General features: G+C 64.2%; 47 protein-coding genes (1 of these 47 running past the window's edge). 24 read left to right on the top strand and 23 right to left on the bottom strand.

The annotated features are described in order from the left end of the window. From GTP44_RS12040 to GTP44_RS12015, 6 genes are all read left to right on the top strand, one after another. Positions 1-1449 carry the 3' portion of an IlvD/Edd family dehydratase gene (locus GTP44_RS12040; protein ID WP_160988896.1) on the top strand. The gene continues 327 nt to the left of window position 1, outside the view, so the window shows 1449 of its 1776 coding nt (coding positions 328-1776); its start codon lies beyond the left edge, outside the window; its stop codon occupies positions 1447-1449. Positions 1450-1515: 66 nt separating this feature from the next. Next, positions 1516-2520: a D-xylose ABC transporter substrate-binding protein gene (xylF, locus tag GTP44_RS12035; protein WP_160988897.1), complete on the top strand. Its 1005-nt coding sequence runs from the start codon at positions 1516-1518 to the stop codon at positions 2518-2520. A 9-nt stretch (positions 2521-2529) separates the two neighbouring features. Next, complete coding sequence (gene xylG / locus GTP44_RS12030) at positions 2530-4053, top strand: D-xylose ABC transporter ATP-binding protein (protein WP_161019619.1); 1524 nt, start codon at positions 2530-2532, stop codon at positions 4051-4053. Between the two features lie 13 nt (positions 4054-4066). Then, complete coding sequence (locus GTP44_RS12025; RefSeq protein WP_160988899.1) at positions 4067-5209, top strand: sugar ABC transporter permease; 1143 nt, start codon at positions 4067-4069, stop codon at positions 5207-5209. Positions 5210-5242: 33 nt separating this feature from the next. Further along, entirely contained in the window at positions 5243-7624 is a 2382-nt protein-coding gene (locus GTP44_RS12020) for a glycoside hydrolase family 3 N-terminal domain-containing protein (protein ID WP_161019618.1), read from the top strand. A gap of 103 nt (positions 7625-7727) precedes the next feature. Further along, positions 7728-8096 (top strand): response regulator, encoded by a 369-nt coding sequence (locus tag GTP44_RS12015; RefSeq protein ID WP_160988901.1) that lies wholly within the window; start codon positions 7728-7730, stop codon positions 8094-8096. Positions 8097-8109: 13 nt separating this feature from the next. Here the strand turns inward: GTP44_RS12015 and GTP44_RS12010 are convergent, their stop codons facing one another. Next, positions 8110-9780: an alkaline phosphatase family protein gene (locus GTP44_RS12010; RefSeq protein ID WP_161019617.1), complete on the bottom strand. Its 1671-nt coding sequence runs from the start codon at positions 9778-9780 to the stop codon at positions 8110-8112. A gap of 58 nt (positions 9781-9838) precedes the next feature. Beyond that, positions 9839-10171, bottom strand: a complete 333-nt coding sequence (locus tag GTP44_RS12005; RefSeq protein WP_161019616.1) for a hypothetical protein — start codon at positions 10169-10171, stop codon at positions 9839-9841. A 329-nt stretch (positions 10172-10500) separates the two neighbouring features. On the opposite strand from GTP44_RS12005, the gene GTP44_RS12000 reads away from it, so the two are divergent. From GTP44_RS12000 to GTP44_RS11975, 6 genes are all read left to right on the top strand, one after another. After that, on the top strand, positions 10501-11025 hold the full coding sequence (locus tag GTP44_RS12000; protein WP_229256884.1) for an EF-hand domain-containing protein: 525 nt from the start codon (positions 10501-10503) through the stop codon (positions 11023-11025). A 147-nt stretch (positions 11026-11172) separates the two neighbouring features. Continuing rightward, positions 11173-12732: an efflux transporter outer membrane subunit gene (locus GTP44_RS11995; protein ID WP_371867209.1), complete on the top strand. Its 1560-nt coding sequence runs from the start codon at positions 11173-11175 to the stop codon at positions 12730-12732. Positions 12733-12770: 38 nt separating this feature from the next. Further along, positions 12771-13919: an efflux RND transporter periplasmic adaptor subunit gene (locus GTP44_RS11990; protein ID WP_160988992.1), complete on the top strand. Its 1149-nt coding sequence runs from the start codon at positions 12771-12773 to the stop codon at positions 13917-13919. A gap of 12 nt (positions 13920-13931) precedes the next feature. Next, on the top strand, positions 13932-17006 hold the full coding sequence (locus GTP44_RS11985; protein ID WP_161019614.1) for an efflux RND transporter permease subunit: 3075 nt from the start codon (positions 13932-13934) through the stop codon (positions 17004-17006). An 8-nt stretch (positions 17007-17014) separates the two neighbouring features. Next, on the top strand, positions 17015-18028 hold the full coding sequence (locus tag GTP44_RS11980) for a GGDEF domain-containing protein (RefSeq protein WP_161019613.1): 1014 nt from the start codon (positions 17015-17017) through the stop codon (positions 18026-18028). Next, positions 18025-18387 (top strand): hypothetical protein, encoded by a 363-nt coding sequence (locus GTP44_RS11975; RefSeq protein WP_161019612.1) that lies wholly within the window; start codon positions 18025-18027, stop codon positions 18385-18387. The genes GTP44_RS11980 and GTP44_RS11975 overlap by 4 nt, the downstream gene beginning before the upstream one ends. 17 nt (positions 18388-18404) lie before the next feature. On the opposite strand, the gene GTP44_RS11970 is transcribed toward GTP44_RS11975, so the two are convergent. From GTP44_RS11970 to GTP44_RS11930, 9 genes are all read right to left on the bottom strand, one after another. Then, a complete protein-coding gene (locus GTP44_RS11970) occupies positions 18405-18980 on the bottom strand; it encodes an NnrU family protein (RefSeq protein WP_161019611.1) in 576 nt (191 codons plus the stop codon). Between the two features lie 62 nt (positions 18981-19042). Continuing rightward, a complete protein-coding gene (locus GTP44_RS11965) occupies positions 19043-19927 on the bottom strand; it encodes a MaoC/PaaZ C-terminal domain-containing protein (RefSeq protein WP_161019610.1) in 885 nt (294 codons plus the stop codon). Further along, entirely contained in the window at positions 19924-21327 is a 1404-nt protein-coding gene (locus GTP44_RS11960) for a serine hydrolase domain-containing protein (protein WP_161019609.1), read from the bottom strand. Before GTP44_RS11960 ends, GTP44_RS11965 begins: the two co-directional genes overlap by 4 nt. Next, positions 21327-23720 (bottom strand): TonB-dependent receptor, encoded by a 2394-nt coding sequence (locus tag GTP44_RS11955; protein ID WP_161019608.1) that lies wholly within the window; start codon positions 23718-23720, stop codon positions 21327-21329. Before GTP44_RS11955 ends, GTP44_RS11960 begins: the two co-directional genes overlap by 1 nt. 47 nt (positions 23721-23767) lie before the next feature. Next, positions 23768-24280, bottom strand: coding sequence for a rhombosortase (gene rrtA / locus GTP44_RS11950; RefSeq protein WP_161019607.1), 513 nt, complete (start codon positions 24278-24280; stop codon positions 23768-23770). Further along, positions 24258-25088, bottom strand: a complete 831-nt coding sequence (gene rhlP, locus GTP44_RS11945; RefSeq protein WP_161019606.1) for a rhombotarget lipoprotein — start codon at positions 25086-25088, stop codon at positions 24258-24260. Before rhlP ends, rrtA begins: the two co-directional genes overlap by 23 nt. Before the next feature lie 154 nt (positions 25089-25242). Beyond that, complete coding sequence (locus GTP44_RS11940) at positions 25243-27345, bottom strand: TonB-dependent receptor (RefSeq protein ID WP_161019605.1); 2103 nt, start codon at positions 27343-27345, stop codon at positions 25243-25245. 71 nt (positions 27346-27416) lie between these two features. Continuing rightward, positions 27417-27689, bottom strand: coding sequence for a hypothetical protein (locus tag GTP44_RS11935; protein WP_229256306.1), 273 nt, complete (start codon positions 27687-27689; stop codon positions 27417-27419). Positions 27690-27777: 88 nt separating this feature from the next. Continuing rightward, positions 27778-28470, bottom strand: a complete 693-nt coding sequence (locus tag GTP44_RS11930; RefSeq protein WP_160988916.1) for a LuxR C-terminal-related transcriptional regulator — start codon at positions 28468-28470, stop codon at positions 27778-27780. 186 nt (positions 28471-28656) lie between these two features. Between GTP44_RS11930 and GTP44_RS11925 the strand changes: the two genes are divergently transcribed. Continuing rightward, entirely contained in the window at positions 28657-29301 is a 645-nt protein-coding gene (locus GTP44_RS11925) for a response regulator (RefSeq protein ID WP_161019604.1), read from the top strand. A 3-nt stretch (positions 29302-29304) separates the two neighbouring features. On the opposite strand, the gene GTP44_RS11920 is transcribed toward GTP44_RS11925, so the two are convergent. After that, positions 29305-32304, bottom strand: coding sequence for a ligand-binding sensor domain-containing protein (locus GTP44_RS11920; RefSeq protein ID WP_161019603.1), 3000 nt, complete (start codon positions 32302-32304; stop codon positions 29305-29307). Positions 32305-32468: 164 nt separating this feature from the next. Here GTP44_RS11920 and GTP44_RS11915 point away from each other — a divergent pair, with 164 nt between their 5' ends. Genes GTP44_RS11915 through GTP44_RS11900 form a run of 4 tightly spaced genes read left to right on the top strand, consistent with a single transcriptional unit; the run spans position 32469 to position 35729 of the window. After that, complete coding sequence (locus GTP44_RS11915) at positions 32469-32732, top strand: DUF1427 family protein (protein WP_202412649.1); 264 nt, start codon at positions 32469-32471, stop codon at positions 32730-32732. Next, on the top strand, positions 32733-34661 hold the full coding sequence (locus GTP44_RS11910; RefSeq protein WP_161019602.1) for an amidohydrolase: 1929 nt from the start codon (positions 32733-32735) through the stop codon (positions 34659-34661). Next, entirely contained in the window at positions 34661-35086 is a 426-nt protein-coding gene (locus GTP44_RS11905; protein ID WP_161019601.1) for a DoxX family protein, read from the top strand. The genes GTP44_RS11910 and GTP44_RS11905 overlap by 1 nt, the downstream gene beginning before the upstream one ends. Beyond that, positions 35073-35729 (top strand): YoaK family protein, encoded by a 657-nt coding sequence (locus GTP44_RS11900; protein ID WP_161019600.1) that lies wholly within the window; start codon positions 35073-35075, stop codon positions 35727-35729. Before GTP44_RS11905 ends, GTP44_RS11900 begins: the two co-directional genes overlap by 14 nt. Here GTP44_RS11900 and GTP44_RS11895 read toward each other — a convergent pair. Then, a complete protein-coding gene (locus GTP44_RS11895) occupies positions 35726-36364 on the bottom strand; it encodes a response regulator (RefSeq protein WP_160988922.1) in 639 nt (212 codons plus the stop codon). The genes GTP44_RS11900 and GTP44_RS11895 overlap by 4 nt on opposite strands. 38 nt (positions 36365-36402) lie before the next feature. Further along, positions 36403-37350, bottom strand: a complete 948-nt coding sequence (locus GTP44_RS11890) for an MBL fold metallo-hydrolase (RefSeq protein ID WP_161019599.1) — start codon at positions 37348-37350, stop codon at positions 36403-36405. 110 nt (positions 37351-37460) lie between these two features. On the opposite strand from GTP44_RS11890, the gene GTP44_RS11885 reads away from it, so the two are divergent. Continuing rightward, positions 37461-38429, top strand: a complete 969-nt coding sequence (locus tag GTP44_RS11885; protein WP_161019598.1) for a LysR family transcriptional regulator — start codon at positions 37461-37463, stop codon at positions 38427-38429. A gap of 12 nt (positions 38430-38441) precedes the next feature. Here GTP44_RS11885 and GTP44_RS11880 read toward each other — a convergent pair whose 3' ends face one another. The 3 genes from GTP44_RS11880 to GTP44_RS11870 all read right to left on the bottom strand — a co-directional run bounded on the left by GTP44_RS11880 (position 38442) and on the right by GTP44_RS11870 (position 42645). Then, complete coding sequence (locus GTP44_RS11880) at positions 38442-39401, bottom strand: tetratricopeptide repeat protein (protein WP_161019597.1); 960 nt, start codon at positions 39399-39401, stop codon at positions 38442-38444. A 78-nt stretch (positions 39402-39479) separates the two neighbouring features. After that, positions 39480-40751, bottom strand: coding sequence for a D-amino acid dehydrogenase (locus tag GTP44_RS11875; RefSeq protein WP_161019596.1), 1272 nt, complete (start codon positions 40749-40751; stop codon positions 39480-39482). Between the two features lie 49 nt (positions 40752-40800). Then, positions 40801-42645 carry a DUF885 domain-containing protein gene (locus GTP44_RS11870; RefSeq protein ID WP_161019595.1) on the bottom strand — a complete coding sequence of 615 codons (1845 nt, stop codon included), beginning with the start codon at positions 42643-42645 and terminating at the stop codon, positions 40801-40803. A gap of 202 nt (positions 42646-42847) precedes the next feature. Between GTP44_RS11870 and GTP44_RS11865 the strand changes: the two genes are divergently transcribed. From GTP44_RS11865 to GTP44_RS11855, 3 genes are read left to right on the top strand one after another with little or no spacing between them, the layout of a single operon-like run. After that, positions 42848-43066 carry a DUF7661 family protein gene (locus GTP44_RS11865; protein ID WP_161019594.1) on the top strand — a complete coding sequence of 73 codons (219 nt, stop codon included), beginning with the start codon at positions 42848-42850 and terminating at the stop codon, positions 43064-43066. A gap of 3 nt (positions 43067-43069) precedes the next feature. Next, positions 43070-43474 (top strand): GFA family protein, encoded by a 405-nt coding sequence (locus GTP44_RS11860; protein ID WP_161019593.1) that lies wholly within the window; start codon positions 43070-43072, stop codon positions 43472-43474. Between the two features lie 2 nt (positions 43475-43476). Continuing rightward, positions 43477-43974 (top strand): GNAT family N-acetyltransferase, encoded by a 498-nt coding sequence (locus GTP44_RS11855; protein ID WP_202424055.1) that lies wholly within the window; start codon positions 43477-43479, stop codon positions 43972-43974. A gap of 27 nt (positions 43975-44001) precedes the next feature. Here the strand turns inward: GTP44_RS11855 and GTP44_RS11850 are convergent, their stop codons facing one another. Genes GTP44_RS11850 through GTP44_RS11840 form a run of 3 tightly spaced genes read right to left on the bottom strand, consistent with a single transcriptional unit; the run spans position 44002 to position 49357 of the window. Then, entirely contained in the window at positions 44002-44727 is a 726-nt protein-coding gene (locus GTP44_RS11850; protein WP_161019592.1) for a polysaccharide deacetylase family protein, read from the bottom strand. Next, entirely contained in the window at positions 44724-45302 is a 579-nt protein-coding gene (locus tag GTP44_RS11845; RefSeq protein WP_161019591.1) for a 4'-phosphopantetheinyl transferase family protein, read from the bottom strand. Before GTP44_RS11845 ends, GTP44_RS11850 begins: the two co-directional genes overlap by 4 nt. After that, on the bottom strand, positions 45299-49357 hold the full coding sequence (locus GTP44_RS11840; protein WP_161019590.1) for a Pls/PosA family non-ribosomal peptide synthetase: 4059 nt from the start codon (positions 49355-49357) through the stop codon (positions 45299-45301). Before GTP44_RS11840 ends, GTP44_RS11845 begins: the two co-directional genes overlap by 4 nt. A 126-nt stretch (positions 49358-49483) precedes the next feature. Between GTP44_RS11840 and GTP44_RS11835 the strand changes: the two genes are divergently transcribed. After that, positions 49484-50986, top strand: a complete 1503-nt coding sequence (locus GTP44_RS11835; protein WP_161019589.1) for an AMP nucleosidase — start codon at positions 49484-49486, stop codon at positions 50984-50986. Here GTP44_RS11835 and GTP44_RS11830 read toward each other — a convergent pair. From GTP44_RS11830 to GTP44_RS11820, 3 genes are read right to left on the bottom strand one after another with little or no spacing between them, the layout of a single operon-like run. Beyond that, positions 50964-51263, bottom strand: a complete 300-nt coding sequence (locus GTP44_RS11830) for a DUF3325 domain-containing protein (RefSeq protein ID WP_229256883.1) — start codon at positions 51261-51263, stop codon at positions 50964-50966. The genes GTP44_RS11835 and GTP44_RS11830 overlap by 23 nt on opposite strands. Before the next feature lie 11 nt (positions 51264-51274). Then, a complete protein-coding gene (locus GTP44_RS11825) occupies positions 51275-53014 on the bottom strand; it encodes a PepSY-associated TM helix domain-containing protein (RefSeq protein ID WP_229256882.1) in 1740 nt (579 codons plus the stop codon). Between the two features lie 13 nt (positions 53015-53027). Next, on the bottom strand, positions 53028-55142 hold the full coding sequence (locus tag GTP44_RS11820) for a TonB-dependent receptor (RefSeq protein WP_371867207.1): 2115 nt from the start codon (positions 55140-55142) through the stop codon (positions 53028-53030). A gap of 286 nt (positions 55143-55428) precedes the next feature. Here GTP44_RS11820 and GTP44_RS11815 point away from each other — a divergent pair, with 286 nt between their 5' ends. Next, positions 55429-56502: an aldose epimerase family protein gene (locus GTP44_RS11815; protein WP_161019587.1), complete on the top strand. Its 1074-nt coding sequence runs from the start codon at positions 55429-55431 to the stop codon at positions 56500-56502. Between the two features lie 102 nt (positions 56503-56604). Then, positions 56605-57507 (top strand): alpha/beta hydrolase, encoded by a 903-nt coding sequence (locus GTP44_RS11810; RefSeq protein WP_161019586.1) that lies wholly within the window; start codon positions 56605-56607, stop codon positions 57505-57507. The last annotated feature ends 164 nt before the right edge of the window (positions 57508-57671 follow it).

The raw sequence follows: 57671 nt of genomic DNA, 5'->3' as shown, positions 1-57671 counted from the left end.
GTCGAGATCCTGCACGGCTACCCGATCGACGCCGTTGTGCTGACCACCGGCTGCGACAAGACCACGCCATCGCAGCTGATGGCCGCCGCCACCATCGACATCCCCGCCATCGTGCTGTCCGGCGGTCCGATGCTGGACGGCTGGCTCGATGGTGAACTGGTGGGCTCCGGCTCCGCCATCTGGAAGGGCCGCAAGCAGCTGGCCGCCGGCAAGATCGACAACGAGAAATTCCTGGAAATCGCCGCCGCCTCGGCGCCGTCGGCGGGCCACTGCAACACCATGGGCACCGCGTCGACCATGAACGCGATTGCCGAAGCGCTGGGCATGTCGCTGACCGGCTGTTCGGCGATTCCGGCGCCGTACCGCGAACGTGGCCAGATGGCCTACGAAACCGGCAAGCGCATCGTCGAAATGGCCAAGCAGGACCTGCGTCCGTCGCAGATTCTGAGCCGCGAGGCGTTCCTGGATGCGATCGTGGTCAACGCCGCCATCGGCGGTTCCACCAACGCCCAGCAGCACATCGTCGCCATGGCGCGTCACGCCGGCGTTGAACTGAAGTCGAGCGACTGGATGGAGTACGGCCATAAAGTGCCGCTGCTGCTGAACATGCAGCCGTCCGGTAAATTCCTCGGTGAGCGTTTCCACCGCGCGGGCGGCGTGCCGGCCGTGATGTGGGAACTGGAACAGCAGGGCAAGCTGCGTTCCGACCGCCTGACTGTTACCGGTAACACGATGAAGCAGAATCTGGTGGGCCGCGAAACCAACGACCGCGAGGTGATTTATCCGTTCAACGCGCCGTTGAAGGAAGACGCGGGCTTCTTCGTCCTGAAGGGCAATCTGTTCGATTTCGCCATCATGAAGACCAGCGTGATTTCGCCGGAATTCCGCGATCGCTATCTGAGCACGCCGGGCAAAGAGAACATCTTCGAATCGCGCGCCATCGTCTTCGATGGTTCGGGCGATTACCACGATCGTATCAACGATCCGTCGCTCAACATCGACGAGAACTGCATCCTGGTGATTCGCGGCGCGGGTCCGATTGGCTGGCCTGGTTCGGCGGAAGTCGTCAACATGCAACCGCCTGATGCGCTGATCAAGCGCGGCATCAACTGGCTGCCGACGCTGGGCGACGGCCGTCAGTCCGGCACCTCGGATAGCCCGTCGATCCTGAACGCCTCGCCGGAGAGCGCGGTGGGTGGTGGCCTGGCTTACATCCGCACCGGCGACACCGTGCGCGTGGATTTGAACGAGGGTAGCTGCAATATGCTGATCAGCGACGAGGAACTGGCCAAGCGCAAAGCCGAGGGCATTCCGCCGGTGCCGGCCAGCCAGACGCCATGGCAGCAGCTGTATCGCTCGACCGTTGGGCAGATGGAAACCGGCGCCTGCATGGAGCTGGCGCTGGAGTACCGGAATGTGGGGCAGAATCTGGCGCGCCACAACCACTAGCACCGCACGTCATTCCGGCGAAAGCCGGAATGACGGTGCCAATAACAATTACTGGAGACGACAGACATGAAGAAGATTGTATTGAGCGCCGTGATCGGCGCAATGATGGCGCTGGGCGCCGGCAGCGCGATGGCCGATGCCAAGAATCCAAAGATCGGCTTTTCTATCGACGACCTGCGCCTGGAACGCTGGGCGCGTGACCGCGACTACTTCACCGCCGAAGCGGAGAAGCTTGGCGCCAAAGTCTATGTGCAATCGGCCGACGCCAGCGAGCAGCGCCAGATCGCGCAGATCGAGAACCTGATCTCGCGCGGCGTGGACGTGCTGGTCATCGTTCCCTACAACGCCACGGTGCTGAACAACGCCGTGCGCGAAGCGAAAAAGGCCAAGATCAAGGTGCTGTCCTACGACCGCCTGATCCTGAACGCCGACATCGACGCCTACATCTCCTTCGATAACGCCAAGGTCGGCGAGCTGCAAGCGAGCACGCTGGTGGCCCTGAAACCGAAGGGTAACTACTACCTGCTGGGCGGCGCGCCGACCGACAACAACGCCAAGATCCTGCGCGAAGGCCAGCTGAAAGTGCTGCAGCCACTGATCGACAAGGGCGACATCAAGGTCGTCGGCAAACAGTGGGTCAAAGACTGGAGCGCCTCGGAAGCGCTGGCCATCGTGGAAAATGCGCTGACCGCCAACGGCAACAAGATCGACGCCGTGGTCGCGTCGAACGACGCCACCGCCGGCGGCGCGATCCAGGCGCTGGCCGCGCAAAAGCTGGCCGGCAAAGTGCCGGTCTCCGGTCAGGACGCCGATCTGGCTGCCGTCAAGCGCGTTATCGCCGGCACCCAGGCCATGACCGTCTACAAGCCGCTGAAAGTGATCGCCACCGAAGCGGCGCGCTTGTCGGTGAAACTGGTGCGCAATGAAGCGCCGGCCTACAACTCGACCTACAACAACGGCATGAAAAACGTGAACACCTTGCTGTTGGCGCCTATCGCGCTGACCAAGGCCAACGTCGACACGCTGGTGACGGACGGTTTCTATACCAAGGCCCAGCTGACCGCCAAATAAGGAGTCAGCATGGCTGAATATCTTCTGGAGATGCGTAACATCGTCAAGGAATTTGGCGGTGTGCGCGCATTGAACGGCATCGATATCAAGCTCAAGGCCGGCGAATGCGCCGGTCTATGTGGCGAGAACGGCGCCGGCAAATCCACCTTGATGAAAGTGCTGTCCGCCGTGTACCCGCACGGCACCTGGGACGGCGAAATTCTGTGGGACGGCCAGCCGCTGCGGGCGCAGTCGATCCGCGAGACCGAGGCGGCCGGCATCGTCATCATCCATCAGGAGCTGATGCTGGTGCCGGAGCTGTCGGTGGCAGAGAATATCTTCCTCGGCAACGAGATCACGCTGCCGGGCGGTCGCATGGACTATGCCGCCATGAACCGCCGCGCCGAGCAGCTGCTGAAAGAACTGAATATCAACGATGTCAACGTGGTGCTGCCGGTGAAACAGTACGGCGGCGGCCATCAGCAGCTGATCGAAATCGCCAAGGCGCTGAACAAAAACGCGCGGCTGCTGATTCTGGACGAGCCGTCGTCGTCGCTGACGGCCTCCGAAATCAAGGTGCTGCTGAATATCATCCATTCGCTCAAGGCGAAGGGCGTCACCTGCGTTTACATCTCGCACAAGCTGGATGAGGTGGCGGACATTTGCGACACCATCGTCACCATCCGTGACGGCCAGCACATCGCCACCACGCCGATGCGCGAGATGAATATCGACCGCATCATCGCCCAGATGGTCGGCCGCGAGATGACGCAGCTGTATCCGCAACGCGAGCACACGCCGGGTGAGGTGATCTTCGAAGCCCGCAACGTGACCTGCTACGACGCCGACAATCCCGAACGTAAGCGTGTCGACAACATCTGCTTCAAACTGCGCAAGGGCGAAATCCTCGGTATCGCCGGTCTGGTGGGCGCGGGCCGCACGGAACTGGTGTCGGCCATTTTTGGCGCCTATCCTGGCCCGAGCGAAGCGGAAGTTTGGCTGAACGGGCAGAGGCTCGATACCAGTACGCCGGTGAAATCCATCCGCAACGGCCTGGCGATGGTGCCGGAAGACCGCAAGCATCACGGCATCGTGCCGGATCTGGGCGTGGGCCATAACATGACGCTGGCGGTGCTGAAGGACTTCTCGCGCGCCTCGCGCATCGACCAGGACGCCGAACTGGCGACCATCCGCAAGGAGATCAAGAGCGTCAAGCTGAAGACCTCCAGTCCCTTCCTGCCGATTACCGGTCTGTCGGGCGGCAACCAGCAGAAGGCGGTGCTGTCCAAGATGCTGCTGACCAAACCGAAGATCCTGATCCTGGACGAGCCGACGCGTGGTGTCGATGTCGGCGCCAAGTTCGAGATCTACCAACTGATGTTCGATCTGGCCAAGCAAGGCGTATCGATCATCATGGTGTCGTCGGAGCTGGCTGAGGTGCTGGGTACGTCGGACCGCGTGCTCGTCATCGGCGAGGGCAGGCTGCGCGGCGATTTCGTCAACGACAATCTTAGCCAGGAAACCGTGCTGGCGGCGGCGCTCGACGCCCATTGAATCAGGATGATCCATGAAGAGTAACAACATCAAACTATTGTTCACGCAGTACAAAATGCTGGCGCTGTTGATCGCGGTGGCGTTGATCTGGGCTTTCTTCAGCTACCACACCGAAGGCGGCTTCCTCACCCCGCGCAACTTGTCCAACCTTATGCGCCAGATGGCGATTACCGGCATCGTCGCCTGCGGCATGTCGCTGGTGATCATCGCCGGCGAGATCGACCTGTCGGTCGGCTCGCTGCTTGGCTTGTTGGGTGGGATCGCGGCGGTGCTCGATGTGACGCATCATCTGCCGTTGCCGGTCACGTTGATCGCGGTGCTGGTGGTCGGTCTGCTGATTGGCCTGTTCAACGGCTATTTGACGGCGTATCTGGGCATCCCGTCCTTCATCGTTGGCCTGGGCGGCATGCTGGCGTATCGCGGCATCGTGCTGGGCGTGACCGGCGGCACCACCATCGCGCCGGTATCGGACGATATGGTCTACATCGGCCAGGCCTACCTGTCGCCAACGCTGGGTATCGCGCTGGGCTTTGTGCTGTTCGCGGTTGGCGTTTACCTGGTGCTGCAGCGTCGCCGCGGCAGTGCCGCGCACGCGCTGGAAGTGGCGCCGATGTGGCGCGACGCCGCCAAGCTGGCCATGCTGGGCGTGGTGCTGGCGGCGTTCGTCATCACCTTCAATTCGTATGAGGGCATTCCGTTGCCGGTTCTGCTGTTGCTGGCTTTGCTGGCGGTGTTCAGCTACGTCACCACGCAGACGGTGTTCGGCCGCCGCGTGTACTCGGTCGGCTCGAACATGGAGGCGACGCGCCTGTCTGGCATCAACGTCAAATCGATCAAGCTGTGGATCTTCGGCATCATGGGCCTGATGTGCGCACTGGCCGGTATCGTCAACACGGCGCGGCTGGCGGCGGGTTCGCCATCGGCCGGCACCTCGGGCGAGCTGGATGCCATCGCCGCCTGCTTCATCGGCGGCACCTCGATGCGCGGCGGCTCCGGCACCGTGCACGGCGCTCTGGTTGGCGCGCTGGTCATGGCGTCGCTGGATAACGGCATGTCGATGCTGGACGTCGACACGTATTGGCAGATGATCGTCAAAGGAGCGATTCTGACATTGGCGGTATGGGTGGACGTCAGCACCCGCGCAGGCAAACGATAAATCAAAACATAAAAAACCACTGGAGATAAATGCATGACCAATCACCGTAGGCAGTTCTTGTCCTCCATGTCCGGCCTGGCCGCCGGCCTCACCGTCCTGCCGGCGTTCGCGGCTACCGCCAAGGCGCCCTACAAGGACGCTTCGCTGCCGGCCGAGAAGCGCGTCGATGACCTGATCGGCCGCATGACGCTGGACGAGAAGATCATGCAGCTGCGCTGCACCTGGCTGACCAAGGTCAATATTCAGGACGAGAAGGGCGAGTTTGTCGCCGCCAAGGCGCAGCGCGAATATCCGGACGGGATAGGCATGCTGGCGCGTCCATCGGACCGCCGCCTGGGGCAGGGCGCGGGCGCGGCCGGCGACGACGGCCAGGTGATGAACCGCACGGCGCTGGAGACGGCCAACTACGTCAACGCGGCGCAGAAGTGGGCGATGGAGCAGACCCGCCTGGGTATTCCGATGTTCATGCATGAAGAGGCGCTGCATGGCTACGCGGCGCGCCACGCGACCTCCTTCCCGCAGGCGATTGGCATCGCGTCCTCCTTTGACACCGAGCTGACGACCAAAATCTTCAGCGTGGCGGCGCGCGAGATGCGCGCACGCGGCGCCCACATGGCGCTGGCGCCGGTGGTGGACGTGGCGCGTGAGCCGCGCTGGGGACGGATTGAGGAAACCTTTGGTGAAGATCCTTACGTCACCGGTGAAATCGGCAAGGCGGCCATCCTCGGTTTCGCCGGCACCAATCCGGTGCTGGCCAAGGACAAGGTGTTCGTCACGCTGAAGCACATGACCGGTCACGGTCAGCCGGAAAACGGCACCAACACCGGGCCGGCGGAAGTGACCGAGCGCACGCTGCGAGAGGAGTTCTTCCCGCCGTTCGAGCGCGCCATCAAGGAGTCCAACGTCGGCGCCATCATGCCGTCGTATAACGAGATCGGCGGCGTGCCGTCGCACGCCAGCCACTGGCTGCTGCACAAGGTGCTGCGCGAGGAGTGGGGTTTCACCGGCATCACCGTGTCCGACTATATGGGCGTGACCGAGCTGGTGACGCGCCACAAGCTGGTGGAATCGAACAAGGAAGCGGCGTTCCGCGCCTTCAAGGCCGGCGTCGATGTCGAAACGCCGGACGGCAAGGCTTACAAGGAACTGGGCCAGCTGGTGAAGGAAGGGCGGGTCAGCGAGAGCGAGATCGATGTGGTGGTGCGCCGCATCCTGAAGATGAAGTTTGAAGCCGGCTTGTTCGAGAATCCGTATGTGGACGCCAAGGCCGCTGAAAGCCTGACCGCCAACAAGGACGCCATCGCGCTGGCGCGGCTGGCCGCCACCCGCACCCCGGTGCTGCTGAAGAACGACAAGGACGTGCTGCCGCTGGACGGCAAGAAGGTCGGCAAGCTGCTGCTGATCGGCACCCACGCCAAGGACACGCCGATCGGCGGCTACTCCGACATTCCGCGTCATGTGGTGTCGATCTACGAAGGGCTGCAGACGGAAGCCAAGGCGCAGGGCTTTACGCTGGCCTATTCGGAAGGCGTGCGCATTACCGAAAGCCGCATCTGGGGCAAGGACGAGATCAAGTTCACCGACCCTGCCGTAAATGCGAAGCTGATCGCGGACGCGGTGGAAGCGGCCAAGTCAGCCGACACCATCGTCATGGTCCTGGGGGACAACGAGCAAACCAGCCGCGAGGCATGGGCCGACACCCACCTGGGCGACCGCGAAACGCTGGACCTGATGGGCCAGCAGAACGACCTGGCGCGCGCCATCTTCGCGCTCGGCAAGCCGACCGTGGTGTTCCTGCTCAACGGCCGTCCGCTGTCGGTCAACCTGCTGGCCGAGAAGGCCGACGCCATCATCGAAGGCTGGTACATGGGCCAGGAAACCGGCAACGCCGCCGCCGATCTGCTGTTCGGTCGCGCCAACCCGGGCGGCAAGTTGCCGGTGTCGATCGCGCGCAGCGTCGGCCAACTGCCGATCTTCTACAACCACAAACCATCGGCGCGCCGTGGTTATATCGATGGTTCGACCAAGCCGCTGTATCCGTTCGGCTTTGGCCTCAGCTACACCAGGTTCGATATTTCGACGCCACGCCTGGCCAACGCCAAGATCGCGGTGGGCGAGTCGACCAAGCTGGAAGTGGACGTGACCAACACCGGCAAGCGCCTCGGTGATGAGGTGGTGCAGATCTACATCCGCGACGACGTCAGCTCGGTCACCCGTCCGGTGCTGGAACTGAAGGCCTTCAAGCGCGTGACGCTGAAGCCGGGCGAAAAGCGCACGCTGAGCTTTGACATCAAGCCGTCCGACCTGTGGTTCTTCAACACCGAGATGCAGCGTGTGGTGGAACCCGGCAGCTTCACCATTCACGCCGGACCGGATAGCGTGAACCTCAAATCGGTCAAGCTGATGGTGGGCTAACGCGAAAACAGCCGCCGTGCGCCGCTAGGTGCGCTGTCGAACATACGACCTGTTAGCCCGGCGGTACGATGGCCCCACAATATCAATCAATGTGAGGCTGATCATGGCAAGCGCAAAACAAGTCTTGGTGGTGGACGACAACGTGGACATGGTGGAATCGCTGTCGGCGCTTCTTCAGTGCCAGGGCTACGAAACCGCCGCCGCGCACAACGGCTATGAAGCGTGCGACGCGGTACGCGACGCCATGCCCAGGGCGATCATCATGGACCTGGGCATGCCGTGGATGGACGGCTTTGGCGCGGTGCGCGCGATCCGCCGCATGCCGGGCGCGCAGTCACTGCCGATCATCGCGCTGAGCGGCTCGGCCGACTGCGACTCGGCCAAGAAGGCCGTTGCCGCCGGCTTCACCCAGCATTTCTCCAAGCCGCTCAACTTCGATCATCTGAATCAATATCTGAGCAGCCTGTCGTAAGCGGCGTTGAATTCTAGCGCAGCGTTTCTGTCAGCACACGGCCTTCCGAGCCTGACGGCGGACGAACGCGCAGCAGGTGGGCCAGCGTCGGCGCGATGTCGACCACTTCGGCGTACTGGCCATAATCGCCCGGCTTGATCCAGCGTTTACCCATGATCATCAGCGGTACGTTGGTGTCGTAGGCGTAAGGGGAGCCGTGTGAGGTGCCGCTGGTACCGGTGCCGAAGTACCAGTATGGCTTGGTGACGACCATCAGGTCGCCCGACAATTCGCGGTTCCAGGCGCGGCGCATCAGGGTGTTGATGTGCGTGCCCTGTACCGCGCCGCTTTCAAACTGGGTGCGGGTGAAGGCATCGACGATGCCGTTCTGCGCCAGCAGGAATCTGGCGGCGGCGTTCTCCACATCTTCGCGTTTCAGCTTGTTCTGCTCCGCCAGCTTGTAATCCAGATGGATGTTGGGCAGCGACCACGCTTGTACCAGCTTGGCCACGCCAAACTTCGCTTCCAGATGCTTGTCCAACGCCGCCATCAACTGATTGCCGTCCAGGCGCTCGGCGTCGTAGTGCTGCGTCTTGGAGAATTCCGGCGTGTTCGGGAAGCCGTGATCGGCGGTCAGCACCACCAGCACATTGTCCATGCCCACCCGTTTGTCGAGATAGGTGAAGAACTCTGCCAGCATGCGGTCCAGGCGTTGCAGGTGGTCGTGCGACAGCTTGCTCTCCGGGCCGAAAGCGTGGTTGACGTAATCATGCGCCGACAGGCTGACGCCCAGCAGGTCCGGCACGCCGGCCGGATTGCGGCCGAGGTTTTCGCCTTCCACCGCCGCGCGCGCGAAGTCCAGCGTCAACTGATCCAGATATGGACCGACGCGCAGGCTGGCGTAGTAGCCGGCGTCGATCGCGCCGCTTTCGCTGTAGTAGGCGTAGGGCAGGCGGTTATGCTGGCCGGCTTTCGGCGCATTCAGGTCTTCCGGTGCGTCGGCCGCATAGGCGGCTTCCGGCAGCAGCGCGGACCAGGTCTTGCCGTAGTAGCGGTCCTGCGGCTTGGTGGCCAGGTATTTGGTCGCCCATTCCGGGTGCTGTTTCATGTAGTAGGTGCTGCTGGCGAAGTCGCCGGTTTTGTCCATGTACATATAGGCGGTGCCGGTTTTACCCGCCAGCAGGATCGCGCCGCGGTCCTTGCCGGAGACGGTGATCACTTTGCTCCTGCTGCCGGTGGCGTAGCGCAGTTCATCGCCCAGCGTGTTGACTTTCAGCCTGGCGGGGGAGGTGCCGTCGCTGGGCTGCGTCTCTTCGCCGATGTAGGTGTAGTTGGTGTCCTCGGTGCAGTAGACCGATTTTTTGGTGACCGGATCGATCCAGTTATTGCCGATGATGCCGTGCACATAAGGATAGGCGCCGGTCAGCACGGCGCTGTGGCCGATGGCGGTCACGGTCACGCCGTGCGCCTGGTGCGCGTTGCTGAAGGACGCGCCCTGGTCCAGCATGCGGCGCAAGCCGCCCTGGCCGAACTGGTCACGGTAGCGCTGCACCTGTTCATTCGGCAGGCCGTCCACCACCAGCACGACGACCAGTTTGGGCAGGGGGGAGGCGGCGGTGGGCGCCGCCGGGGCGGCATGTACGGTTTGCAGAGCGAGGCTGGCGGCCGCGATCACGATGGCGCGCAAGGACAGTGTTTTGGTCATAGGTCGTCGTCAGGTTGAATGTTGGAGGTGGCATGGTGCACCACCGGCGAGCGGCATGCTACCCCATTTGTGTGACCGCTGGATGACAACTTGGCCAGCCGTGGTGGCGGCTTAGCCGGCGCCGCGTGGCACGCGCGGGCCCAGTCGCAGCAGGCCGTCCAGCATCCGCCAGATGCTGGACGATGTTGGCCTGGTCCAGCGAGGCGTCGAAGTCGAAGCTGGCGACGTAGGCGCCGACCGGCACGGCGCTGCTGTTATAGATGGTGAGATTGCCGACCGGCGTAAAATCGAAGCCGAACAGGAAGTCGGTGGTGAAAAATTCGGCGTAGACGTTGTGCGGATCGAGGGCGCCGACATTGCTGCCGGCATAGTCGTCGGTGGAACTGAGCATGCCGCCGGCGCCATAGCTCGCGCTGATGACCGCGCGTTGCAGTGGACCGTCTTTTGTGTTTTTGATATGATTCCGGCGCGGAGTCGCCACAACAGTGTTGTAAAGAAACTTTTTCTGAGGAAAAGCGTACTTTTTTGAAGTAGATGCCGCCACGAAATAGAAACTATTGCCAAAACGCTGCTAGAATGTAGCAGTGAGAAATCCTCTTGCAGGAGTCGATTATGATTATGATCAACAATATTGGTGGTGCCACCTTGTCCGCAGCCCTGGTTGCAGACAAAGCACTTGCGCCTGTTAAAACAGGCATTGAGAACAGCACGAACGCGGATATGAGCGCATCGGTCGCCGCGTATTTGTCGTTGCTTGGCTTCAATGCCACCAGCCCCCTGCAGGCTGATACGAGCAACTCGGCCGATACCGGCGACCAGGCGAATGCGCTGGTCAAGGCGGTGTCGCAAGACGATACGCTGAAAAGCGCGCTGCAACAGTTTGACGAAGGCTTGAAAAAACTGGTCGAGCGTCCGGAAACGCAAATTTTCCAGGCGCGCTTCAGCGCGGTCGACGCCAGCCAGAACAAAGCGGCGCCGGATGCCCTGCTGTCGCCAGTGCCGCTGCCGGGCGTGGGCGAAGACGGCGTGCTGGGTGTGCCGCCGCCGGCGACGGAACTGGCGGCCGACACCAATCACGACGGCAAGATCAGCGAAGAGGAACGGATTCGCTACGTGGCGCCGCTGACCTACCGCACGCTGGCGCATGACGAGGCGGTGGACGCCCAGACCAACGGCCCCAACATCTTCTCCGTCGCCGAAGTCAACCGCGCATATGGCGCGGCGGCGAAATCCGTGCCAGCCTGATTTACCGGTCACCCGACATGAACGGGCCTTGCCAGAGATGGCAAGGCCCGTTTTTTTATCGCTGCATGGCAATAAACCCACACCGGATCAGGAAAAAATGCGAATATGCCATGTACTTTATATTCGCAACGGTCGCAGGAGACTGCAGTGACAAAACGGATCATCATGCAATTCAATACGCTGGCTTTACGGGTCGGCGTCGCGGCGTTGTGCGCTGCGGGCCTTAACGGGTGCGCGCTCGGCCCGGACTTCAAATCACCCCCCGCCCCGGCCAACGCCGGCGACAGCTACACCCCGACCCCGCTGCCGGCACAGACCACCTCCGCGGCCGGCGTCAGCGGCGCGGCGCAGCGCTTCGCCATGGACCAGGAAATACCGGCGCAGTGGTGGACGCTGTTCCGCTCCCCGGCGCTGGACCAGTTGATACGCGGCGCGCTGGCGCAGAACCCGAACATGGCCGCCGCCGAAGCGACGCTGCGGCAGGCGCAGGAAACCTATAACGCGCGGGCGGGAAACCTGGTCTATCCGTCGGTGAACGCGCAAGTGGGCGCGGCGCGGCAGAAGACCAGCGTCACCACCGCCGGCGCCGCGGCCGGCGTGTACAACGTCTACAACGCCTCGGTCAACGTGGCCTACACGCCGGACGTCTTCGGCGGCACCCGGCGCACGCTGGAAGGCGCGCAGGCGGCGATCGACTATCAGCGCTTCCAGGTCGAGGCGACTTATCTGACGCTGAGCGCCAACGTGGTCACCACCGCGGTTCAGGAAGCCTCGCTGCGCGCGCAGTTGCAGGCCACGCGCGAAGTGCTCGATGCGCTGAGCAAACAGCAGAACGTCATCGAGAAGCAGTTTGAATATGGTGCGGTGCCGCGCACCACGCTGCTCAGCCAGCGCAATCAGGTGGCGCAAATCAACGCCACCATCGCGCCGCTGGAGAAGGCATTGGCGGCGGCGCAGCATCAGTTGTCCGTGCTGGCCGGTAAGCTGCCGGGCGAGGGCGGCATGCCGCAGTTCACGCTGGCGTCGTTGACCTTGCCGGAGCAGTTGCCGGTGTCGCTGCCGTCCGCGCTGGTGCGCCAGCGGCCCGACATCCGCGCCAGCGAGGAGCTGCTGCACCAGGCCAGCGCCGCCATCGGCGTGGCGACGGCGGCGCAGTATCCGCAGTTCACGCTGAGCGGCAGTTATGGCTCCTCGGCCGGCAGCTTCGGCAAACTGTTCGACGCCCAGACCACCGCCTGGAGCCTGGCCGCCGGCATCGCGCAGCCGATCTTCAACGGTGGCGCATTGAGCGCCGAGCGCCGCGCGGCGGAAGCGGCCTACGACGCGGCGGCGGCGCAGTATCGCGCCACCGTGCTGACGGCCTTCCAGAACGTGGCCGACACGCTGCGCGCGCTCGATGCCGACGCAGCGGCGCTGAAGTCGCAGGCGGAAGCCGAGGCGCTGGCCCAGGAAACGCTGACGTTGGCGCAGCAGCAGTACCAGCTCGGTGGCATCAGCTATCTGGTGCTGCTCGACGCGCAGCGCAGTTTCCAGCAAGCCCATATCAATCTGGTGCAGGCGCAAGCCGCCCGCTACGCCGATACGGCCGCGCTGTTCCAGGCGCTGGGCGGCGGCTGGTGGAATCGCGCCAACGGCGTCCCGGCCGCCACGGCGGTATCCGCCGCCGCGCCGTATGGCACCGAGCGCACTAATCGCACTAACCAATAACTTGAAAAGCAGGAGAACGATTCATGGCCAAGCGACCGATGACCAAGCGTATGCTCATCATGGTGGGGGGCGTCATTTTACTGATCGCCGTCCTCGCCTTCGGCAAGTTCCTACAGATTAAAAAGCTGATCGCCAGCGCGCCCAAGCCGGCCGCGCAGGTGGTCACCGCCGTCAAGGTGCAGACGGCCGAATGGCAGCCGCAGTTGTCGTCGGTCGGCACGCTGGCGCCAGTGCGCGGCGTCGATGTGACCACCGAGATCGCCGGCCTGGTGCGCGAGGTGCGCTTCAAGTCGGGCGACGAGGTGAAGGCGGGGCAGGTGTTGTTCGAGCTGAACGCGGACACCGACGTGGCGCAACTGCGCTCGCTGCAGGCGGCCGCCGACCTGGCCGCGACCACGCTGAAACGCGACAAGCTGCAACTGGCGGCGCAAGCTATCTCGCAGGCGCAGGTGGACGCCGATGAGGCGGACCTGAAGAGCAAGCAGGCGCTGGTCGCGCAGCAGAAGGCCGCCGTCGACAAGAAGACCATCCGCGCGCCGTTCGCCGGCAAGCTGGGGATCACCGCGATCAATCCGGGCCAGTACCTCAATCCCGGCGACAAGCTGGTGACGCTGCAAACCATCGACACCGTGTATGTCGATTTCTTCGTGCCGCAAAAGCAGCTGTCGCAGCTGTCCATCGGCCAGAAGATGAACCTGACCAGCGATGCCTGGCCGGGCGTCGGCTTCGCGGCCAAGGTCACGTCGATCAGCCCTAAAGTCGATTCGGCCACCCGTAACGTGCAAGTGCAAGCCACCGTGCCGAACGCCAAGCGCCAGCTGCTGCCGGGCATGTTCGCCAATGTCAGCCTGGATCAGGGCGCGCTGCAAAAATATCTGACCTTGCCGCAGACCGCCATCACCTACAACCCGTATGGGTCCACCGTGTTCGTGCTGGCGCCGCCGGCCGGCGAGGCGGCCAAGGACGCGCTGAAGGATGACAAAGGCCAGCCTTATCCGGTGGCGCAGCAGGTGTTTGTCACCACCGGCCCGACCCGCGGGGACCAGGTGGCGATCCTCACCGGCTTGAAGGAAGGCCAGACCGTGGTCACCAGCGGCCAGCTGAAACTGAAGAACGGCATGCCGGCGACCATCGACAACAAGGTGCAACCGGCCAACAGCCCGAATCCTACGCCGCAGGAAAAGTGAGGATAAAGCGCCATGAACTTTACCGATATCTTCATTAAAAAGCCGGTGCTGGCCAGCGTGATCAGTTTACTGATCATCGTGCTGGGCCTGCGCTCGCTGTTCAGTCTTCCGATCAACCAGTATCCGAAGACGCAGAACGCGGTGGTGACCATCTCCACCACCTACTACGGCGCGGATGCGGCCACGGTGGCCGGCTTTATCACGCAGCCGCTGGAATCGGCCATCGCGCAGGCGCAGGGCATCGATTACCTGTCGTCGTCGTCGAACAGCGGCGTGTCGACGATTACCGCCACGCTGCGCCTGAACTACGATTCCAACCGCGCGCTGACCGAGATCACCACGCAGGTGAACTCGGTGAAGAACCAGCTGCCGCAACAGGCGCAGCAACCGGTGCTGACGGTGCAGACCGGCCAGACCACCGACGCCATGTACATGGGCTTCTACAGCGACACGCTGCCGACCAATAACGTGACCGACTTCCTGGCGCGCGTGGTCAAGCCGAAGCTCGATTCGATCCAGGGCGTGCAGACCGCCGAGCTGCTGGGCGCGCGCCAGTTTGCGCTGCGCGCGTGGCTGGATGCCGGCAAGATGGCGGCGCACGGCGTCACGGCAGCGGAAGTCAGCGCGGCGCTGGCGTCCAACAATTACTTGGCCGGCCTGGGGGCGACCAAGGGCCAGGCGGTGACCGTGCCGCTGACCGCCGGCACCGACCTGCACACGGTGGAGGAGTTCAGGCAGTTGGCCGTCCGGCAGGAGGGCGGCGCCATCGTCCGCCTGGAGGATATCGCCAACGTCACGCTGGGATCGGAGAACTATGATTTCAACGTCGCCTTCAGCGGCGTGCGCTCGGTGTTCATCGGTATCAAGGTGGCGCCGGACGCGAACATCCTGGACGTGGCCAAGCGCGTGCGCGCAGCCTTCCCCGGTATCAAATCGCAGCTGCCGACCGGCCTGACCGGCGAAATCGTCTACGACTCGACGGAGTTCATCAACACCTCGATCGACGAGGTGGTGAAAACGCTGGTGGAAGCGCTGGTGATCGTGACGGTGGTGATCTATCTGTTCCTCGGCAGCTTCCGCGCGGTGATCGTGCCGGTGGTGGCCATGCCGCTGTCGCTGATCGGCACCTTCTTCGTGATGCTGATGTTCGGCTATTCGATCAACCTGCTGACGCTGCTGGCCATCGTGCTGGCCATCGGCCTGGTGGTGGACGACGCGATTATCGTGGTGGAGAATGTCGACCGCCACATGAAGGCGGGCATGAAGCCGATGGACGCCGCCATCCAGGCCGCACGCGAGCTGGGTAGCCCGATTCTGGCGATGACGGTGGTGCTGATCGCGGTGTATGTGCCGATCGGCTTCCAGGGCGGCCTGACCGGCGCGCTGTTCACCGAATTCGCGTTCACGCTGGCTGGCGCGGTGGCGGTGTCCGGCATCGTCGCGCTGACCTTGTCGCCGATGATGTGCGGCCATTTCTTCGATCCCAAGCAGGACGAGGGCAAGTTCGTCAAGGCCATCGACCGCGTGTTCGAGAAGGTGCACAACGGCTATCTGCGCGTGTTGCATAGCCTGCTCGACACCTGGGCGGTGCTGATTGTGTTCGGCGTTATCGTGTTCGGCCTGTTGATCATCCAGTTCAAGATGTCGCAGTCGGAGCTGGCGCCGGAAGAGGACCAGGGCATCGTGCTGTCGCAGGTGGTGGGCGCGCCCACCGCTACCTCGGACCAGATGCAGGCCTACGCCAAGCAGATTTTCGATGTCGCCAAATCGCTGCCGGAATATGAGCAGATGTTCCAGATCACCGGCGTGCCGACCACCAATGCCGGTATCGGCGGTGTGCTGTTCAAATCGTGGGACAAGCGTTCGCGCTCGGCGCACGAAATCCAGACCGAGTTGCAGGCCAAGTGGAACCACATCGCCGGCGGCCGCGTGGCGGCATTCCAGTTCCCGGCGCTGCCGGGCAGCTCGGGCCTGCCGGTGCAGTTCGTGATCACCACCACCGAGCCTTTCGAGAATCTGAACACGGTGGCGCAGGCGGTGTTGGCCAAGGCGCAGGCGGACAACAAGTTCTATTTCGTCGACGTCGACCTGAAGATCGATACCCCGCAAGCCAAGGTGGAGGTGGACCGCGACAAGCTGGCCACGCTCGGCCTGACGCAGCAGGACTTCGGCAACGCCATGGCGGCCGCGCTGGGCGGCGGCTACGTCAACTACTTCTCGATCGCCGGCCGTTCGTACAAGGTGATCCCGCAAGTGCAGCAGGTGGACCGCCTGAATCCTGACGATGTGCTGAACTTCTACATCAAAACGCCGAGCGGCGATATGATCCCGGCCAGCACCGTGGCCAGCATCAAGTACAGCGTGCAGCCGGAATCGATCACCCGCTTCCAGCAGTTGAACTCCGCCACCATTTCCGGTGTGACCGGTTCGTCGCAGGGCGACATCCAGCAGTACCTGCGCGACACGCTGAAGCAAGTGGCGCCGTCGGGCTACACGGCCGACTTCTCCGGCGAATCGCGCCAGTACGCGGCGGAATCGGGCGGCTTCGTGGTGACCATGCTGTTCGCGGTGATCATCGTGTTCCTGGCGCTGGCGGCGCAGTTCGAGAGCTTCCGCGACCCGGTCGTGATCCTGTTCTCGGTGCCGATGGCGCTGTTCGGGGCGATGACCTTTATCTTCCTCGGCTTCGCCTCGATCAACATCTACACGCAGGTGGGGCTGGTGACGCTGATGGGCCTCATCTCCAAGCACGGCATTCTGATCGTCGAGGTGGCGAACCATCTGCGCGCGGCCGGCAAGTCCAAGCGCGAGGCGATCGAGGAGGCATCGGCCACCCGTCTGCGTCCGATTCTGATGACTACCGCCGCCATGGTGTTCGGCGTGATCCCGCTGGTGATCGCCTCGGGCGCCGGCGCCGCCGGCCGTCACGCCATGGGCCTGGTGATCTTCACCGGCCTGTCGATCGGCACCTTGTTCACGCTGTTCGTGGTGCCGGCGATGTATATGTGGCTGGCGGGCGAGCATAAGGCCGAAACCCAACCGGCTAAGCTGCCGCCGGCAGAACCCGCGCCACAGGCGGCTCACTGAGCACGGCGATGGAAGGTGGCGGCAAATCCGGCGCCGGTCGCTGGCGCTGGTTGTCGGGCGGACGCCAGCGGCAACAGGAGGAAGTGATCCTGATGCTGCTGTGCGGCCTGACGATCATGAGTATTCTGCCATTCGGTATTTACCGTCTGCTGCAGGGTAGTTGGTCGACGGCGGCGGTCGACATGGCGCTGGTGGCCTCCATGTCGGCAGTCATCGTGCATGTCTGGCGCACCGGGCGCTATCAGTTGGCCGGCCTGGTGGTGACCATTGTCTACTCGGCCGGCATGGTCGCCGTGGTCTATCTGCGCGGCGTATCGCTGGTGTACTGGGTGTATCCGACCATGATCGCCGCTTATTTCGTGGTGCGGCCGATACACGCGGTGGCGATCAACGGTGTTGGACTGGTGCTGCTGGTGGTGATGTTGTTCGGGCAAATGACACTGGTGAATCTGTCCACCATTATCGTCACCGTTGGCCTGGTCAATCTTTTCGCTTACGTATTCGCTTACCGCACCGGCCTGACCACGCAGCGCCTGCACACCGCGGTGGAACTGGATTTCCTCACCGGCGTCGGCAACCGCCGGGCGCTGGACCGCAAACTGCTGGAGCATGCGCAGGAACGCAGACCGCAGCTGGAGGCGAGTCTGTTGCTGCTGGACCTGGATCACTTCAAACAGGTCAACGACCAGCACGGCCACGCCGCCGGTGACAAGGTGCTCAAGCAGTTGGCGGAGCTGATGCGGGCGCATACGCGTTCGTCTGACCGCATCTTCCGCTATGGCGGCGAGGAGTTCGCCATCATCGCCAGCGGTGCCGGCTTGAGCGCGGCCGCGCATCTGGCGGAGGGACTGAGGGCGGCGGTGGCCTCGGCCACGCTGCTGGAAGGCCATCCGATCACCATCTCGGTGGGCGTGGCTTACATGGACAAGCGGCAGACGCCGGCCGAGTGGCTGGCGAGCGCCGACAAAATGCTGTACGCGGCCAAGCAAGGTGGCCGCAATGCGGTGCGGGTGGCGTCATGATGCTGGTCGCGGCATTATTGTTCGCGGCCACCACGCAAGCGGCGTCCGAGCCGCCACCCAAGCCGGCGGACGAACTTCTGGCGCCGGTACTGACCGATGAAGTGATCAGGAAGGCGGTCCGTGAGACCATCGCTGAAGACCCGCGCCCCGCGCCGGTGAAAAATCCCGACGCCGGCACAATCCGCGCCGACGCGATCAGCAACCGCATGAACGCCGCATTCGAGCAGGCCAGGGTTCCGGACTGTCTGCACGAGGATGCGCTGAAACTCCAGCCGGCCCAGATCGGCCCTATCGCCGTGGTGGGGCCGTACTCGCTGCCGTGGATCATCGCCGCCGTCGCTCGCGGCAAGTGTCGCTGATGTGACCAGGGGGTTGGCTAGAACGGGCGCACGCCGATCAGCGGCAAATGCAGCCACATGGCGAACACGCCGGCACCGATGACACCGGCGACGATGGTCAAGGCGGTGGCGGCGCCACTGCCGGCCGGGTAGCGGACGCCCAGCGCCGCGTCACGCTGGCGGGAGGCGCGGAACAGCAGGATGGCCCAGACCAGGAAGCCGCCGAACAGCAGAATGTCGTGCAGCGTGCCGTTGGCGATCAGGTGGGCCAGCGCCCAGGTTTTGACGCCGATGGTCATCGGGTGGTGCAGTTTGGCCTTGATGCCGTTGCGCGGGATGTAGGTGGCAGCCATGAAGATGAAGGCGATGACCGCCAGCAGTGCGGCGATGTGGCGCGTGGCCGGCGGCGGCGTCCAGATGACGATGGGCGCCTCGCGCGCCACGCCGTAGCCCCAGATAATCAGCAGCAGGCCGGTAATCGAGATCACCGAGTACATGGCGCGCCAGGTGTTCAGGCCGACGCGCGCGCGGGTGGCGTTGCGCCAGTCTTCGGCGACGACGCGAATCGAGTGCAGTCCGAGGAATATGATCAGGCCCAGTATGAGTATCGTCATTGCGCTTCCCTTTGGTTGGTTTTGCGTGACGATACACCGGGTGGCTTCCTGCCGCAACGTCGCTAGCGCAATTTCCCCGTCAAGTGGATGGCATCCCCGGCGCCGGCAAGCCTGATGGCGCGCCAGCCCTCCGCGTCCACCGGCGCGATCTGCACCGACAGCGCGGAGCAGGGCAGCGGCACGGGTTTGACGAAGCGAACGTCGATATCGTTGCATCGCAGGCCGTGGCGCCGCAGCACCTCGTAGCTGCGCACGAAACTGCCAAAGCCGTGCAGCACCAGGCCGCGGAAGACCGAACGCCGCGCCAGCGGGCCGCACCAGTGGATCGGATTGAAATCGCCGGTCAGCAGCGCGAAGCGCAGGCCGTCGCGGGCGTCGGCCTGCCACTGGCCGGCGCTGGCCCATTGCGGCTCGTCCGTGCTTTCACGCGCGTTGCGAGCCGCGCGTGGGCCGGGCAGCAGAAAACTCATATGCAGCCTGGCTTCCACCAGTGATGGCCGCTGCGCGGTGCCGGTGATCACCGCCACCACGACCTTGATGCGACCGGACGTTTCCACGATCTGCTCGACGGCGGCGCTGACGTGCAGCGGCACGTTGCGCGGCAGCGGTCCGTGGACGCGCAGGCCGACGCCCTGGTTGATCACGCTGGTCAGCTTGAAGGGCAAGCGTAGCAGCAGTTCAGCGACCAGCGGCAAGCTCCATTGCGACACCATATGCGGCGGCAGCTCGTCCGCCGGTCCACTCGCGTCGGCCCATGCGCGGTACGCATCCACCAGCGCCGCCGGCGGCGCAGCGATCACACGCGCCACCGCTTCCGCCAAGCCACGATCCGCCGGCGGCCGCGATGCCGGGATCATCGCATTGAGCAGCGTGTGGCCGACCACGCGCGCGCCGGTCAGCAGCATCGGCATCTGATGGCGCAGCAGGCGATACGGCACGCCGTTCATTGCTGAACCGAATTCACGACCGCCGCCAGCAGCGGCTGCGGCTGATACAGCAAGCGGCGCGGCGTCAGGCCAAGCCGCACCACCACCAACTGTTGCGATGGCACGATGGCGATCGACTGGCCGTCATGCCCCTGCATCCAGTAGGTGTCGGCCGGCAGCTGGAAGCGTGCGTCCGGATTTTGTCCTTCGGGCGTATCGCCCGCCGGCCCGCAGCGCCATACCTGTCCCTGCCCATATTGCCCATTCGACGCCGGCGCCACCTCCCGCATGCCGTCGACAAAACCATCCGGCAGTATGTGTTTGCCTTGCCACTCGCCGTCCTGCAGCAGGAACTGGCCGAAGCGCGCCCAATCCAGCGTGCTCGCATACATGTAGCTGGAGCCGACCAGATTGCCGCGCGCGTCTGCTTCCATCACCGCGCTGTTCATGCCCAGCGGCGCGAACAAACGGTTATGCGGCAGCGCCAGGATGCCGGCCGAGGTGGCGTCGGGGCCCTGCACGGCCGCATCGCCAGCGGCGGCGCGCTGCCAGATGCGCGACAACAGCACCGTCGATCCGCTTGAATAATTCCACTTACTGCCCGGCGCGGCCTCCGCTGGTTGCGCCGCCGTGAACGCCGCCATGTCCGGTTCCAGGTACAGCATGCGTGTCACATCCGATACATCGCCGTAAGCCTCGTTGTAGCGCAAGCCGCTGGTCATCGACATCAGCTGCGCCACCGTGATCCGCGCGCGCGGATCGTCTTGCGGCCAGAAGCCGCTACGTTGCAGCGACAACTTGCCGTCCGCGACCTGCATGCCCACCAGCGCCGCCGTCACCGTCTTGGTCATCGACCATCCCAGCAGCGGCGTGGCGGCGGAGAAGCCGGCGCCATAACGCTGCGCGATCAGGCGCCCGCGATGAATCACCGCCATGCCGCGCATGCCCGGTCCGGCCAGCGCATCCTGCTCCAGCAAGGCCTGCACCGCCGGATTAGTTTCCGCCAGCGCGCCTGTAGGCCATGGCACATTGGGCGAGGGCGCCCAGATCGGAATCGGCTTGAACTGATACCGCGACGCCAGCGCCACATCGCCATCGGGCACCGCCGCACAGCCGGTGCCCGGACGGTACACCGCCATGCCATCACCGATAAACCCAAAGAACTGCGCGCGCACGGTCTTGCGCTGCTGGTCCACGCTCACCTTCAGATACTTCAGCGCCGGATGGCCCGGCGCCTGCACATCGTCGGCCAGCACCGTCTGGCCATCGCGGCCGGCGATAAACACATTCGAACAGACGATCTTGGCGCCGAAGTTGGCGCCGACCTTCAGCAGTTCCGGTGGCCGCACCGCCAGCGTCGCCACGCCGCCCGCGACAATCAACACCACCGCGGCGGCGGTCAATCCGATTTTTGACGCCATTACATGCCAGCCCTGAATTCGACGCCGATTGTGCGCGGCGGCGTGATGTTGGAATACGGCGCGCCATACTGCTTGGTCTGACCCGCCAACGACAATATATAACGCTGGTCGAACACATTATTCACGATCAGCGCCACGCCGTAGCGCGAATCCGGACTATCCCAGCCCACGCGCAAATCGAACTTGCTGGTGGCGGTGCCGGTCTTCAACGTCGCCGTGCGCAGGCACTCCAGCGCCGCCGTGTCGCTGTTGCAGCGCTGCGCCGTCGCATGCGTGCCCTGGAAGTTGACGCTGGCGCGGCCCCGTTCCGTCTCCCAGTTCAGGTTGACGCCAGCCATGGCCGTCAGGCGCGGCGTGCCCACCGGCTGGCCGCTCAGATCCAGCGCCACATGGCCGTCCGCGTCCAGTCGCTGATAACGCGTGTAGTTCTGGTCTATGTACTCAAAACCACCGAACAGCGCCACGCGCGGCGACAGGTGAATCCGGCCGTCGACGTCCAGGCCGTGCGCCTTCTGGTCGCTGGTAATCACGTTATAGGTCGGTATCGTGCCCACGCTGTACAGCTGAATGTCCTGCAGGTTCTTGAATTTGTAGGCGAACAGCGAGGCGTTGATCATGGCGTCGAGCTTGGGCAGCGACAGTTTGACGCCGGCTTCAAAGTTGGTCATCTTCTCCGGCGAGAAGCTCGGGTCTCGGCCGGTGCTGGTGGGCGAGGCCGGATTCGGCGGCGTGAACACATTGAAGCCGCCGGCCTGATAGCCGCGCGACAGGGACGTGAACAGCAGCGTGTCCTGGTTCAGCTTATGATCCAGCACCAGGCGCGGGCTCCAGTCGGTCCACGCTTTTTCGCGCGTCACCGGCACCGCCGCCAGTTCGGCGGCGGTGTTGAAGATCACATTCGATGGAAAGCTTGAAGCGTTCAGGCCCGCCAGCGGCCCGAAGCGGTTCAGAAAATCATCCAGCTGCGGTGAGACGCGCGCGGGCACATGCCACGTCATCCGTTTCTCGTCCCGGCTGTAGCGCAGACCGATGGTGGCGTTGGTCTGCGGTGTCAGATGCCAGATGGTGTCGCCGTAGATGGAAGCGGAGCGCGCGCGCATATCGCTGTCCTGGTTTTCATCCCACGGGAACACCGTATCCGCGCTGATGCCGGGCAGTCCGGCCGCCGCCAACCCGCCGAACAGCATGGCGAAATTCGGCTGACCGCCGGCGAACCGGCTCAAGGTGTCCAGCGTGCCGGTGGTGACGTAGGCGCCGGCACGTTGGTGCTCATTGTTGTGGTAGAAGCTCAGGCCCGCCACCCAGTCCAGCTTTGCGGTCTGGCCGGACAGCTTGAACTCCTGCTGAAAGCTGCGCGCGCGCTTGGCGTCCTGGGTGTTCAGATGCAGGTCCGGGCGCGCGGTGCCGTCATTGTCGGTCAGGTCGTGGGTGTTGAAGCGCCGCCAGCCGGTGGTGGAATTGAAGGTCATGCCTGCCAGCGGCGCCTCGACACGCAGCGTCGCGCCGTTAAATTCGCGGCCCTCGCTGCCTTGCTGGTCGTTGGACAGCGGCGCTTCCAGCGGGTTGACGAAGTTGGCGACATAGGCCGCATCGTACACGCCGCGATAGCCGCCCAGCGGCAGCGCCGGATTCTTGACCACGCCGAAGGCTGGACGTCCATACTGCTCCATGCGCTCATGCTCCCACGAGAGGATCACCTTGGCGGCGTCGAAGTCCTGCCGCAGCGACACGCGCGTGGCCCAGTCCTTGTCGCCGCCGGATTTTTTGCCGGTGGCGGTATTGTCGGCCCAGCCCTCGCTGCCGTTGCGTACCGCGGCGATGCGCACGGCGGTGCTGTCGGAAACGGGCGCGTTGATCATCACATTCGCATCGGCGCGGCCGAAGCGCCCCAGCTTGACGCTAGCCTCCGCCTCCTCCTTGTACACCGGCTCATTGCTGGTGATGGCGATGGCGCCGGCCGCGCTGTTACGGCCGAACAGCGTGCCTTGCGGTCCCTTGACCACTTCAATGTGCTGCACGTCGATAAAGTTCATCAGCGCGCCACCGGTCTTGCCGGTGTAGATGCCATCAACATAGATGCCGACCGGGGAATCGGTGGCGATGCCGAAGTCGCCTGTCTGCACACCGCGGATGCCGAACGAGGGCTGGGTGGGTTCGATGGCGTCGACCGTCAGCCCGGGAATGTAGCCGTTCAGGTCCGCCAGGTCCTTGGCGCCGACGGCCTGGATATCCCTGCTGGAGATGACCTGCATGGTCATGGGCACATCCTGCGCCAGTTGTTTGCGCGACTGCGTGGTGACCACCACGGACTGCACCTCGTCGGCGGCGCATGCCGCCGGCGCGAGAAAAGCCGTAGCCAGGCTTGCGGCGACGATGGTGCGCTGCGTGTTCATGTCATTTTTCCTTGCGATCTTTCAGATCGAAGGAATTATGCCTACACTCAGACCTTGTGGGAAGGGGATAGCTTGATCATCAGTGCGAGAATGGCGCCCAGCAGGTGCGCTTGCCAGACCACGCGCACGTCGGCGGGCAGGTCTGACCATGGCGCCGCATAGCCCAGGGCTTCGGCGGCGATCTTGCCGGGCAGCGCGACCGCCAGTAGCAGCAGGGTGCTGCGCGCCATGGTACCGGCGCGCGGCCAGAGCACGCGCGCCGCCAACACCACCAGCAGCACGGCGATGCCGGAGGCGCCACGATAGACCAGGCAATCAGGGGCAAGCAGCAGCAGGCCGGTGCTGATCAGGGGCATGGCCAGCGCCAGCGTCAGGCACAGACGCCGCCAGCCCAGTGCCGGAAGGGCGATGGCGCCCGCCACCAGCGCGGTGGCTCCATCGATCAGCGCGTGCTGCGCCGAATAGTGGACCAGATGGGCGGTCCACAAGCGCCAGATTTCGCCCGCCAGTATCGCGTGGCGGTCGAATTCCAGTAGCTCAGCGACGGCGGTTGACGCCATACGCCACGCCGCCCAGCAGCATCGCCATTGCGAGGCTGATCCAGCCCATGGCGCCGCCGCCTTTGTAGCCGGCCTTGTTTTCGACCTTGTACGCGGCATTGTTCTTGATGCGCTCACGGAAGTTGTCCAGCTCCGTTTGCAGCGCCGGAATCAGTTGGTCGACGGCGCGCTCATAGCCCTCGCCGCCGGCCTGGCGTGCTTTTTCGCTAATGCCCGACAGGCTGGCGCTGCCCTTCACGCGGCTGGTGCCCGGCGCGCGGAACAGCAGTTGACGGCTCTTGACGTCGAATACGGCGGCATCGACCATGGTCTGCACGTCGTACTGTTCGCCGTGCACGACGTAGGCGCCGATGATGGTCCAGTACAGCACCGACAGCGCGTTGCTGTCGTTGAACTGCACCTGGTCGTAGGAGACCAGGGTGACGACTTCCACGTCAAACATGCGCGCCACCTGTTCCAGATTGGTGAAGCCGCCCTTGGCCCTAAGGTACTGCGAGGGGATGATTTCGATCTTGCCGATGTATTCGTGCTTGGAGAAGGAGTCGCGCACGCGCTCCAGCAGTTTGATCTTCGCTGCTTCCGGCAGACCGCTGTTCCAGTTCGCGCCGGGCACGAAGGCGATGCCCACCTTGACCGGCGGCCGCAATTTGACCACGGTCGGCGTCATCTCCGGCGGGGTTTTCGCGTCCGGGTACAGATAATCGACGATGCTGCCGGTTTGCTTGGCGCCAGTTGGACTGCGCCACGCGACGCAACTGCTCAATGTCGCGGCAGCGATGACGATCGCCAGGACTTTCATAAATCTCATAGGTCTCTCCTCACTTGAAGACCGTGAGTATAAACAGACAAGATTGAATCGCAAAACACTGTTGATCAAGGTATCAGCATCCGCCGCAGACAGTACCGGCGCGGTGGACTTGGCCACGTCGTTCCCAATTTCTTGGGAACGACGTAGGCCAGGCTCAGAAGCTGGTTGAGATGCCGGCGTACACCGAGCGGCGTTCGCCGTATTGCGGGGCGCCCACGCCGACGCCGGAGCCGTCGCGCAGCAGGTACACTTTGTCGAAGGCGTTGACCAGGGCCAGGCGGCCCTCGACGGTGCCCACCGGCGTGGCTTTCCACGTGTGCGTCAGCGCCAGGTTGACGGTGGTGTAGTGCGGCAGGTGGCCCGAGTTCGGCCCGCCGCCGTCCGGCGTCAGGCGCAGGCCGCTGCCGTACAGGACGTCGCCGCTGATCTGCGAATCACCCCAGTGGTAGTGCGCGCCACCCGATGCCGTCACGGTCTGATCGTGATCGACGTGGATGTAGTGGTTGGCGATGTAGGCCAGTTCGTCCGGTCCGAACAGCGACTGGCCGGAGGTGATGTTGGTGGCCTCGGCCTTCTGCGTGGTGACGTTGAGGAAGCCGCCCCAGTTCTTCTGGCTGTAAATCGCCGACAGCTCCAGTCCCTTGGCATAGCCACGGTCGTAGTTGAACGGCGACAGGATCAGCGCCTGGCCGAACTGGCCTTCATCCAGCATGTTGCGGATCTTCTTGTAGTAGGCGTCCGCCGTTACCGTCAGCGCGCTGGTGAACTGGTGGCTGAGGCCGATATCATAGTAGTTGGTGCGCTCGGACTTGACGTTGTCCGATACCGCCACCTCCGGCGCGTTCGAGGTGCCCGCGTATTTGTCGATGCTCGACTGCGCCGCCAGTTCCTGCGGCGGCGGCGTGAAGTAGCGCGAGTAGCCGGCGTGCAGCGCCGTGCCCTTGTCCAACTGATAGGCGACGTTGACGCGCGGGCTCCATTGCTGTTCGCTGACGAAGGCGTCCACCTTGTCGAAGCGTACACCGTAGTTGACCGTCAGCGGCGCGCTGATATGCCATTCATCCTGCAGGTAGACGCTGGACAGCTTGCCGGTCTTGCTGCTGTTGTCGATGATGGTGCGCGGATCGGTGCTGGCTTGGGTGCCGTCGTCGTTCACGTCGAACACGCCGACGGTGTTGTCGCTGTGCGTGGTCTGGCGCGTGTAGGCCAGGCCGGTGCGCAGCGTGTGCGCGCTATTGAGCTTGTAGCTGGCGTCGAACTGCACGCCGTTGGCGGTGTTCGAACGCAGCGTGTCGGAGGCGACGCCGTTGTAGGCCAGATCGCCGATCTGGTCGGGCGTGTAATGCAGTTCCGAATACTGGTGGAAGCCGGACAGCTGGTAATTCAGGTCGCCGACGCTCTTTTGCAGCGACAGCACCAGGAAGCGGTTCACCTCACGCTGGCGCTCATCCAGTTGCGACGAGGCCGGCGCGGTGGCGCCGGTGACGGCAAACGCCGGCTGCTGGTCCGGATTGTTCGGAATCTGGAAGCGGCCATTGTAGGTGCCGAACATCAGGCCCAGGCGGGTATTGTCGTCCAGGAAGTAGGACAGCGTGCCGAAGGATTTGGCTTGTCTGGTTTCGTCATGCAGCGCGTTGCGGGTCGGCAGCGGATTCTCGATGCCGAGATTATTCGACAGGTAGCTGCCGGACAGGTAGTAGTTAAAGGCGCCCTGAGTACCGAAGAATTCCGCGCTGGGCTGCACGTGATCGTGGCTGCCCACCAGCACGCCGACCCGGCCGCCGGATTGCGGCTGGCCTTCCTTGGTCTGAATATCGACGATGCCGGCGGTGCGCAGGCCAAATTGCGCCGGCAGCGCGCCGGTAATGAAGTCGGTCGATTCGACAAAGCGCGTGTCGATCGACTGACCGAAGCCGCTGATCGACTCCGGCAACTGCACGCCGTTGACACGGTACTGCACATTGGCGTGATCGTCGCGCACGTGGATCGAGCCGGAGGCCTTGGAATCCTGGCTCACGCCCGGAAGGCGCAGCAGCACTTCGTTGAACGGCGTGTTATCGCCCTGGCCCAACTGGTCGACCATGTGTCTGTCGATGCTGTAGATGGTGGTGCCGACATTTGGCGACAAATCGATGCGCGCGCTTTTCAGGTGGGCGGCGGTGACATCCACTTGTGGTATGACGTCGTTGTCGTCGGCGAAGGCTTGGTGAGCGGAGAAAATGGTGGCCAGCAGCAGCGGCAGGGTACGGAGTTGCATGTTAAATCCTTAAAATATTCGGGCGTGACGATGCCGGGCGGCCCACGGAGGGGCCGCGCAACAAGTAGCGATCAGGAGAAAACAGCAACGCCGGGTGGCGCGTGGGAAGGCGGGGTCAGATAGTTGGTTTGCGCGGCGCGCACCACGCGGGCTGGCGCCAGCACTGGCAGCGCGCTTGGCGGCGCCATCGGCGCGACCGATACCGTTACCGGCGGCACGCCGCCGGCGGGCATGTCGGCGATGACGCACGCGGCGCAATCGGGTTCGTGCTGGGCGTAGTCGTGCTTGTGTGCCGCCACGCCAAACAGCTGCACCGCCAGGAACAGCAGGACGAACAACATCATGACGCGTTGATAACGTGTCTGGCGATGTGCCGCGCTGCGATTGATGTTCCGGTGGTTCATCCCCGGATTTTACAACGGATCGGGGCTATCAGTGTGGTTGATTTGAATAGGATTCGCCCACCAGGCCGCGGCGCGTGGCCAGCACCACCGCGTGGGTGCGTGCCGTTGCGCCAAGCTTGTCAAAAAGGCCCTTGACGTGGGTTTTCACCGTGCCGACGCCGATGCCCAGTTCACGCGCGATCGACTTGTTGCACTGGCCCTGCGCCAGCAGCTGCAGCACGTCGGTCTCGCGGCTGGTCAGGCCGATGCGGGTGAAGCTGTCGGCGACGCAGCGGCTCAGTTCCGGGCTCAGGTAACGCATGCCGCGGCTCAGTGTGCGCACGGCGGTCAGCAGCTGTTCGGTGTCCGAGTGTTGCAGCAGGTAGCCATGCACGCCGGCCATCATGGCGGTGCGCACCTCCCATTCGCGTTCCAGCTGGGTGACGATCAGCACGCGCGGCGGCTGGTTGTCGCCGTGGTGGGCGGCGGCGCTGCGTCGCATGTGTTCCAGGCCGTTGCGGTGATCGAGAATGAGCACGTCGGCGTTGACCGGCGCGGTGGCCTGGTCGGCGCCGGCAACGGTGATCTGCAGGTCGCTGTGTGTGCCGAGCAGCGCTGCCAGGCCGGCGCTGACGATGGCGTCGGCGTGCGCGATCAGCACGTTCACCTTTTCGCCTTGCAGGACGATGCCGTTGGTGCTGCCGGCGCTGGCCTGTGGCCAGGAACGGTTATCCATACGCATGTGACTCTCCTTGAATTAAAAGCGGGTGTCGCTTGATGGCGATGATGGGTTGAAGATTAATCTCTCCTGCCATTTTTGCCACGCCCCGATCCGGGAGGATTGACCTAACCATATGGAGGTATAGCCAATACCTTGCGTACATGGCATGCTTGCAGCCATAACGCCGAACTTCAACCAAAAAATCCCATGAATCCCGCACCTATCACCATCCTGAGCGTGGATGACCATCCCATGTTCCGCGAAGGTATCGCCAGCGTGATCGCCGACGAGCAAGACATGCTGCTGGTGGAGGAGGCGACCAACGGCGTGCAGGCGGTGGAAGCCTACCGGCGCCTGAAGCCCGACGTGACGCTGATGGATATCCAGATGCCCGAGATGAACGGCATCGACGCCACGCTCGCCATCCGCAAGGAATTCCCCGACGCCCGCATCGTGGTGCTGACCACCTACGAGGGCGACGTGCTGGCGCAGCGCGCGATTGCCGCCGGCGCGGCCGGCTATCTGCTCAAGAGCATGCTGCGCAAGGAGCTGCTGGCGACCATCCGCTGCGTGCACGAAGGCCGCAGCAGCATTCCGCCGGTGGTGGCCAGCGGCATCGCCGAACATTGGCATGAGGGTGCGCTGAGCAAGCGCGAAGTGGAAGTGCTGCAGCTGGTGGCCGGAGGCCAGAGCAACAAGCGCATCGGCATGCACCTGGCGATTTCCGAGGAAACCGTCAAGGTCCACATGAAGAGCATTCTGGCCAAGCTCAATGCCAGCGACCGCACCCACGCCGTCACGCTGGCGATCGAGCGCGGCATCCTTGACCTGCATACCTGCGGCGTGGTTTAGCCACTACGCCGCTTCCCGCCGCAGCCAGCGCCGCAGCGCGCTTGGCCTGCGCCGATACACCACCGATCCCGGCGCGCACACCCGCACCTCGGTGCCCATGCCGGCGCGGCACCACAGCTCCAGCGCCGCGCCGATCTTCAGCGCCCGTTCGCGCATGCCGGGCAGGCCCCAGTGGCCGGGGCGCCCGCCGTTTGCCAGCACCTGCTCGCCGATGCCGCCGCCATCGTCACGCACGCGCAGCGTGAAGCTGTTGACGGCGTAACCCAGTTCCAGCTCGATGCGGCTGGCGCCCGCGTGACGGAAGGCGTTGAGCAGCGCTTCGTGGCCGATGTGGTACAGATGTGCGCGGGCCTCCTCGGTGAACGGCGTTTTCTGACCGGTCACGATCAGCGCGAAGTTGGCCGCATGTTCCTCGCGCAGCGCCTTTCCGAGTTCGCCCAGCATCTGAGGCAGGTCGTTCAGAGGCGTCTGCTCGCCGCGCAGGCCGCGCACCTGGTTGCGGCCTTCAGCGATCACCTGGTCGGCCTGATTCAAGATTTTTTCCACCAACTGATAGGCATCGCTGTCCGGCGGCAGGCGGCGCAGCAGCGTCTGCACGCGCAGCATCAGGCCCTGAACGCTTTGCAGGAACGTGTCGTGCAGCGTGCGGGCGATGCGTTCGCGTTCATCGGCGCGGACCTCCAGCCGCCTGCGCAACTGGCGTGTGACATGACGCAGCCGCAGTCGGTAGATGAGCCATAGCAGCCCGGCGACGGCCGCCGTGCACACCAGCTTGAACCACAGGGTTTCGACGAAGGTGGGAGGAATGCTGAAGGTCAGCGTGGTTTCCCGCGGCGTCCACACGCCGTCCTCGTTGGCCGCCAGCACGCGGAAGCGGTAATCGCCCGGACTCAGGTTGGTGTAGAACGCTTGACGGCGCGCGCCGGCGTCTTGCCAGTCGCGGTCCACGCCATCGAGCCGGTAGCGGAAGCGCACGCGTTCCGGCACGCTCAGGCTCAGCGCCGTGTAGTCGATGCGCAGATGGTCGGTGGATTCAGGTAGTTGCAGGCCTGGCTGCGGGCTGTAACGCTGTTCGCCGGCCACCAGTTCCTGCACCAGTACCGCCGGCGGCACCGGATTGCGCGCGATCCGCGCCGGATTGATCCAGTTGACGCGGTTGGCCGATGCCATCCACAGCAGGCCGTCGTCAGCCAGCACCAGCGAGGGCATGGGGCGCAGCTGCGAGGCGGCGCCCGGCAAACCGTCGTGGGCGTCGAAGCGTTCGTAATCGACCGCGCGGCCGGGCGTGAGCACGGCCAGCCGCACTTGCTCCGCGCTGACGCGGCTCAGTCCCTCGGTGCCGAACAGCCACAGGTCGCCGGCCGTGCTGCGGGCGATGCCGGACACGCCGCGGAACGTCTCGCCCTGTACGCCACGCAGCGGGATGAAGCGCGTGCCGTCGAACCAGGCCACGCCACGTTCGCCGCCCGCCCACAGTTGCGTGCCACTGCGGTGGAGCGTCAGCACATTGCCCAGTTCCAGTCCCTGCGGCGCGCCGTAGACGGTGACATGGCCGTCATGCAGGCGCGCGATGTGGTTGCGCATGTAACCGGCCCACAGCGCACCGTCCGCGCCTTCGATCAGCGATGTGGGAAACTGGTCTGCCATGTCGGGCGACGGCGGCGGTAACGCGGGTTGCCGTCGCCAGACGCCGTCCTTCAGCAAGTACAGGCCCTCGCGGACCACCGACACCCACAGGCAGCCGCCGGCCGCGCGGCTCATGGCCTGGACCTCGTAGCTCCGCGCCTCCGGCGGCAGCGGATAGCGTTGTGCGCGCTTGCCCGTCACGTTCCAAACGCTATCGCTGTTGCCGGCCCATAGCTCGCCGTCCGGATCGCGGGACAGTGCCGAGATGCTGGCGGACGGCATCTGGCGTCGCTTGCCCTCCGGCCCCAATGCGTGCAATGCGCCGAGGCGGTCGCCGGCCCAGACACCGTCGCCATTGGCCGGCGCGATGGCCGGATGGTTGAAGGTGGTTTGCAAAGGCAGTGTCAGAAGGCGGTTGCGGCGGAAGCGGTTCAGGCCGGCCGACGTCCCGATCCACACATTGCCTTCGCGGTCCTGGAAGAAGCTTTGCGGCAGACCGCCGTTCAGGTCCTGCGGTTGCGGCGGGCCGTTGCCACCGGCGGCGCGCCGTTCCAGACCGCCGGCGCGGAACAGCCACTGGTTGCCGTCGCGGTCGAAATACATATTGGCGCCCCGCAGCACGGGCCTGGTGGCCGGCTCGCCGGGAGGCGCCTCGGCCCATACGCGGTAGTAGTTGTCGCCGTCGGACGCCCATAGCGTGCCGTCCGGCGCCAGCGCCAGCGCTCTCAAGTCGGCGCGCGGCCAGGCCGGACGAAACGGCGCGCCGGTATTCGGGCGGCTGTAAATGCCGCCAAGGATGGTCGCCCACTGGCGGCCGGTTTTATCGAACAGCACCTGACGCACGCGCCGCGCCGGCAGGCCTTGTTCCGTGCCGACAGCAACGAAGCGGTCGCCCGCCAGCCGCGCCAGGCCGTCGCGCGCGGCCACCCACAGCACGCCGTCCGGCGCGCGGGCAATGCCGGTGATGGCGCCGGCCGGCAAGCCCTGGCTGGCCGTGTAGTGGCGCGCCTGGCCGTTGTGGAAGTGGCTGATGCCGCCGCCGATGCGGTAGCCCACCCACAATCCGCCTTCCGGCGGTGCGTACAGCGTGCGCACGCTGGACGACAGCAAGGCTTGGCCTTCGACGCTGTCCATGCGCTCATAGCGTTTGCCGTCGAAGCGATACAGGCCGGTGCCGGCGGCCATCCATAGCCAGCCGTCGCTGGTCTGCGCGATACTGAGGATATCGACCGGCGCGCTATCGAGCGCGCCCCACGCGGTGTGGGTGAATTGTTCGAGCAGGCGCGCCGCCGGTTGCTGCGCCTGTGCCGTGGTGAAGCACAGCATGCCGCACAATGCGGCGGCGTGCAGGAGCCGGGATGCGCGTGCGGTCGTCATAAATCCAGGTGGTGTAAGGAATGTGATAATTTTAGCACCGGTACCGGCGCTGGCCGCCACCCCCCAAAGGAGGGGGGAAGGATCAATCAATACCGGTGATGTGTAAAACGGCGGCTGTCACTACACTGTGCGCACGATTTAACTACCTGGAGTCACGCTAAATCATGAAAATGTATATCGTATCGATAGCTGTCGGCCTGCTGGTCGGCCTGATCTACGGCTTCCTCAATGTGCGTTCGCCGGCGCCGCCGGTGATTGCGCTGCTTGGCCTGCTCGGCATGCTGCTGGGCGAACAGTTGCCGCCGCTGCTGCGTCAATTGTGGCAACCGGAAGCGCCGAAAGTGTCGTGGATCGAAGACCACGTCAAACCGCATTGTTTTGGCCAACTGCCAACCGCGCAGAAAACCGATGAAAACCGGAGCATCTAAATGACGCAAGCAACCCAAACGCCAGACCTGATCCTGCACCGCGGCCTGTTCACCACCCTGGACCGCGCCAATCCTACCGCCGAAGCGGTCGCCATCAAGGACGGCAAGTTCATCGCCGTCGGCCGCGCCAATGAAGTGATGGCGCTGGCCGGCCCGAACACCCGCGTTATCGACCTGCACGGCAAGCGTGTGCTGCCAGGCCTGATCGACAACCACTGCCACATCATCCGTGGCGGTCTGAATTTCAATCTGGAGCTGCGCTGGGACGGCGTGCGTTCGCTGGCCGACGCCATGGCCATGCTGAAGGCACAAGTGGCCATCACCCCGGCGCCGCAATGGGTGCGCGTGGTGGGCGGCTTCACCGAACACCAGTTCGCGGAAAAACGTCTGCCGACCATCGAGGAACTGAACGCCGTGGCGCCCGACACGCCGGTGTTCATCCTGCATCTGTACGATCGCGCGCTGCTGAACGGCGCCGCGCTGCGCGCCGTCGGCTACACCAAGGACACGCCGGAACCGCCGGGTGGCCAGATTCTGCGTGACGGCTCGGGCAATCCGACCGGCCTGCTGCTGGCCAAGCCGAACGCCGCGATCCTGTACGCCACGCTGGCGAAAGGCCCGAAACTGCCGCTGGAATACCAGGTCAACTCGACCCGCCACTTCATGCGCGAGCTGAATCGCCTGGGCATCACCGGTGTGATCGACGCCGGCGGCGGCTTCCAGAACTATCCGGAAGACTACCAGGTGATCCAGCAACTGTCGGACGAAAAGCAGCTGACCGTGCGCCTGGCCTACAACCTGTTCACGCAAAAGCCCAAGCAGGAGAAGGAAGACTTCCTGAACTGGACGCAAAGCGTCAAGTACCAGCAGGGAGACGACTACTTCCGCCACAACGGCGCCGGCGAAATGCTGACCTTCTCGGCGGCCGACTTCGAAGACTTCCGCGAGCCGCGTCCGGACATGCCGGCCAATATGGAAGACGACCTGGAAGGCGTGGTGCGGGTGCTGGCGCAAAACCGCTGGCCGTGGCGCATGCACGCGACCTACGATGAAACCATCAGCCGCGCGCTGGACGTGTTCGAGCGCGTCAACCAGGATATCCCGCTGGAGGGCCTGAACTGGTTCTTCGACCACGCCGAAACCATTTCGGACCAGTCGATCGACCGTATCGCCGCGCTGGGCGGCGGTATCGCCGTGCAGCACCGCATGGCTTACCAGGGCGAGTACTTCATCGAGCGTTATGGTCACGGCGCGGCCGAGGCCACGCCACCGATTAAAAAAATCATCGAGGCCGGCGTAAAAACCTCGGCCGGCACCGACGCCACCCGCGTCGCCTCGTACAATCCGTGGGTGTCGCTGGCCTGGATGATCACCGGTAAAACCGTCAGCGGCGCGCAGCTGTACCCGCGCGCCAATTGCCTGGACCGCGAGACCGCGCTGCGCATGTGGACCGAGAACACCACCTGGTTCTCCAATGAAGAAGGCAAGAAAGGCCGCATCCAGGTCGGTCAGCTGGCCGACATGATCGTGCCGGACAAGGACTTCTTCGCCTGCGCCGAAAGCGAAATCTGGGACCTGAACTCCGAGCTGACCGTGGTTGGCGGCAAAGTGGTGTACGCGGCCGGCGCCTTCGCCAGCCATGATCTGCCGCCGCCGCCGGCCATGCCCGACTGGTCGCCGGTGCGTCGTTTCGGCGGCTATGCCGGCTGGGGCGAGAAGCAGGGCACCAGCCGTGCCGCGCTGAAGGAACTGGAAAAGCGTCAGCTGCAGCAGAAGCGTGAACGCGAGCAGCAGGCCGCCGCCTGCGGTTGCGCCAACAACTGCAATGTGCACGGCCACCAGCACGCCAACTCGTGGGGCAGCAAGGCGCCGGTGTCCGACCTGAAGAGCTTCTGGGGCGCGCTGGGTTGCGCCTGCTGGGCGGTGTGATGCACACCCCGTCGATAGTGACGACCACGGCGCAAAAAGCGCCGTGGATACGCTGGGTATGTCTGTTGCTGCTGTGTGCCGCCTATCTTCAGGGTGGGATCAACAAGCTGACCGACTTTAACTCGGCCATCGGCGAGATGCGGCATTTCGGCCTGTCGCCGGCGGCGCCTTGGGCGGCGCTGGTGATCGCGCTGGAGCTGGGCGCCTCGGTCGCCATCCTCACTGGCTATTACCGCTGGCTGGGCGCGGGCTTCCTCGGCGTATTCACGCTGATGGCCACCTTCCTCGCCAATCGTTTCTGGGAGATGGGTGGCCAGGAGCGCTTCATGGCGGCGAACAGTTTTTTCGAGCACCTGGGTTTGACCGGCGCCTTCCTGCTGGTGGCCTGGCTCGATTTGCAGAAAGGTAGTAATGGAACGCGGTGATATCAAACAAGGCGCGGCCTTGGGCTTTTTGGCGGGCTACGTCGACACGCTGGGCTTTGTCGGGCTATTCGGCCTGTTCACGGCCCATGTGACGGGCAACTTCGTGCTGATCGGCCGCGGGCTGATCGAGCCATCGCAAACGATCGCCATCAAGTTGATGGTGTTCCCGGTGTTTATCCTGTTCGTCGCGCTGGCGCGGCTGGCGATTCTGCGCTGGGAGCGCAATGGCGGCAAGGTGCTGCGCAACAGCTTCCTGTTCCAGTTGTTCATGATGCTGGCGACGGTGCTGTGCGCATGGCATGCGGCGCCGGTGGTGGAAGCCTCGGCGCCACTGACGCTGTTGACCGGCATGCTGTGCGCCGGCGCGATGGCGGTGCAAAACTGCTATGGCAAGCTGCTGCTGGGTAAAACCGCCGCCACCACCGTCATGACGGGCAACGTCACGACGCTGGTGATCGAGATGGTGGATTCGCTGCGCGGCGATCCGGAAGCGATCGGCCGCTGCAAGAAGCTGGCCTGGCCGGTGCTGGCGTTTGCCGCCGGCTGCATGCTGGGCGGCGTGGCCTTTCTCTACGCTGGCTTCCACGGCCTGCTGTTGCCGTGCGTGCTGCTGGTGTGGCTGGCCTTCGCGGCCAAGGATTAAATCGAGATAATCCCGCGTTTCAGGGCGATCGTCACCGCGTGGGTGCGGTCGTTCGCGGCCAGCTTGGCCAGCACGTTTTTCATGTGAGCCTTGACGGTTTCCTCGGAAATCGTCAGGCGCTCGGCGATGCGGCGATTGGAATGTCCACTCGCCGCATAATTCAACACTTCCATTTCGCGTGGGCTCAACGGGCCCTGGCCCATGTGCTGGGCCAGTTCCATCGCGATCTCCGGCGGGATGCGGCGCTGCCCCATGTGCACGCCGCGTACCGTGTCCAGCAAATCCTTGCGCAGCGTACTCTTCAACAGGAAACCGGCGGCGCCGCCTTGCACGGCGCGCAGGATCTGCGCGTCGCCCTTGTAGGTGGTAAGCATGACCACGCGCGCGTGGTTATGCTCGCGGCGGATGGCGTGCAACGCATCGACCCCGTTTAGTTCCGGCATGGCGATATCCATGATGGTGACATCGGGCCGCAGACGCCCGTAGGCGTCCACGGCCTCGCGGCCGTTGGCGGCTTCGCCGACCACGCGCATATCGCCCTGGCTGGAGATGGCCTCGGTCAGGCCAGCGCGCAGCAAGGGGTGATCGTCGACGACGAGCACGGAAATAGGGCGGGGTGAAGTACTCATATCCATACAACCGATTCTACAGAATTTGCTGACGTGGCGCTGACTTAGCGCAGTTGAGAATAGCTGACCGGCAGCCAGTCGTAGCCCTTGCCGTCCGCGCGCAGGTGGCCCAGACCGGGGAACGACAAGTGTGCCGCGCCCACCAGCGTGCCGTCCTTGGCGAGCGCCTGGAACACCTTGGCGCGCGATGCGGCGGCGGACTTGGCGTCGCTGTCAAATCCGATGGTCACTTCCGGATGCGCCAGTTGCACCGCCGCGACGTGGATCAGGTCACCGACCAGTACCAGCTTCTTGCCCTTGCTCTCGAAGGTGTAGATGGTGTGGCCCGGCGTGTGGCCGTAGCTCGCGGTGGCGCGCACGCCCGGGGCCAGCTCGGTGTCGCCGCTGAACGGTTTCAGGTGCTGGGCGGCGGCGTAGGGCGTCAGCGAGGCCATGGCGCCCTGGAAGAAGCCCTTGCCGTCGGCCGGCGCCTGGTCCATATTGGCCTGACTGAGCCAGAAGTCGGTGTCGCGCTGGTCGGCGCGGACGATGGCGTTCGGGAACACCAGTTGGCTGTTGACAGCAAGGCCGCCGACGTGATCGGGATGCAGGTGGGTGATGAGGATCTCGTCGATCTGTTCCGGCTGGTAGCCGGAGGCCTTGATGTTGGCCGCCAGCTTGCCCAGCGTCGGGCCGAACAGGCTGCCGGCGCCGGTATCGACCAGAATCAGCTTGCCGCCGGTGTTGATCAGGAAGGCATTGACCGATGCTTCGGTCGGCAGCGACTGGTAGTTGCGCGCCAGCGCTTTTTGGGTGGCGGCGGCCGGCTGCTTGAGCAGCTTGTCGAATGGCAGGTCGATGGTGCCGTCGCTGAGGGCGGTCACTTCAAAGTCACCCAGCATCACGCGGTAGAAGCCCGGCGCGTTGTTGCCGGCCAGCGGCGCGGCGGCAAAGGCGGAAGTGGCGGTGGCCAACGCCAGCGCCAGTGTGGCAGAGACAGGTGTGAATTTCATGTGCTTGGTCCTTAATTCATTGATGGAGAGAAGTATGCATCTTTGCAAAAAATGGCACAATATGGGAAAAGGCAAAAGCAATTTGCTATTTACGCAAAGATGGAGGTAGGATGATCGACGCATTAAAATGTTTCGTCACCGTCGTTGAATTAGGCAGTTTGTCGAAGGCTGCTGTCCAGCTCGAAATGGCCGTGTCTTCCGTCTCCCGGAAGATAGATGCGCTGGAGCAGGAATTGGGCGCGCGCCTGTTGTTGCGCAGCTCGCGCCAAGTGGTGGTGACCGACGCCGGCGAACGGTTTCTGCCGCGCGCCCGCAATGTGCTGGCCGAGCTGGCCGAGGGCAGGAGCGCGGTGCAGGAGCTGGATACCGAACCGCGCGGCCTGCTGACGGTGTCGGCGCCGGCCGCTTTTGGCCGTCTGCATGTGGCGCCGGCGATCGCCTCTTTCCTGCAGCGTCACCCGTTGATCGAGATCGACCTGCACGTCAGCGATGAGGTGGTGGATCTGTCCGCGCGCCGCGTCGATGTGGCGGTGCGCGCCGGCGTGCTGCCGGCCAGCGATCTGGTGGCGACATACCTGTCAGGCATGAACCGCGTGGTCAGCGCCAGTCCGGCCTATCTGGCGCGGCACGGTTGGCCCAAGTCGCCGGAAGACCTGCTGCAGCATCAGTGTTTGACGGTGAACGGCCGCGTGCCGCCACGCGGCTGGTGGCGCTTCAAGGGCGTGAACGATTACCAGCCGTTGCCGGTGAAGGGGAATTTGCGTTGCGACGATACGGATTCGCTGCTGCACGCGGCGATTGCCGGCGCGGGCATCGTGCATCTGGCGAACTGGCTGGCCAGCGACGCGATTGTGTCCGGCCAACTGGTGCCGGTGTTCCCGATGCTGCCGATCGCGCGTGATGACGCCCGGCGCCGCGATCCGAACGAACCGGCGATCCATGCGGTGCACATGCCCGGGCGCTCAAACCAGGGCAAGGCACAGCTGTTGATACGGCATTTGAAGGAGTATTTCGGCAGTCCCGCGTACTGGGACCTGGCGATGGAGAGAGTCGGGGCGGAGCGGCAGCGCCGCCCTTAAAGCTGCGGCGATTTAATCCCAGTCGCCACCGCCGCCGCTATCGCCGCCACCGCCACCGCCGTCATCCCAGCCGCCGCCGCTGACGCCGAAGTCGTTGCCGCCCATGTCGTCGCGGCGCAGCAGTTCATCGCGCGAGGATGGATCGTCGTAGACGATGTCGTTGCGTGGCTGATCCGCGTTGGCCGCGTTGGCCTCGTTATGGTTGCCGGTGAACTGGCGCGCCAGTGCCTCCGCCGCCACAAAGCCTGCACCCACGGCCGCGCCGGTGGCCAGGCCGCCCATGATGCGCGAGCCCATGCCGGGTTGCTGAGGGTAGCCCGGCTGACCGTAGCCCTGCTGCTGCGGATAACCCTGTTGACCCCAGCCTGGCTGGTTGACGCCTTGCTGCGGCACGCCGCCCGGCGCGTAGCCCGGCTGCCCGCCCGGATTGAAGCCGGCCGGATTGTACGGATTATTCATGGCCTGCTGCTCCTGGCGGCGTTGCATGAAGCGCGTCGCCAGCCAGATAAAGCCGGCCAGACCCAGACCGATGATCAGTATTCCGCCGAAGGAAAAGCCTTTGCTTTCAGGCTCCCTGGCGTAGCCGCCGCTGTTGTAGCCATTGCTGTTGGCGTTGCGGGCCGGCTGGGCGTAAGTCTTCGCGCCTTTGTCCAGCAGCGTGCGCAGCTTGGCAATGGCTTCCGGTTTCACCTTCGGCAGGCCGGGCGACAGTTGCTCGGCCTTGGCCAGCGATGCGCGGGCCGCGTCAAACTGGCCTTGCTTGGCTTGCAACTCCGCCTGGACAAAATAGGCGGTGCCGCTTTTCGGGTGCGCCGCGATTACTTGATCGAGCATGCCCTGCGCCTCGGTGTATTTGCCGGCGCTGGCTGCCGCGTAGACCTCCTGGACGGTGGGCTCGGCGGCAAAAACCGGCGCGGCAAAGGCCAGGGCGCTTGCCAGCAAAGTGATACGTGCGATAGATTGAGCCGTCATGTCATACCTCCTAGTGAAGACAGGCTAGAGATGATACTAGTTTACGCCATTTTCAAGGCAATGAAAGTTAGCCAAGACTTAAGTGCGTGCGGTAGCGCACCTGGTGGAGGGACTGGCACGCGCTGTAACGGCATCGCGGCCGGCGGCGATGGCGCTGGCGACCATGTCGGCCGTTGCGGCGCTCAAGGTCCAGCCGAGATGTCCGTGGCCGGTGTTGTAGTAGACGCCTGGCGCTTTGCCCGGGCCCACGCGCGGCATCAGGTCCGGCGTCATGGGGCGCAGCCCGGCCCACGGCGTGATCGCGCGGGTGCAAACGTCGGGGAAGTTCTGCTGTACCCATGCGGTCAGCGGGGCGATGCGGTCGGCGCGGATGTCGCGGTTATGGCCGTGGAATTCAGCGGTGCCGGCGATCCGCAGGCGGTGGTCGCCCAGGCGGCTGCACACCAGTTTAACCGTGTCGTCAACCAGGCTCACTTGCGGCGCGGCGGCCTGGCTGGCCGCGTCGTCCAGCTGTATTGTCACCGAATATCCTTTGACCGGATAGCAATTGACCTCGTCGCCGAGTTGCGCCGCGAAGGCGCGGCTGGCGACACCGGCGCAGATCACCACTGCGTCATAGCGCTGGGTGTCGGCGCCATTGTCGCGCAGCACCGTCACATCGACGCCATGCTGGCTGGCGCTGAGCTGCACCACATGCTGGTTGTAATGGATCTGCGCACCGAGGCGTTGCGCCGCTTGCGCCAGGCCGGTGGTGAATTTGTGGATATCGCCGCTGCTGTCGCTGTCGGTGTAATGGCCGCCGTAGTAGGTGCCGCGCAGGGAAGGCTCGATCGAGCGCATTTCGTCCGGCGTCACCTGGCGGCGCCGCACGCCGCCGCGCTCCAGCAGTTTGCTGACCGCCACCGCGTGCTCGAACTCCGTACGGTCCCGATGCAGATGCAGTACGCCTTGCCGGCGCAAGTCGAATTGAATGTTTTCCTCTTCGGCCCAGCGGAATACATGCTCGCGCGCCGCCACCGCCATGCGGGCCAGCGCAATCGTGTTGTCGTGATAGCGCTCCATGGCGCCGATGAATTCAGTGAACCACGACAGCTTGTGCCAGGTGGGATGCAGATGCACCAGCAGCGGCGCGTCGCGGCGCAGCAGCCAGTGCAAGGCCTTGCGGATGGTCGAGCGGTGGTTCCACACCTCCGCATTGGATGCCGACAACTGGCCGCCGTTGGCATACGAGGTTTCCATCGCCGCGTAGCGATGACGTTCCAGCAGGGTGACGGCGAAGCCGCGCTTGGCGAGGGCGTAAGCGGTCGTCACGCCGGTGACGCCGCCGCCGATGATGGCGATGGTTTTCATGATGTGGATAACAAGCTTACAAGAAAACCATCTGCCGTCAAACGAATTTTTACGTCCGCTGTTGTTTCGCGATGTAGCGATCAATAACGCTTGGCAGCACGGTCAGCGGTACGCCGCAGCTTTGCACCAGCGCGTCGTTGAAGCCGGGCAGGTCGAATTTGCCGCCCAGCGCCTGTTTCGCGCGCTCGCGCTGGCGCAGGATTTCGTTGTGGCCCATCTTGTAGCCGCAGGCCTGACCCGGCGATACCGTGTAGCGGTCGATTTCGCTGGTCATGGCTTGCTGGCCGCGACCCGTGTTATCGACCAGGAAGCGGATCGCCTGCTCGCGCGTCCAGTTCATCGCGTGCATGCCGGTGTCCACGACCAGGCGGCAGGCGCGGAATTGCTGCGCCTGGAGATAGCCGATCTGGCTGAACGGATCGTTGGCGTACAGGCCGAATTCATCGACCAGTTGTTCCGCATACAGCGCCCAGCCCTCGACGAAGGCGTTGAAACCGATCAGCGAAGAGATCAGCGGCAGTTCGCCGTGGTGTTCGGCCAGGTAAGCGCCTTGCCAGGCGTGGCCCGGCAAGCCTTCGTGCGCGGTCAGCGTGGCGATTTCCGACTTGGGCCACAGCGTGGTCGACTTCAGGTTGATGTAGTAGATGGCCGGGCGCGAGCCATCCAGCGAGGCAAAGTTCATATAGCCCAGTGGCGCGCCGGCCTCGATATCGACCGGCACGCGCTTGATTTGAAGCGGCACTTTCAGGTCCAGGTGCGAGATCTGTGGCATCAGCTTGCGCACGGCGGCCACGCGGTCGTTGCAATAGGCGATCAGTTCCTCGCGGCCCTTGTCGTTGTCGGCGTAGAAGCGCGCCGGGTCCTTCGACAAGGCCAGCAGGCGCTGGCCCACGGTGCCGTTGGTGATGCCCTGTTTTTTCAGGATGGCGTCGATGCGCGATTGCAGTTGCTTGTTCTGTTCCAGGCCGATGGCGTGGATTTCCCTGGCGCCGTGGGTGGTCGAGGTGCCGAGGCGCAGCGCCCACGCGTAGTAGGCCACGCCGTCCGGCAGGCGGTGCACGCCGGCCACGCTGGTGGCTTTGGCGGCGGCCTTGCCGAAGGTGTCGATCTGCCGTTCCAGCGCGGGATAGACCGAATCTTCCACCAGTTTCAGGGCGCGCGCATGCCAGTCACCGGCGATGTTCTGTTTTTGCGTGCGCGCGGTGATCGAGGCCACCAGCTTTTGCTCGGCGGCGGGCGTTTTGCGGAAGTCGCGCAACTGGCCCAGCGCGGTCTTGCAGATGAAGTCCGGTGGCATGATGCCCTTGGCGGCTTGTTCGGCGATGCGCGCGGTTTCCTGATCCAGTACGTTCGCCAGGCTTGCCAGCCGTGCGATATAGGCCTCGGCGTCGGCGGCGTTGGCGATCTGGTGCTGCGCGTCGAGGAATTCCGGAATGCGGGTGATGGCGCCGTCCTGCTGCGTGACGGGGAATGGCGCGGTGCCGCCAAAGAAGCCGCTGGCGGCGCCGCCGAACGGGAAGCGCAAGCCTTGCTTGCCCGATTCGGCGGCATAGGCGATGGTGTCGTAGCGGGTTTGCGCATCGGCGCTGAGCGTCTTGCGGTCGATGGCGCGCAGCCGGGTGTCGATGGATTTGACTTCCTCTGCCCATTGGGCGTCGCCGGCCGGCGACAGGTCTTCCAGCCGTGATTTCAGCGCGGCCCGTGGTCCCTTGTCCAGTCCCAGTCCGGTGGCGCTGGTGGGCGACAGCTTCAGAACTTCTTCCGCGATGTCGGCCAGCAGCTTGTTAAAGGCGGCGTCGGCGTCGTTGGCCCAGGCCAGGTTGGGCATGGCGCCGGCGGCGGTGGCGGAGAGTGCGGCTAGCAGGAAATCGCGGCGGGAATGGGAATCGGTCATGGCATCCTTCGGTGAGTAAGTAAGGCATCAGCGCGATGCTGACCTTAGCTTGCACTGTGACGCGATGTCAATGGCATTTAGCTATCACCGCTGAAGCGCTGGCGGAAGCTTGGCGCGCCCGATTGAGGGTTGACGGTTTTTTTACGGCTGTGTTATGTTTGTTTTTTCTTAACGGTGATGCGTTCATCATCCGGGCTTTGAAATGAAGCAGCTCAAGTTCAAGATTTTCGGTTCCTGCATCGCCGTCACCGGCGCGCCGGGTGCGTGGCAGGCGTTTTACTTCGGCGCCGAAGGCAAGCGCCGCGCGGCGGACTTCATCATTCCCGGCGACGTGGCCGAGGCGGACCTGTGCGATTACCTGGCCGACCTGCTGCACGAAAACGCCACGCCGCGCAATAACGCAGCGGTACAACTGGAATGAAGCATGACGCTAAAGACCTATCACGGTAGCTGCCATTGCGGCGCCGTCACCTTTGACGCGGACATTGATCTCGGCCAGGGTACGTTGCGCTGCAACTGCTCCATCTGCGTCAAGGCCCGCTTCTGGCCGGCGATTGTCAAACCCGAAGCCTTCCGCCTGAAGTCGGGCGAGGGCGAACTGACGCTCTATCAATTCCTTAGCAAGCGTGACAAGCACCTGTTCTGTCGCCACTGCGGCGTGCGGGCATTCGGCATCGGCCAGTCGCCGCGCTGGGGCGAATTTTACGCGGTCAACGTCACCTGCCTGGACGACGTCAGCGAAGCGGAACTCGCGGCCGCGCCCATCACCTACCTGGACGGCAAGAACGACAACTGGGATACGCCGCCACAAGAAACCCGGTACCTCTGACAATGGCTGAGATTCGCGTCACCACTGAAAACGACTGGCAGGCGCTGAGGCACGTGCGTCTGGCCGCCTTGCTCGATGCGCCAACCGCCTTCGGCGTCACGCACGCCTCCGCAGCCGCCTACACCGAGCAGGCATGGCGCGACCGCGCCGCAGGCCGTGGTCCGGCGCGCTACCTCTTGGCGTTTGACGGTGATGAAGTAGTTGGCATCGTCGCCCACGTGCCCGGCGCAAGCCAGGATCTCTACCTGATCGCCATGTGGGTCGCACCATCGCAGCGCGGCAAAGCTATCGCCACGCGCCTGGTCGACGCGGTGAAAGCCTATGCAGCCTTAAACGGCCACCACCGCGTGCTGCTTGACGTTTCCCCACAAAACATCCGGGCCTCAGCCTTCTACCAGAAACAAGGCTTCACCTTCTTACCACAGTGGGAAGCGCTCGAAAGTCATCCCCACATTCAAGTGCAGAAAATGGCCTGGACGGTGGCTCAGTCTCAGGGCTGACGAAGATTCCTCTGATCTTATCCATCATCACTGCGCTTTTTCCCATTCCAGGTGAACCACCTTGTAGCCTTTGTGCTTGAGAACCTTAAGTAGGGTTGGCAGGGCTTTGGCGGTTGGTCCGTTCGCATCGTGCATCAGGATGATGCCGCGTCCGGCCTTGTCGAGGCTTTGGTTCAGACGTTGGGCCAGGATTTCGGTGGTGTCCTCGGGTATCCAGTCGTTGATGGCCATGTCGATCGAGGCGACGGTGATGTTGGCTTGCTTGAGCGCCGCCAGCATGATGGGCGTCTCTTCGAGGAAGGGGAAGCGGTAGGCCGGTGTCTCAACGCCGAAGACGGCTTTGTAGGCGGCGCGGCTGAGGGCCAGGTCATCCAGCTGCTGTTCCGGGCTGAGGGTGGGCAGGTGCGGGTGGGTGTCGCTGTGGATGCCGGCGGAGTGGCCTTCGCTGACCACGCGGCGCGCCAGATCGGGCGACTGGCGCAGGTTCCGGCCTTCCATGAAGAAGGTAGCCCTGGCACATTGGTCGGCCAGCGCTTTCAGCACCAGCGGCGTGTTTTCCGGCGACGGCCCGTCGTCGAAGGTCAGCACGACTTCCTTGTCGCCCAGTGGCAGGGCGCTGTGCTGCTGGGTGCCGTAGGCCGCGCCTTCGCGTTTGAGGACGATGGTGCGTTCGGTGTTCAGCTTGTCCGGGCCGCAGTCGGCGGCGGTGGCGGTGCCGGCGATGGCCGCCAGCAGCAAGGCGAGAATCTTCATGCGTTGTTGTCTCCGATGTAAAGGTGGCCGGTCAGGCCCGGAACCGGCAGGATCAGCGATATGGCTTGGCCGGGCAGGTCACCTTGCCATTCGCTGAGTTGTTGTGCATGGCATTTTAGCGCGGCCTCGCGCCGTGTCCACGCTTGTGTGAACGCGGCCGGGCGCTCGGCTGCTGGCGTGGCTTGCAGTGCCGCAGTGATGACGGGACCGAGGTAGTCGCTGGCGACCGTTTGCCAGTCGGGGATGTCCTGCACACGCTGGATGTCGGCGCCGATGCGGCCTTGCAGGTTGATGGCGGCCAGCGAGTAGCGGTCGTCGTGGCTGAGTGAGATGCCGATGACAGTTGGCGCGCCCGTCAGCACGACGGATGGCGCCTCGCCAGGCCGGGAGACGATGCCGATGTCGTCGAGCGGTACGCGCAGCACGGCGGCCAGGGCTTCGCGCGCGGCGAGGCGAAGCTGGCGGCGGGCGTCGTCACGATGCGGCCCGCCGTCGGTGTGGATCAAAATCGCGAACAAGCCACCCTGCGGCGCCGACACGGGACCGGGCCACATATGGACGGCCAGCGATTTCATTTGCTGGCCGGAGCGGCAGGGCAGCCGGCCCAGTTGCCGTTGGCGGGGATGGTTTCGCCTTTCATCACCAGCGTCAGCGCGCCGAGGCGGGCGTTGTCGCCGACGCTGGCGCTGTAAAGCACCGAGGCACGCGGCCCCATATAGACTTTTTTTCCGATGATCACATGGTCGATCTTCATCACGCGGTCTTCGAACAGGTGGGTCTGCGGGCAAGTCAGCGCATTCAGCTCGCTGTTGTCGCCGATATGCACGCAATCGAACTCGGTGATGTCGGTGGTGTCCATGTAGACGCCCTTACCGATGCGCGCGCCGAGGCAGTTGAACGCCAGCGGCAGCCACGGCGTGCCGCGCAGGTAGCGCAGGAAGTTCGGCACGGCGATGCCTTCGTACAGATTGGTCACCGCTTCGGAAAGCCACACAAAAGGCGTCCACATTGGCTCCGATTGTTTGCGATAGCGCCCGATCAGCAGCCATTTGAGCAGCACCACGAACACGTAATTACCCACGCCGTAGGCCAGGCCGGCCAGCGCCATGTCCCAAATCACCTCACCCCAGCGGCCGGCGCCGGCGGCCGGCATCACCGCCAGCACCAGCGTGTAGCCGACCGCGATCACCAGCGCGTGCGGCGCGACGATGCGGAACGCTTCGATCAGGCCGCGCCCGAGGCGACGCAGCGGCGACGGATGGAAGGTCAGCCACTCCGGATAGCCGCTGGTCTGCTCGCGCGCCGGCAGGTTGATCGGCGGGGAACCGAGCCAGGTGTCGCCACTGTTCATCTGCGCGTTGTGCGGCGCGCGCGAGTGCACGCCGATCAGCACATGCTCGGGCAGCGTGGTACCGTCCGGGATGTAGGCGCCGTTGCCGACGAAGCTGCGGTGCGAGATCACGGTGGGCTGCATGGTCATCCAGCCGCCGTCGATTTCCTCGTCGCCCAGCATGACGGCATCGGCGATGAAGGTTTCGTCGCCCAGCGTCAGCATGTCCGGCACCACGCCCAGCGCGGTGGAGATTTCGGCGTCCTTGCCGACCTTGGCGCCGAGCAGCCGATACCAGTACGGCGCGAACACGGTGGCGTAGATGCCATGCAGGACGTTCAGGCTCGATTCCTGGATCTGGCTGACCAGCCATTTGGCGCAGTAGGTGTTGCTGTGGACCGCGTAGCGGCCCGGTTTCAATCGTGGTAGCGCGGCCCAGCGGATGCCGGCCGACAGCAGCGCGGTCAGGATGATCAGTACCGCACTGGCCGGGAAGGCCAGCACGAAGTAGCGCAGCAGCTGGATGCGCATGTCGTCGCTCTGCAGCCAAGGCATCCAGCCGGTGTCGTCGAACCAGTCGATCAGCACGAAGCTGGGGAAGACCGGCATGAAGAACAGCGTGACGATCAACAGGATGCCAAGCACGAAGAACGCACCTTCCGCCATGCGCCGGGCGACGCCAACCAGCGGACGTGGCGGCAGTCTGCTGGTGTCGAAGGCGCCGGCATCGCGCGCCGGCGAGCCGGACCAGACACGGCCCGCCGGCACCACGCCGCCATCGCCCAGCGCGGACTGGCCTTCGAGGTGGCCCAGCGTTTCGATGCGGGTATTGCCTTCCATGATGGCGAAAGAGCTGATGCAGGCATCCTTTTCCAGCACGATCAGGCCGAGGTGCAGCTGGCCGCGTTCGACGCGGGCGTTTTCAAAGTTGACGGCGTTGCCGATGCTGACGTGATCCGCGATGTGCAGCAGGTCCGGCGCGCGCAGCGTCATGGAGCCGATGATGACGTCCTTGCCAACCTTGGCGCCGAGCGCGCGCAGCCACCAGGTGTTGAGCGAGGAGCCGCTGAGCAGATAGGCCGGCGCCGATTCGACCAGGCGGTCGGCCAGCCACCAGCGGTAGTAGGTCACGCCCCACAGCGGATAGGTGCCGGCCTTGAGGCGGCCGGCGATCAGCCATTTGCCGACGATGGCGATGCCAAATTCGCCGACGGTGGCCAGCAGGAATACGCCAACCGAGGCGGCGATGGCGCGGGCGATCGAGTCGCCCGGATCGCCGGTGAAGAAGTGATACGTGAAGAAGGGGGCCAGCCATTGCGCCATGCGCAGCGTGACCAGCGGCGGCATGGCCGCCGCCTGGGCGATGCCGCAGATCCAGCGCTTCAGGCGCGATGGCGGCGTCCAGTCCTGTTCTTCTTTGCCTGCGTTGGGAGTGGCGGCCAGCACCTCGGCGATTTTGCCGATCTGCCGCTGCTGGTATATGTCGCGCACGGTGATGTGGGCGTAGCGCGGGTCGGCACGCAGCGACGAGGCCAGACGGGCGGCGAAGAAGGAGTGGCCGCCAAGATCGCTGAAGAAATCGGCGCTGCGCACGATGGGCTGGCCGGGGAACAGGCTGGCCAGCGCTGCGAACAGCGCTTCCTCGGCCGGCGTTTCGGGCAGGTCGGAGTCCTCGGCGCCGCCAGCCGCCGGTGCGCTCAAGGGAGTGGCCTTCAGCGTTTTGCGGTCGATTTTGCCGGAGGTCAGGCGCGGCATGGCGTCCAGCATTTCGTAGCGGCTGGGGACCATGTAGGGCGGCAGTTTTTCGGCCAGGGCGCCGCGCAGCGCGCGCGGGTCGAGCGTGACGTTGCTGTCCGCGACCAGATAGGCGACCAGCTGGTCGATGCCGTCGTCCTTGCGCAGCAGGACGGCGACGGTGCCCACGCCCGGCTGCTGCGCGAGCAGGGCTTCGATTTCGCCCAGTTCGACGCGGAAGCCGCGAATCTTCACCTGGTCGTCGGCGCGGCCAAGACAGGTCACTTCGCCGTCCGGGCCAATGCGCGCCAGGTCGCCGGTGCGGTACAGGCGCGTATCGCGCGGGCCGGTGGACCAGGGATTGGGCAGGAATTTTTCGGCCGTCAGGTCGGGGCGGCCAAGATAGCCAGCCGCCAGACCGGGACCGGTGATGCATAGTTCGCCCACTTCGCCGTGCGGCAGCAGGCGCAGGACAGGGCTGCCGGCGGCGGTGTCGCCGGGCGCGGGATCGGTGTTGGCGTCGATGATCAGCAGGCCGTAGTTGGGCAGCGGACGGCCGATGGTGACCGGCTGGCCGGGTTGCAAACGCGCCAGGCTGGCCGAGACGGTGGCTTCGGTCGGGCCGTAGGTATTGAACATCTGTCGATCGTCGCGCGACCAGCGCGTGACCAGCGATTCCGGACAGGCTTCGCCGCCGAGGTTAATCAGCCGCAGGCTGGGCACCTCCTGATTGAACAGCGCGAGCAGCGTGGGCACCGCGTGCAGCACGGTGACGTGGTTCTGCTCCAGCATGCGCGGCAAGGTCTCCGGATCGCCGCTGATTTCCTTGGGGCCGAGCCACAGCGTGGCGCCGACCAGATAGGAAATCCAGATTTCCTCGAACGACATGTCGAAGGCGACCGAGAAACCCTGATAGACCTTGTCGGCGCCGGTCACGCCCAGCACCTCGTTTTCGCTGCGCAGGAAGTGGCAGATGCTGCGCTGGGTGATCAGGATGCCTTTCGGCTTGCCGGTCGAGCCGGAGGTATAGATCACGTAGGCCGGAACATCCGGCGAGACGGCGCCACGGCGGGCCAGCGTTTCATCGGGGGACGGCGCGGCCAGCAGGGCTTCGGCGGTCCACACCGGGCGGCCGGACACCGCAAACTCGCCCAGCGCGGTCAGCCGCGGCGCAAAGGCGGCGCAGGTCAGCACGCCGGCGCCGGCGGCGTCGTCCAGACAGACTTGCAGACGCTCGACCGGCGTGTCCTCATCCACCGGCAGCCAGGCGGCGCCGGCCTTGGCGATGCCCGCCTGCAGCACCAGCAGCGGGATGCCGCGCGGCAGCCACAAACCGACGATCTGCCCCGGTCCCACGCCGGCCGCGATCAGCCGCGCCGCCACCAGATCGGCCTGCGCGTTGAGCTCGCGGTAGGTCAGCGCATGGTCGCCGGACATCAGCGCAATCTGGTCCGGCACGCGGGCGGCCGTCGCTTCCAGCAGATCGGCCAGGATTTCTTCCCGCAGCAGGTGCTCCTGCCACGGGCCAAAAAGAACGTCGGAAGGGGGGATTGCAGGCTGGGTCATGCGGAAACTTTTATCGGTATCAGAGCATCATTGTACGGTACGGCAGATGGTTCCCCTAGAGGAAGAATGCAAGTTCTGCTTACAGCCTTTACAATAGGAAATACGAGCAAAAACTGAAGGAGCCGCATGTCTTCCACCCGCCCATTCATCGCCCCGATGCAGTTTGATGACGCCCAGGCCGCCTTCGATCAGGTGCAAGCGATTTACGACGCCAACATCGCCTACCTGCGCGACGCCATGAGGCGCTTTGTCGCCGGCGAAGACATCGGCGAGCATGTGCGCGCTTGCTATCCCTTCGTCCGCGTGCATACCGACACCGTGGCCCGTGCCGATTCGCGTCTGGCCTTCGGTTTTGTCGCCGGTCCCGGCACCTACGAAACCACGCTGACCCGGCCCGAGCTGTTCGCCCGCTACTATCTGCAGCAATTCAAGCTGCTGCTGAAGAACCACGGCAGCCACCACGTCAAGCTGGAAGTGGGCGTCAGCGCGCAGCCGATTCCGATTCACTTCTCGTTCGCCGAGCACGAGCACATCGAGGGCAGCATGACCGCCGAGCGCCGCCTGCTGATGCGTGACGTGTTCGACCTGCCCAATCTGGCGGCCATGGACGACGGCATCGCCAACGGCACCCACGAGCCGCCGATGGGCGAGGCGCAGCCGCTGTCGCTGTTCACGGCGCCGCGCGTCGATTATTCGCTGCAGCGCCTGCGCCACTACACCGGCACCTCGTGCGAGCATTTCCAGAAGTTTGTCCTGTTCACCAACTACCAGTTCTATATCGACGAATTCATCCAGCTCGGTCACGAGTTGATGGCCAGTCCCGCCGATGAGGCCGGTCACGACTACATCGCCTTCGTCGAGCCGGGCAACCTGGTGAAGCGGCGCGTCGGGCAGGCGGTGGCGCCGGGCGACGCCCATGGCGCGCCGCCGCCGCGCATGCCGCAGATGCCCGGTTATCACCTGATCCGCGCCGACGGCACCGGCATTTCGATGGTCAACATCGGCGTCGGCCCGGCCAACGCCAAGACCATCACCGACCACATCGCGGTGCTGCGTCCGCACGCCTGGCTGATGCTGGGCCATTGCGCCGGCCTGCGCAACACCCAGGAGCTGGGCGATTATGTGCTGGCCCACGGCTATGTGCGTGAAGACCATGTGCTGGACGAGGATTTGCCGCTGTGGGTGCCGATTCCGCCGCTGGCTGAGGTGCAGGTGGCGATCGAGGCCGCCGTGGCCGAGGTCACCCAGCTGACCGGCCATGACCTGAAGCGCGTGATGCGCACCGGCACCGTCGCCAGCACCGACAACCGCAACTGGGAGCTGATGCCGCAGCGCACGCCCGAGCGCCGTTTCAGCCAGAGCAGGGCGATCGCGCTGGATATGGAAAGCGCAACCATTGCGGCCAATGGCTTCCGCTTCCGCGTGCCCTACGGCACCTTGTTGTGTGTGAGCGATAAGCCGATGCACGGCGAAATCAAGCTGCCCGGCATGGCCAACCAGTTTTATCGCGACCGCGTTGACCAGCATTTACGCATCGGCATCCGCGCGATGGAGCTGTTGCGCGCGCTCGGCGTGGACAAACTGCACAGCCGCAAGTTGCGCAGTTTTACCGAGGTGGCGTTCCAGTAAAAAGGCCGAGCAATCGCGGGCGCCAGGTCAGCGTGAAGGCCACGGCGATGGCGCCCGCCGTCAGCAACCCACCCCACAGCAGGGCGCCGAAGCCGGGGCCGTCGCGCCACAGACACGCGGCCAGAGACAGCGCCAGCAGCGCGGCGCCGCCGTAGCGCAGCCGGCGACGGCGTGGTGCGTGGCGGGCCGTGTCGCCGCCCGCGCGCTCCCAATAATCCGGCATGGCCAGCGCGATGCAGGCGAAGCCGCCATAGCTGGCGGCGCAGGCCAGTAGCAACAGCGCCGCGCTCACGAGACGCTTTCCAACGCCATTCCGGCCCGTGGCGCGGGTGTCGGCTTGCGCATGCGCAGGGCTGCCCACCCGGCCAGCGCGGCGACGATCAGCAGCATCAAGTCCATGCCGGCCACCGGCCACATGCCGTTTGCCAAGGCACGCGGCAGATGGTCGCCGGTGGTGAGCGCGTTCAGCGCCACGCAGATTGCCGCGCCGGCGCATACGGTCCATGTCTGGTCGCGCCATGCGGCGCGGCCACGCAGCCAGGCGTGGATCAGGCAGGCCAGCCATGTCATGAAGAATGCCCACATTTCCAGCGTCGCGCGGTCGGCGCCGGCCAGGCTGGCGTGCGGCGGCAGCAACCGGTTGGCCGCAAACAGGGCCAGCGTGGCGATCAGGATGCCGCTCACGCCGCCGACGGCGATGCCTTCGACCACGCGCACGCCGGCCAGCCCGCGTTTGGCGTGCCGCGCGCGCCGTGACTCCAGCCAGAACAGAAAGCCGGTGGCGATCAGCACGCAGCCGCTCAGGCCGGCCAGGAAGTACAGCCAGCGCAGCGGCCAGTGCTCGAACTGGATGAAGTGCATGCCGGAGATGAAGCGCTGGGCCGACATGACCGGCCCGGCGCTGAAGCGGTTCAGGATCTCGCCGCTGGCGGCGTCGAAATAGATCTGGTCCAGGTTCATGGTGACGTCATTTGCATAGGAGCGCCGCAGCTCGACGTAGCTGTTGGCGTCGCCGGGATGCCACACGCGCACGAAGTAGGGGCGTCCGCCGGCCCATTCCCTTTCCGCGCGCGCGGCCATGGCGTCCAGCGAGGCCAGCGTGCCGGGCGCCTTGGCCTTGGCGCGGGAGAATTTGCCGTAGGCCTCGGCGCTGAAGGCGGCCTTGCCTTCCTTGCCGCCGCCGAACACGCTGGAATGCGCCTGCGGATAGTAAATCGTGATGAAGATGATCAGGCCGGACAGCGTGATCAGGAAATGAAACGGCAGTCCCAGCACGCCGGTCAGATTATGCAGGTCGAGGCTGCCGCGCTGTAGCGACTTCTGTGGCCGGAAGGTGAAAAACTGGATAAAGATCTTTTTGTGGATGAGGACGCCGGACACCAGCAACACCAGCATCGCCATGCCGGCCAGGCCAACGATCCATTTGCCGAGATCGTTCCATTTAAGGTGCAGGCCGTAATGGAACGGGAAGATGAAGCCGCTGGCGCCCAAGGTGCCCGGCTCCGGCAGGAAGGCCAGGCTTGTTGGGTCCAGCAGGCGCACCGGCGCCTCGTCGGCGCCAGCCTTGTAGGTGAAGCGCAGCACCGGCACCCGCGCGGTCGGCAGGTCGATTCGCCACTGCGTCGCCTTGGCCGGCACGGCCGGCGCCACCGCCGCCGCGATGCGGTCGAGTGACAGTGGCTGCTGCCGCACCTGCGGCGGCAGGCGGGTGTCGGGCATCATCCAGCGGTCGATTTCACGGTCGAACACGCTCAGCGTCCCCATCCAGAATATCGCGAACAGGACGCCGCCCAGCGCCACGCCGACCCAGGTGTGCAACCACCCCAGCGCGGCGCGATAGCCCCATAACAGCACCGTCAGGCAGATGACAAAGCCGCACATGGCGCCCAGTACCACCGCTTCCGGACGGGCCAGCCCGGCCCAGGCGAGGGCGGCGCCGAGGCCGCCGACCGCCAGCGCGGACAGCAGATAGGCGCCGGGCACGGCGGCAAGTAGTGGCAACAGGCGTGGCGTCGGCTTGCGTTGCATGGCGGTTTTCCGGTCAGAACTTCAGCGCATAACCCAGCGTGATGGTGCGGCCGCGACCGGCGAAGTAGCGAGTCGGCTCGACCAGCGCGCTTTGCGAGTAGTAGGTGATGTAGTTCTGGTCGAACAGGTTGGATACGCCGATCCGCAGCGCGCCGTGGCGCAGCTTGTAGCTGGCGGTGGCGTCGGCCAGCGTGTAGCCGCTGAAGCGCTTGGCCGGGTCGTCGAAATTCTGGCTGAATGCTTGCTGCACCTGGATGAAGGACGACAGCTTGTCGTTCCAGTCGGCGTTCCAGTTGGCGATCACGCGGTTCGGCGCGACATTCAGGCCGTCGAGGCGGGCATCGAGGCTGCCATCGCCGTTGCTGTCGTAGCGGCCCTTGGTGTAGGCGTAGGCGAGGCCGGCGCGCTGCGCCTTGCTGAAGCGGTAGGTGGCGCTGGCGTCGTAGCCTTCCAGCCGGGTTTTCTCGCGCGCCATGGAAAACAGGCCGTTGACCGACACCACGCGCGTGCCGAAATCGGAATCCGAACGGTAGTAGGCGGCGTCCAGCTCCCAGGCGCCCTTGCGCACGCGGGTGCCCAGTTCAACGCCCTTGGTCAGGATCGGTTCCAGCGCGCGCAGGCTGGAGATGCTTTGGCCGGGCGTGTTGATCGAGCGCAGCGTGCGGCCGATGTCGGGCAGGCCGAAGCCTTCCGAATAGCTGGTGTAGACGGTGACGTCGCGCACCGGCGTCAGCACCAGACCTGCATTCAGCAGGGTTTCGTTGAACTTGATCTTGCCGCCCTGGACCAGGGTGTTGTTGTAGGCCGCCAGCGTGCGGTAAGTGTCCACTTTGAGATCGGCGTTTTCGCGGCGCACGCCGGCGTGCAGCGTCAGCTTGTCGAGTAGCTGGTATTCGCCCTGGACGAACAGCGACAGATTGCTGTACTTTGACTCCGGCACGAAGGTGCGGCCGGTGCCATACATATCCTGTTTGCCCTGGTCGAACAGCGTGTCGAAACCAGCGGTCAGTTTCAGTCGGCCGTCCAGCAGGCCGGTCTTGGTCAGTCCGACCTTGCTGCCATACTTGGAGGCGACCGCGCGCGACTGGTCGAACAGCGTGCCGCGCGGCGCGATGCGCACATCCTGGAAGGTGGCCGAATTGTCGGCGCCGAACAGGCCGACGAACTCCTGGTTGAACACCATGGCCGACAGCTCCATGCCGGCCAGGTCGTAGTGGTTGTAGCTGACGCTGGAGGTCCACACATCGTTCCACGCCGGCGTGCCGGGCGGCGTGCCCTCGCGCGAGGTGGACGGAATGTTCAGCTCGCGGTTGCCGGCCACGCCGACATAACCGGCCTTCGACTTGATGCGGTAACGGTTGACCGAGAACTGCAGCTTTTGCTTATCGTCCGGGCGGTAGCCCAGCTTGGCCAGCACATCGTAGCTGCGCGAATCCATCAGATCGCCCTGGGTGACATCGACGCCGATGGCGCGGCCCTTGCCGTCCAGATACAGGCCCTGGTCCTCGTAGCCGACGGCGAACAGGTAGTCCAGCTGGTCGAGACGGCCGTCGAGGCGGTAGTTGGTCTTGTAGTTCAGCGTGTCGCCATCCACATGCGTGGTGGGGGCGGTCACCTGCACGTCGATGTTCTGGTTCAGCGTGCCTTTTTCCGGACGGCGCGTGATGATGTTGATGGTGCCGCCGGTGGCGCCCAGGCCGTTGACCGCGTTCGGCCCCTGGATGATTTCGATGCGGTCGACCATCGCGTAATCGATGGTGTGCGCCTCGCGGCCGGTCGGGCGTACCGGATTCGATTGCGGCACGCCGTCGATCAGAATCAGCGGCGTGCGGCCGCGCAGCGTCTCGCCGGAACCGTTCATCTTGCCGCGGCTGGGCGTGTAGGAGGGCAGGATATTGCTCAGCACGTCGGAAGAATTGCTGGACAGGGTCAGCTGGCGGGCGATGTCGTCCCGCTTGATCACCACCGCCGTTTGCGGCGCCTTCTCCACCTCGATGTTCGAGCGCGACGCCGAAATCACCACCGTGTCGCCGGCATCGTCCTGCGCCAGCGCCGGTGCAAGAAAGGCCAGCAGCAGGGCGGCAACGAGAGGACGGTATGTCAACGATGGGGACTGAGGCAACGGCACGGAGGACTCCTGCTTTGAATGAGAATGTTTATCATTATCATTCGTGGAAAAGGCGATTGTCAACAATGCAGTTCCATGCCGGCGGGGCAGATCGAAAGCGCGCAAGGGCATGATGTTGGTTTATCATGCACCCACCCCGAGTGGGAAGAGCAGAGCATGCCGCTGGCCGGCAAGCCGACGAAAGCACACCGTCACCCCCGCGCAGGCGGGAGCCCATAGAACATCGGCGCGGCGGCCGACGCGGAATCAGACGCCGCCGGCCGCCACGTCATTAGAAAGCCTGACCATGCAAGCAACGATTACCCAATCCCCGTTCGGCACGCTGCCGGACGGCCGCGAAGCCACCCTTTACACCCTGACCAACGCCAACGGCATGATCGCCAGGATCAGCGACCTCGGCGGGGTGATCGCCGAGCTGCATGTGCCGGACCGCGACGGTGTGCTGACCGACGTCTGCCACGGCTTCGACAATGTCACCCCCTACATGGGCGACTCGCATTACTTCGGCGCGCTGATCGGCCGCTACGGCAACCGCATCGCCAATGGCCGCTTCACGCTCGACGGCATCGCATATCAGCTGGACGTCAACAATGGCGTCAACCACCTGCACGGTGGTGCCGACGGCTTCCACCGCCGCCTGTGGACCACCGAAACCTTCAATACGCCGAAGTCGGTGGGCCTGATCCTGACCTATGTGAGCCCGGACGGCGAGCAGGGCTTCCCAGGCACCGCCGAGGTGACGGTGATCTACGAACTGCGCAACGACAATGAATTGCGCATCGCCTTCCATGCCATCGCCGACAAGGCGACACCGATGAACCTGACCAACCACGCCTACTTCAACCTGGCCGGCGAGGGCGATATCCTGGGGCACCAACTGACCATCTTCGGCGACGCCTACACGCCGGTCGACAGCGGCCTGATTCCGGTTGGCGCACCAGTCAACGTGGCGGGCACGCCGTTCGACTTCCGCACGCCGCACGCGATCGGCGAACGGATCGATCAACAAGATCAGCAACTGGCCTACGGCGCCGGCTACGATCACAACTTCGTCCTGACGAAAAAGCAAGCTGGCGCGCTGGAATTGGCGGCGCGCGTGGTCGATCCATCGTCCGGCCGCGTGTTGGAAGTACTGACGCAGGAGCCGGGCATCCAGTTCTACAGCGGCAACTTCCTGCACGACGGCGTGAGCGGAAAAGGGCGCACCTACGGCCACCGCAGCGCCCTCTGCCTTGAACCGCAGCATTTCCCGGACTCGCCGAACCGCCCGGACTTCCCATCGACGATCCTGCGTCCGAACGAAGAGTATTCCACGGTGATGGCGTACCGCTTCAGCTGCGTGGGCGATGATTTGACTTGAGACCAAGCTGTTGGACGCGTGGAGTTTTGAAGGGCTGCTATCGGCCTGGAAGCGGACCTTCGAAGACTGGCATTTTCAAATACTACTTTCTCAATAAATTGTATGCGAATCAAATTTTTCGTCTTGTCCTTCGCATTAATGTTTTCACTCACCGGTTGTATCAGCTTTCACCTCAATGATAATGATGTGATGATGCCCGATAGGCTAAGTGGCTACCAAGTGAAGAAACCGTTTGATAATGACGAGCTAACAAAGCGTCTTCCATTAGCCAAGCTGGAGATAGAGTCAGTTACGGTTTCGCCGGAAATTTCTCTTGGAGGTCTGAGCATCCTGCAAGATCAAGCTCAGATTTCTGTATTATTTTTTCCTGGTGGGGGAGATCATGTCGATAATGCGGCGAAAACTATCGCCAGCACGATAGGAAAATGTGCCATCAATATTAGCCTCTACGATTATCGTGGCTTTGGCCGCAGCACGGGTGAGCATACGATGGACCGCATGAAAGAAGATGCATTGCGCCTCTATGACGACCTACGGGCAAAAACCAAAGGGAGCCTGATTGTGCATGGCTATTCTATGGGCAGCTTTATGGCAGCGCATGTCGCGCAATATCGGCAACCGGATGGGCTCATACTTCAAGCGACGGCAAATACAATGAGCGCCGTCATCGATACCAGAATTCCCGCATGGATCAGAACCTTCATACGAATCGACCTTGCCGACGATTTGCGGGCAATTGATAATGTAAATGCAGTGTCGCACTATGCTGGAAAGAGTTTTGTAATCGCCGGAGAACTTGATACTCAAACACCACCGGCGTTGGGACGTTTAGTGTTTGACGCAATTGACAGTAAAGACAAGCGCTTTTTACTGGTGAAGGACGGTTCACATAGCAATTTGCTGCAGTCGGAAGAGGTGAAATCCGCCTATTGTAGTTTTATTGAAAAAATTCTGATGAAAAACTCCGTTGATACTGCGCGCAGCCCAAGCCATCTTGTATTTTAGGCCAATAAAAGACACATTAACTCTTTCTGCAAAACTACTGGGGGCCTCGAAAAACCGGCCCGGCCGTGGCATGATGTCAGCGCATCAACCTTGACGACTCTGCCATGATGAAACCCAACCTTTTTGCTGCGCAGGAGCGCGAAGCCAAGCTGACGAAGCTGGGC

The organism is Duganella lactea, from assembly GCF_009857505.1.
GTDB classification, from domain to species: Bacteria; Pseudomonadota; Gammaproteobacteria; order Burkholderiales; family Burkholderiaceae_D; genus Rugamonas; species Rugamonas lactea.
The sequence above is the reverse complement of the archived record's forward strand: the minus strand, read 5'-3'. Positions and strand labels throughout refer to the sequence as shown.

Coding starts and splice junctions, on each gene's coding strand:
- xylF (WP_160988897.1), top strand. CDS start 1,516: ATGAAGAAGATTGTATTGAGCGCCGTGATCGGCGCAATGATGGCGCTG.
- xylG (WP_161019619.1), top strand. CDS start 2,530: ATGGCTGAATATCTTCTGGAGATGCGTAACATCGTCAAGGAATTTGGC.
- GTP44_RS12025 (WP_160988899.1), top strand. CDS start 4,067: ATGAAGAGTAACAACATCAAACTATTGTTCACGCAGTACAAAATGCTG.
- GTP44_RS12020 (WP_161019618.1), top strand. CDS start 5,243: ATGACCAATCACCGTAGGCAGTTCTTGTCCTCCATGTCCGGCCTGGCC.
- GTP44_RS12015 (WP_160988901.1), top strand. CDS start 7,728: ATGGCAAGCGCAAAACAAGTCTTGGTGGTGGACGACAACGTGGACATG.
- GTP44_RS12010 (WP_161019617.1), bottom strand. CDS start 9,780: ATGACCAAAACACTGTCCTTGCGCGCCATCGTGATCGCGGCCGCCAGC.
- GTP44_RS12005 (WP_161019616.1), bottom strand. CDS start 10,171: ATGCTCAGTTCCACCGACGACTATGCCGGCAGCAATGTCGGCGCCCTC.
- GTP44_RS12000 (WP_229256884.1), top strand. CDS start 10,501: ATGAGCGCATCGGTCGCCGCGTATTTGTCGTTGCTTGGCTTCAATGCC.
- GTP44_RS11990 (WP_160988992.1), top strand. CDS start 12,771: ATGACCAAGCGTATGCTCATCATGGTGGGGGGCGTCATTTTACTGATC.
- GTP44_RS11985 (WP_161019614.1), top strand. CDS start 13,932: ATGAACTTTACCGATATCTTCATTAAAAAGCCGGTGCTGGCCAGCGTG.
- GTP44_RS11980 (WP_161019613.1), top strand. CDS start 17,015: ATGGAAGGTGGCGGCAAATCCGGCGCCGGTCGCTGGCGCTGGTTGTCG.
- GTP44_RS11975 (WP_161019612.1), top strand. CDS start 18,025: ATGATGCTGGTCGCGGCATTATTGTTCGCGGCCACCACGCAAGCGGCG.
- GTP44_RS11970 (WP_161019611.1), bottom strand. CDS start 18,980: ATGACGATACTCATACTGGGCCTGATCATATTCCTCGGACTGCACTCG.
- GTP44_RS11965 (WP_161019610.1), bottom strand. CDS start 19,927: ATGAACGGCGTGCCGTATCGCCTGCTGCGCCATCAGATGCCGATGCTG.
- GTP44_RS11960 (WP_161019609.1), bottom strand. CDS start 21,327: ATGGCGTCAAAAATCGGATTGACCGCCGCCGCGGTGGTGTTGATTGTC.
- GTP44_RS11955 (WP_161019608.1), bottom strand. CDS start 23,720: ATGAACACGCAGCGCACCATCGTCGCCGCAAGCCTGGCTACGGCTTTT.
- rrtA (WP_161019607.1), bottom strand. CDS start 24,280: ATGGCGTCAACCGCCGTCGCTGAGCTACTGGAATTCGACCGCCACGCG.
- rhlP (WP_161019606.1), bottom strand. CDS start 25,088: ATGAGATTTATGAAAGTCCTGGCGATCGTCATCGCTGCCGCGACATTG.
- GTP44_RS11940 (WP_161019605.1), bottom strand. CDS start 27,345: ATGCAACTCCGTACCCTGCCGCTGCTGCTGGCCACCATTTTCTCCGCT.
- GTP44_RS11935 (WP_229256306.1), bottom strand. CDS start 27,689: ATGATGTTGTTCGTCCTGCTGTTCCTGGCGGTGCAGCTGTTTGGCGTG.
- GTP44_RS11930 (WP_160988916.1), bottom strand. CDS start 28,470: ATGCGTATGGATAACCGTTCCTGGCCACAGGCCAGCGCCGGCAGCACC.
- GTP44_RS11925 (WP_161019604.1), top strand. CDS start 28,657: ATGAATCCCGCACCTATCACCATCCTGAGCGTGGATGACCATCCCATG.
- GTP44_RS11920 (WP_161019603.1), bottom strand. CDS start 32,304: ATGACGACCGCACGCGCATCCCGGCTCCTGCACGCCGCCGCATTGTGC.
- GTP44_RS11915 (WP_202412649.1), top strand. CDS start 32,469: ATGAAAATGTATATCGTATCGATAGCTGTCGGCCTGCTGGTCGGCCTG.
- GTP44_RS11910 (WP_161019602.1), top strand. CDS start 32,733: ATGACGCAAGCAACCCAAACGCCAGACCTGATCCTGCACCGCGGCCTG.
- GTP44_RS11905 (WP_161019601.1), top strand. CDS start 34,661: ATGCACACCCCGTCGATAGTGACGACCACGGCGCAAAAAGCGCCGTGG.
- GTP44_RS11900 (WP_161019600.1), top strand. CDS start 35,073: ATGGAACGCGGTGATATCAAACAAGGCGCGGCCTTGGGCTTTTTGGCG.
- GTP44_RS11895 (WP_160988922.1), bottom strand. CDS start 36,364: ATGGATATGAGTACTTCACCCCGCCCTATTTCCGTGCTCGTCGTCGAC.
- GTP44_RS11890 (WP_161019599.1), bottom strand. CDS start 37,350: ATGAAATTCACACCTGTCTCTGCCACACTGGCGCTGGCGTTGGCCACC.
- GTP44_RS11885 (WP_161019598.1), top strand. CDS start 37,461: ATGATCGACGCATTAAAATGTTTCGTCACCGTCGTTGAATTAGGCAGT.
- GTP44_RS11880 (WP_161019597.1), bottom strand. CDS start 39,401: ATGACGGCTCAATCTATCGCACGTATCACTTTGCTGGCAAGCGCCCTG.
- GTP44_RS11875 (WP_161019596.1), bottom strand. CDS start 40,751: ATGAAAACCATCGCCATCATCGGCGGCGGCGTCACCGGCGTGACGACC.
- GTP44_RS11870 (WP_161019595.1), bottom strand. CDS start 42,645: ATGACCGATTCCCATTCCCGCCGCGATTTCCTGCTAGCCGCACTCTCC.
- GTP44_RS11865 (WP_161019594.1), top strand. CDS start 42,848: ATGAAGCAGCTCAAGTTCAAGATTTTCGGTTCCTGCATCGCCGTCACC.
- GTP44_RS11860 (WP_161019593.1), top strand. CDS start 43,070: ATGACGCTAAAGACCTATCACGGTAGCTGCCATTGCGGCGCCGTCACC.
- GTP44_RS11855 (WP_202424055.1), top strand. CDS start 43,477: ATGGCTGAGATTCGCGTCACCACTGAAAACGACTGGCAGGCGCTGAGG.
- GTP44_RS11850 (WP_161019592.1), bottom strand. CDS start 44,727: ATGAAGATTCTCGCCTTGCTGCTGGCGGCCATCGCCGGCACCGCCACC.
- GTP44_RS11845 (WP_161019591.1), bottom strand. CDS start 45,302: ATGAAATCGCTGGCCGTCCATATGTGGCCCGGTCCCGTGTCGGCGCCG.
- GTP44_RS11840 (WP_161019590.1), bottom strand. CDS start 49,357: ATGACCCAGCCTGCAATCCCCCCTTCCGACGTTCTTTTTGGCCCGTGG.
- GTP44_RS11835 (WP_161019589.1), top strand. CDS start 49,484: ATGTCTTCCACCCGCCCATTCATCGCCCCGATGCAGTTTGATGACGCC.
- GTP44_RS11825 (WP_229256882.1), bottom strand. CDS start 53,014: ATGCAACGCAAGCCGACGCCACGCCTGTTGCCACTACTTGCCGCCGTG.
- GTP44_RS11815 (WP_161019587.1), top strand. CDS start 55,429: ATGCAAGCAACGATTACCCAATCCCCGTTCGGCACGCTGCCGGACGGC.
- GTP44_RS11810 (WP_161019586.1), top strand. CDS start 56,605: ATGCGAATCAAATTTTTCGTCTTGTCCTTCGCATTAATGTTTTCACTC.